The sequence below is a fragment of the Gilliamella sp. W8123 genome, assembly GCF_016101085.1.
GTDB lineage: Bacteria > Pseudomonadota > Gammaproteobacteria > Enterobacterales > Orbaceae > Gilliamella > Gilliamella apis.
The window spans coordinates 57,672-105,798 of the sequence record NZ_JACFRE010000008.1; the positions used below are offsets into that span (position 1 = coordinate 57,672).

Sequence of the window (48,127 nt, forward strand, 5' to 3'; positions counted from 1 at the left end):
ATTTATATTGTCGTCTGAAAAAACATATTTTTGGGAGTAAAATAATTATGTACAAACAAGATGTAACCATTACTGCATCGAATGGCCTTCATACTCGCCCTGCTGCGCAATTTGTAAAAGAAGCAAAAAACTTTAATGCTGAAATTACTGTCACATCAAACGGAAAAAGTGCTAGCGCTAAAAGCTTATTCAAATTACAAACATTAGGCTTAACTCAAGGCACAACTATTACTATTTCAGCCGAAGGTGAAGATGAAAAAGAAGCAGTAACTCATCTAGTAAAATTAATTCCTGAATTGGAATAATACTCCCAATTATTATTGAACGGTTTTAATATTGAATAAGGATTAAATATTATGGTATCAGGTATACTTGTTTCCCCAGGTATCGCTTTTGCAAAAGCGCTATTATTAAAAGAAGAACCTATTGTAATTAATAATAGGCAAATTCTTGATAACAAAATTGATGCTGAAATCGAACGCTTTAAAGAAGCTCGTCAAAAATCAAGCGAACAATTAAATGCTATCATGGAGAGAGCAAAAACTACATTAGGTGAAGATAAAGCTGCTATTTTTGAAGGTCACATAATGCTTCTTGAAGATGAAGATCTTGAACAAGAAGTTATCTCTCGTATCCAAAGTAAACACTCAAGTGCTGATGCTGCCGTTCAATCTGTATTTGAAACGCAAGCAAAAGAGTTAGAAAACTTAGATGACGAATATTTAAAAGAACGTGCTGCAGATATCCGTGATATTGGCAAACGTCTATTGAAAAACATTCTCGGTATTGAAATTGTTGATTTAAGTGCTATTAGCCAACCATGTATCCTAGTTGCAACTGATTTAACACCATCAGAAACTGCACAATTAAATTTAGATATGGTATTAGGCTTTATCACTGATGCAGGTGGCCGTACGTCACATACCTCAATCATGGCTCGTTCATTAGAAATTCCAGCTATCGTTGGTACCTCTAATGCAACCCAAGCAATCAAACAAGGTGATTTTGTTATTTTAGATGCTATCAACAACGCTATCTATATTAATCCTGATCACACTACTGAAGAAAAATTAAAACAAGTCCAAGCAAAATATATTGCTGACAAAGAAGAATTAGCAAAATTAAAAGATTTACCAGCGGTAACTCTTGATGGTCATCAAGTGGAAATTTGTGCCAATATCGGTACAGTTCGTGATATTGCTGGTGCCGATCGTAATGGTTATGAAGGTGTTGGTCTTTATCGCACTGAATTCTTATTTATGGATCGTGATGCGTATCCTAATGAAGAAGAACAATTCAAAGCATATAAAGAAGTAGCCGAATCAACGAATGGTTTATCAATTATCGTTCGTACCATGGATATTGGTGGTGACAAAGATGTACCTTATATGCATTTACCAAAAGAAGAAAATCCATTCTTAGGTTGGCGTGCAATTCGTATCTGTTTAGATCGTAAAGAGATATTACATGCACAATTACGCGCAATTCTACGTGCTTCAGCCTTTGGTAAATTACGTATCATGTTCCCAATGATTATTTCAGTTGAAGAAATTCGTATCTTAAAATCTGAAATCAACATTCTTAAAGAACAATTAACCGCTGAAGGTAAAGCGTTTGATAAAGAAATTGAAATTGGTGTTATGATCGAAACCCCTGCAGCAGCAGTTATTGCTCGTCACTTAGCTAAAGAAGTTGACTTCTTCAGTATTGGTACTAACGATTTAACCCAATATACACTTGCTGTTGACCGTGGTAATGAGCTTATCTCACATCTTTATAATCCGTTTTCACCATCAGTGTTAACATTAATTAAAAATGTCATTGATGCTTCTCATAAAGAAGGCAAATGGACAGGAATGTGTGGTGAACTTGCTGGTGATGAAAGAGCAACTATCCTATTATTAGGTATGGGACTTGATGAGTTTAGTATGAGTGCTGTATCAATTCCTAAAATCAAAAAATTAATTCGTAATACCAATTACGAAGAAGCGAAAAAATTTGCTGAAACTGCACTAGAAAAAGCAACCGCTAAAGAAATAACTGATTTAATTGAAAAATATACTGCTGAAAAGCAAATTTGTTAGGAGGCCATAATGGGTCTATTTGATAAAATAAAACAGTTTGTCTCTGACGATAACAAAAATAGCATTGAAATTATTGCACCTCTTAGTGGAGAGATCGTTAAAATCGAAGATGTGCCTGATGTTGTTTTTGCTGAAAAAATCGTTGGTGATGGCGTTGCAATTAAACCATCTGGCAACAAAATTGTCGCACCATTAAATGGTAAAATTGGCAAAATTTTTGAAACTAATCATGCTTTTGCGATTGAGTCAGATGAAGGTATTGAACTTTTTGTTCATTTTGGTATAGATACCGTTGAACTAAAAGGTGAAGGTTTTACTCGTGTTGCTGAAGAAGGACAACAAGTTAAAATTGGTGATACTATCATTGAAATTGATCTACCGTTACTTGAAAGTAAAGCTAAATCAGTTTTAACTCCTGTTGTAATTTCAAATATGGAAACAGTAGTTGAACTAACCAAACTAACTGGTTCTGTTGAAGCAGGTAAAACGCCAATTATGCGTATTAAAAAATAATCATCTATAAAAACCTTCAGTTAAAACTGAAGGTTTTTTATCTATTGTTAAACTCGCTCTAACGCCATTTCTTGTATTGATTGATTAAGTTGTTAGTTGAATCATCATGAGAACTCACAGGTTTATCATCGGCTAATTCAGGTAAAATACGACCAGCTAGCTGTTTACCTAGTTCAACACCCCATTGATCAAAACTAAAGATGTTAAGAATAACACCTTGTGTGAAGATTTTGTGTTCATACATAGCAACTAATGCACCTAATGCATAAGGTGTGATTTTTTTGACTAAAATAGAGTTGGTTGGCTTATTACCGGCAAAAACTTTAAAAGGAATAATAGATTTAACTTCATCAAGGCTTTTACCAGCCGCAAGGAATTCTTGTTCTACCTGTTGCTCAGTTTTACCAAAAGCTAAAGCTTCAGTTTGTGCAAAGAAATTTGAAAGTAATTTAGGATGATGATCTCCAACCGGATTATGGCTAATTGCTGGTGCAATAAAATCACAAGGAATCAGTTTAGTACCTTGATGAATCAATTGATAGAAGGCATGTTGGCCATTAGTACCAGGTTCACCCCAAATAATAGGTCCAGTAGTATAAGTCGTTTTATTACCATTACGATCAACGCTTTTACCATTTGATTCCATATTACCTTGTTGAAAATAAGCAGCAAAACGATGCATATATTGATCATAAGGTAAAATTGCTTCAGTTTCTGCTCCACAGAAGTTATTGTACCAAAGACCAATTAACGCAAGTAATGTTGGAATATTTTTCTCAACCGGCGCTGTTTGGAAGTGTTTATCCATTGCATGGCCACCAGCTAAAAACTGTTTAAAGTTTTCGTAACCAATAGAAAGAACGATTGATAAACCAATTGCCGACCAAGACGAATAGCGACCACCAACCCAATCCCAAAATTCAAACATATTAGCAGTATCAATACCAAACTTTTCAACTTCTTTAGTATTAGTTGATAATGCAACAAAATGCAGTGCTACTGCTTTATCATCTTTAGCTGCATCAAGTAACCATTGACGGGCAGTTTGAGCATTAGTCATCGTTTCTTGAGTTGTAAAAGTTTTCGACGCAACTAAAAAGAGTGTTGTTTCTGGATTAAGATCTTTTAACGCTTCTACAATATGAGTGCCATCAACATTAGATACAAAATGCATCGTTAAATGGTTTTTATAAGGTCGAAGGGCTTCAGTAATCATGTGAGGGCCTAAATCTGAACCACCAATACCGATATTAACAACATCGGTGATAGCCTTACCGGTATAACCTTTCCATTCTCCGCTAATCACTTTTTTACTAAAGGACTCCATCTTAGCAAGCACTGCATTGACATCATCCATAACATTTTTGCCATCAACATAAATTGGAGTATTAGATACATTACGAAGTGCAACGTGTAACACGGCTCGATCTTCTGTGCGATTAATTTTTTCACCACTATACATCGCTTTAATTGCGCCACCTAAATCACACTCATCCACAAGCTGATAAAGAATTTCTAATGTTTCTTGCGTTAAACGGTTTTTTGAAAGATCAACCAAAAACTCATCCTCAAACGGAATACTCAGTTTTTCGACGCGCTTGGGCTCGTCTTTTAATATTTCGGCTATAGTTTTATTATGATGTTTTTGATAACTGGCTTGAAGGGATTTCCAAGAAGATGTAGAGGTTGGATCTATTGATTTTAACATAACTCATTCCTTAAATAATATAGCATTGCTACTCATAATATAACTATGCCTAACATGATGCAAGATAAGGATTTATCGATTTAAATACACTAAACAGGAAAATAATAAAAGTTATTTTCTTTTCCTTATCAAGTAACTTGAATATAATGTTAAAGATAAGACACTTAATACACTAAACCGTTCAAAATATGTTTTTCTAAACAATTAGTATCAATAAAATAAATATATTTCTTACATTATTATATTAGGATATTTCATGCCCAATATTCAAACACTTGTACCAGCATTAGATAAAATTGTCCGTATTTGTGATTATTTAGATAACCACAGAGGGGCTACTTTTAGTCAAATATTTCAAGATCTCAATTTACCTAAAAGCAGTACATCAACACTATTAAATGCCTTAGTCATGCATGGTATTTTGCGACAAGATCAAAATAAGTATTATCTTGGGTTAAAATTGCATGAATGGGGAGATAAATCTCTAGAACAGTTTGATATCACTAAAATAGCCGAACCTTTAATGATTAAACTGCGAGATAAAACCAATTTGACCTGCCATTTAGGTGTTCTTGATGGTCTTTATTCTGTTTATATTGCTAAAATTGAAAATGATCAGGCTATTGGTATTCGTACTTGGATTGGTAAAAAATTGCCTTTACATAGTTCAGGTATTGGTAAAGCATTAATAGCTTGGTTACCAGAAGAAAAAATTGATCAACTTATTCCCGAAGATAAATTAATCAAATATACCGACACAACAATAACCAGCAAGAAACAGTTAAAAAAAGAGCTTGCGAAAATTCGCTCGCAAGGTTGGGCCTATGATAATCAGGAAGATGTTCAAGGTGTTCATTGTATTGCAGCACCAATCTTCAATAAAAATAACGAACCCATCGCAGCTATCAGTATTTCGGGTGTTCTTTTTCAACTACCTGTGGATAAAATCGATAAATATTCACAATTAGTACGTGATGCATGCCAACAATTGACTGATAAGTTTTAATAATATTGAATCATTATGATTCAATATTATTTTGACTCATTGGATAAATTAACTGCTACGCTATTTTTTTAAATAACTCAATCAGTTTTTGTTTATCAAAAAATACTGGATTTGCTCCGGCACAAGCATCTTTCATCGAATTTTCAGCCAATAATTCAAAATCTGGATTATCAACACTAATTTCTTTTAAGGATTTAGGAATACCTACCTCTTGAGCCAAATCTTTGATCCTTTTTATCACATAATCAACACACTCTTGATCTGTTTTATTTTTAGTATCCAATCCGATTGTTTCAGCAATAACTCTAAATTTTTCTGGTGCATGTTTAGCATTTTCTTCTTCAACTACCGACAATAACATTGCATTACATACCCCATGAGGTAAATCATAAAGACCTCCAAGTTGATGAGCCATCGCATGCACATTACCTAAACCAGCATTACTAAAAGCAATACCGTTTAAAAAGCAGGCATAACTCATTTGTTCTCTGGCTTCAATATCGTTACCATTTTTAACCGCGCGCGCTAAATATTTAAAGGTTTGACCAATTGCATATAGTGCGGTCGAATCAGTGACATCCATCGCCCCTTTAGCAACCACCGCTTCTATTGCATGAGTTAACGCATCCATACCGGTTGCTGCGGTTAAATTTGCTGGTTTAGAAATCATTAAATCGGGATCACTAACTGTTATTGACGCCAATGTATTTGGATCCACCATAATCATTTTGACATGTCTACTCTCATCAGTAATCACGTAATTGATGGTAACTTCGGCAGAGGTACCAGCAGTTGTTGCTATTGCCACAATCGGTAAACATTTATGTTTACTTTTATGCATCCCTTCATAATCAGTAATTTTACCACCATTCGTCGCCAACACAGCAACGGCTTTACCACAATCTTGTGGCGACCCACCACCAATTGAGACAATAAAATCACATTTAGATTCTTGACATAATTTTAGTGCATTTTCAACATTGGTAACGGTTGGATTTGGTTTTACATCGTAAAAAATAACCGATTCAATCCCCTCTTTTGCCAATATATCTACTACTCTATCTACAGTACCATTACCCACTAAAAACTTATCACTAACAACAAATGCTTTTCGGCAATTTAGTTTTTTAACCGGTACACCTAATTCAGATAAGCATCCTTTACCCAAAAGATTAACCGGTGGAATGTAATAAATCATATTTACCTCTTAATTAATAACATTAAAAATTCCCATAAAAAGAACTGTATTTCATTATACGGAAAAAACTAATTACAAAAAAAATTATTTTTGACAATGAGAGGATGATCACAAAATTAATTTTCTTTTGAATTAATACATTGCAATTCTAGATTTTTTTACCAATAATTTGTTCCAATGTGAGAAACAATGTTCTACATCATGAACAAGGAGAAAAAATGAATTTAGAAAAATTTAAAGGTATATTCCCTCCAGTCCCTACTATCGTTAATAAAAAAGGGGAACTAGATAAAAAAGGAATGGGCAAATTATTAGATCATCTCATCGATAACGAAGCTGATGGTGTTTTAATTCTAGGTAGTGGTGGTGAGTTCTGCCATATGCCACCTAAGTTGCGATATGAAGTTGCTGAATTTGCGGTAAAACATATCAATAAACGCATTCCGGTGATGATTGGAATATCCAGTCCAAGTACCAAAGAAACTATTCAATATGGTCAGCATGCAGCACAAATAGGCGCAGATGCCGTTTTAGTGGTTAATCCATATTATGCTTTATTGAATAGTGATGCCATTTATCACCATTATAAAACTGTCGCTGAAAATCTTGATATACCAGTACTACTTTACAATTTCCCGGCATTAACCGGCCAAGATATTGGTATTGATGTTATTACTCAATTAGCCAAGGATCAACCAAATATTATTGGTTTGAAAGACACCATTGATAACATAAGCCATACCCGAGAAGTTATCAACAGAGTTCACGCCTTCCGTCCAGATTTTATTATCTTCAGTGGATTTGATGAATATATGTTAGACACGCTTATTCTTGGTGGTCATGGTGGCATTCCAGCAACATTTAATTTTGCCCCAAAAATTACTAAAGGAATTTATAAAGCTTTTGTTAAAAAAGATTATGAAAAAGCATTTAAATTACAACGTCAATTAGCAAAATTAATGCCTGTCTATGCAATTGAATCTCCATTCTTTGGCGTAATCAAACAAGCAATAAAACTGTCCGGTGTCGATATTTCAACAGAAGTTTTAGCTCCAGTAATGCCATTAACTTCCGATAAAAAGAAAGTTCTAAAAAAATTATTATCCGATTCAAAAATTTTATAAAAATTTATTACTAATTAGTTTTAGGAGCAAATTATGAGCGAAGTATCTAAAGTAATCATACTTCATCCCAATGATGATGTTGCCATAGCTCGTTTTCCTGTATCCAAAGGATACATCATTCAAGAAGCTGATGTTTCTGTACTTTCCGATATAAAAGAAGGACATAAAATAGCGCTTCACAATATCGAAAAAGATCAACCAATTAAACGTTATAATCAAATTATAGGTTATGCAATTTGTGATATTCAAGCTGGAGAACATATCCATTTACATAATCTAAAAATGGGTGATTATGGGCACGAATATGACTTTTGTGCAGATAAACAAGAAACACCAATGGCTAGTGAAAAAAGGACTTTCATGGGCTATAAGCGTAAAAACGGCCAAATAGCAACCCGTAACTATATTGGCATACTAACATCCGTCAACTGTAGTGCAACAGTTGCACGTCGCCTTGAAGATCACTTTAAAGCTAAAGGATTAGCTGATTATCCCAATATAGATGGAATCGTAGCCCTACCTCAAAGTTTTGGTTGTGCCATGGATATGAAAGGTGATTTGATGAAGATGATGCAACGCACAATGAGCGGTTATGCAAATCATCCTAACTTTGCCGGTATTCTAATAATTGGCCTTGGTTGTGAATCAAATCAAATCAAAGATCTTATTCAAGTGAAAGGATTAAATGAAGGTCCTATGCTACAACATATGACTATTCAAGAAACAGGTGGATCACAAAAAACTTTCGATAAGGGCGTAACTATTATTGAAAGCATGTTAAATGAAGCAAATCAATACACCAGAGAAGAAGTACCTGCATCAGAATTAGTTTTAGCACTTGAATGTGGTGGTTCTGATAGTTACTCAGGCATTTCTGCTAACCCTGCACTTGGCGTAGCTGTTGATTTACTCGTACAGCAAGGAGGTACAGCAATACTCGCCGAAACCCCTGAAATTTATGGTGCTGAATATATACTTACTCGCCGAGCAACTTCCAAAGAAGTAGGTGAAAAACTAATTAATCGAATTTTATGGTGGGAGGATTATGCCAAAAGATGTCACGCAGAATTAAATAATAATCCATCCGCAGGCAATAAAGAAGGAGGATTAACGACCATTCTTGAAAAATCACTTGGTGCGATTTGTAAAGCAGGAAGTACTAATCTTATTGATGTATATGAATATGCAGAACCAGTAACCGCAAAAGGATTGGTATTTATGGATACCCCTGGATATGACGCATTTGCATGTACAGGCCAAATTGCTGGTGGAGCCAATATTATGTGTTTTACAACAGGAAGGGGATCTGCATATGGTTCAAAACCAACCCCATGCATAAAAATCGCATCCAATAATTTTCTATGGCGTCGCCAAGAGGAAGATATGGATATTAATTGTGGTGATGTAGCTGATGGACAAGAAACATTAGAGCAAGCAGGTAAGCGAATATTTGAAACAATCTTAGCTGTTGCTTCTGGTGAAAAGACTAAAAGTGAAAAATTTGGATACGGCTCACTTGAATTCGTCCCATGGCAGCCCGGTGCAATTATGTAATTAATAAATAATTTTATATTGTCAGTTAAAGGAAAACACTTCTCTTAGGAGAAGTAGGGAGTCTGTTATGCCTAAAATAAATGAATTATATCAAAATCCTGAGGAGCAACTAAAAGCGACGAATGTTAGATGGCGAATATTTATTATAATGTTACTACTTGGAGCAATTAACTATATTGATCGAACTTCACTTTCCATTGCAATGCCTTATATCACAGAAGAATTTGGTATTGAAGATACACGAATTGTTGGTGCAATTCACAGTGCATTTTTTTGGGCTTATGCCTTAATGCAAATTCCAAGTGGCGTATTAGCAGATAAATTTAAAACAAGAAATATTATTGCAATAGCAACAATCGCTTGGGGTGGCTTCCAAGCTGTTGCAGCATTATGTCATGGTATTTTCACATTATCTTTATCTCGCTTAGGTTTAGGTGTATCTGAAGCACCAATTATGCCTGCGGGAGCTAAATTAATGGGAACTTGGTTAACACCAACTGAACGGGGTCGTGGTTCAATGTTATTAGACGGCGGGGCACCACTAGGAACTGCCTTCGGTGCTGTCATTATTGCTGGATTAATTGGATTTTTTGGCAGTTGGCGCATGGCATTTGTCATTGCAGGAGTGGGAACCATTTTAGCAGGTTTACTTGCTTGGTGGTATATCCGAACATACCCAAATGAACATCCTAAAATTAATAAAGCAGAACTAGAGCATATTGAAAAATATAATTTAGATTCTAAAAAAACAGATAAAAAATATAAATTATCTGATATTAAACCATATTTAAAACAACGAAATGTACTAGCTTTAATTTTCGGATGGGTTTGTTACAGTTTTGTATTCTATGGTTTAATGACTTGGTTACCACTTTATTTCCAAGCTACATATGGATTTAATATTAAATCAATGGGTGGAGCTATGGCAATTATATTCCTAGTTTGTTTTATAGGGCAATTAACTGGAGGATATATCATGGATAAATGGCGTAATGCGGGCGGTAAAACAAGTAAAGTATTACATACCATGTTAGCCATTTCCGCAATTACCGCTGGAGTAGGTATTTTCTTTTGTGCACAAAGTGATAATCCTACAATGGCAATAATTTTATTAACCGTTGCGCTGTTCCCATTACGTTGGGCTAGTATCTATTGGTCAATTCCATCATTATTAGGTGCTCAGAAAGTAGCCGGTACAATTTGTGGAACCATGAATTTTACCAGTAATTTATTTGCCGCAATTTTACCTATTGTTATTGGTTTCATCGTACAAGCCACAGGAAATTATTTTGCTGCAATGATGTTCTTTGCTGCCTCTGCCATGGGTTATTTAATTTGCTCATTATTAATTAATTTTGATAAACCAATGGATGTTTATGAATAAATATTTTGCATAATATGTATATATAATTTTAACCTACTGGTAATTAAGGGAACTTTTTTACCAGTCATTATCAAGTTTAATAAATAAAATCCCAACTATTTACCGCCAATTAGCTGCAAATTAATGTTGCTTGCAGTATTAAAACTAATAATTAGTTCAAATATCAAATTATGTCCAATTTCAAATTTTAAAAAACTTGTCTATAAAGTTAAGTAGAAGGTATTATTTGATTGAGTAATAATTATTACACTACCCGTCTCACAATTAAAAAGCAGGAAACTAAGTACTAGTCGCGAATAATAATGATGATAATCTTTTGCAAGATCTTATTATCTATTGGACAAATCGAGCTAAAGGATATAGCCAAACTAATAAAGACAAATAGGCAACAGATAAAAGAACAATCTGGCAAAAGTTAATTTTAAACCATGCTCCTAACAAGAATAAATTACGAATATTAGACTTTGGAAACGGTCCCGGTTTTTTAGCTATCACGTTAGCGTTAGCCGGACATGAAGTAACTGCAGTAGATGCTACTGAAGAAATGATAAATCAAGCAAAAAACAATGCAATACAATACCAAGTAAAGGTTAATTTTGTTTTATCAGATGTTCATTGCTTACCATTCGAAGACAATAGTTTTGATTTAATTATATTGCGTAATGTAACGTGGAATTTGAGTAATCCAACTTTAGCATATCAAGAATGGTTTAGAGTATTAAATACTAAAGGTAAATTACTTAATTTTGATGCCAATTGGTATCTATTTCTTTTTAATAAAAATCTTTATTCACAATATATGCAGGATAGACAAAATACCATGGAATATGGCATTGAAGATCATTATCGACAAACCGATACACAAGAAATGGAACGAATCGCCAAATTACTACCATTAAGTAAGGAAATTAGACCTGAATGGGATAAGAAGATTTTACAATCAATTGGTTATAAAAATATTCATATTGAAAACGATATATCAAAGATAGTCTGGGATGAAATTGAACAAATTAATTATCATTCAACGCCAATGTTCTTAATAGTAGCCGAAAAGGAATAAAATAGTTTTCCCATAAAATCTAGTAATTACTAAATTTGACCAAGAAAATGGTCAAATTTAGATTAATTATTTATATTACAACGTAAAATAACTGATATATATAATTTTTAATCATCAATCGTCAAATTACGAGTAGTTAAATCAAATGGCGTTAATTGATAAACGTAATAGTTGAGCCAATTACTAAATAGTAAATAAGCATGACTTCGCCATGTTGCTTTCGGAGTTAAATTAGGATTATTTTCTGGGAAGTAATTATAAGGGATCTCAGGGTTAATGCCGGCTTTTAAGTCACGAGAATATTCATTAGCCAAAGTAAATGAGTCATATTCAGGATGACCGGTCACAAACGCCATTCGTTTATCGGCGGTTGCCATTAAGTATGGCCCAGTGATTTCTGACTCAGCTAAGATATTTAAATCGGTATAGTTTTTAATTTTATCAATTGGAAAATCAGCATTACGAGAGTGTGGAGCTAAAAACGTATCATCAAAGCCTCGGGTTAAAATAGCATTTGGTTGCAAGATTTGGTGTTGATAAACACCGGATAACTTTTGTGAACGAGTGAATTTAGGTAAATCATATAAAACATTTAATGCCGCTTGCACTCCCCAACAAACAAACATGGTTGAGGTTACATGATCTTTCGCCCAAGTAATAATTTCAGCTAACTTAGGCCAATACACAACATCTGAAAAAGCGACTTTACCTAATGGCGCTCCAGTAATAATAAGTCCATCAAAATTCTGTTCACGAATATCATCAAAATCACAATAAAAGCTATTCAAATGTTCTATTGGCGTATTTTTGGATTCACGCTGATCTATTCTTAATAACTGAATATTCACCTGTAAAGATGAGTTAGAAAGTAAACGCAAAAATTGATTTTCAGTCTCTATTTTTTTCGGCATCAAATTTAAGAAAAGAAGCTTAAGTGGGCGAATTTCTTGAGTATTAGCACGCGTTGAAGTCATTACAAATACATTTTCATTACGAAGAACATCAACTGCCGGTAATGAATCAGGAATACATATAGGCATAACAAAAGCTCCTAACAATAATAAATTATCTTCTATAACATTGAAAAACGGACGTCTAGAAATCTATATAGCTAAATATAGAGCGTTTTAAAAAATTTGTCGAGTATTTATTGGAAAATAAATAGAATATTTTAAACAAAATCAGAATAATAACTAAGTTATTTGGTTTATTCTGCTGCAAAATAAAACTAAAAAGCTCGAGTATCTGTCCGCCAAGTATCGGCTGTTAATGCTTCACCAAAATAACTATTTATAAGTTTTTGAGTAATATCACTTAGTGGCGAAGCTAAAACTTCGGCAGTATTACCATATTCAACCACTTCACCATTATGCATAACGATAATTTGGTCACTAATATGTTTCATCATACCGATATCTTGTGTGACATAAACATAAGATATCTGTTGCTCTTCTTGTAATGACAACATTAAATTAACAATTTGTGAACGCATTGAAATATCTAATGCAGCTAAAGCTTCATCAAGAATTATCACTTTAGGCTTTAAAATTAGTGCTCTAGCTAAAGCGACTCGTTGTTTTTGCCCTGCTGCCATCACTGACGGATAATAAGAGGCATGTTCCGGTAATAAACCAACTTGTTTTAAAACATCATTGATTAATTTTTCCCGTTCATGACTGCTATAATTGGCATTGCGTTTAAGTGGAATTTCAAGCAATTGGCCAATACGCAGCCGTGGATCAAATGAACTTTCAACATGTTGGAATATCATGCGAATCAGTTGAGAACGATGACCAAAATCGCCATATTCTACTTTGTTACCATCAATCCAAATATCGCCACTATCTGGTTTAATCATACCAACCAGCATTTTAGCTAATGTCGATTTTCCGGAACCATTTTGTCCAATAATGGCTAGCGTTTTCCCTTCGTTTAGCGAAAACGACAAGGGTTTAACGGCATCAATTTGTAAATGACCAAAGAGTCCTTTAGGAATTTTAAATCGCTTTGATAAATTACGGACTTTTAATATTGGGTTCATTAACTATTCCTATATCTCAAATTACTCATCAATATTTAATGGAAAATGACAGGCTACCGAATGATCTTTGATTGGGATAAGCTCTGGTGCTTGTATGCATTTTTTCTGGGCATAAGGACAACGAGGTCCTAATCGACAACCAATGGGTAAATGTTCCAATGATGGAATAACGCCAGGTAAGGTATTTAAGGGGCTTTTATGAGGCATCGCTTTACCAAAATCAGGGATAGCATAAATCAATGCCTGAGTATAAGGGTGATAAGGTGATTTAATCAAATCTTCACTATCAGCAACCTCAACAGTTTGTCCGCAATATAGGACATTGATACGATCAGTCCAGCGAGTAACCATTTGCAAATCATGGCTAATCAGTAAAATAGTCGTACCCATATTTTGATTCATACTCGCAAGCAAACGAAATATTTGCGCTTCGGTTGTCGCTTCCATGGCATTGGTTGGTTCATCGGCAATAAGTAATTTAGGTTGATTAGCTAATGCTATAGCGATCATCACTTTTTGACATTCGCCTTCCGTTAATTCAAATGGGTATGATTTAAGTATTTCTTTATGATCTTTAATCCCAACACGATGTAGTAACTCAATCGCGCGATGCTTACGCCAAAATAGTCGTTGCCACCAATGTCCTTTAAATGTTCTTCGCGGAATAGCCTCAATTAACTGTTGGCCAATTTTCATAGATGGATCTAAACAAGATTGTGGCTCTTGGAATACCATGGATATATTATCACTAATCACTTTTCGTCGTTGTTTCGGTGTCAACTTCAATAAATCAACATCATTAAAATAGAAGCGATCAGCAGAAATCTTCCAATTATGATTAGTGACACCAAGTATCGCTTTAGCAATTAAACTTTTACCTGAACCTGATTCACCAACTAGACCTCGAATTTCACCTTCTGATAGTTTTAAATTGACGCGATCAATCGCCCGTAACAGGCCATCAGGAGTAATAAACTCAATAGTTAAATTACGAATGTCTAATAGTGCCATGATTAATGCCCTACTCGCTGACCATATAACCCAAAATTGAATAAATAAACCAAAATAATTGTAACAGAGACGGCGATTCCTGGAGCTAAAAAGGCCAATAAATTAACATCCATTATATCTTTCATCTTAAACATCATCATGCCTAAATTAGGTCGAGAAAAATCATTCGCAAAGCCTAAAAACGTAATGGTTGTGATAGCTAAAATAACCGAACCAAATAAAGACACTATCTCAGTCAAATAAACCGGTAGGATATTAGGTACAATATAATGATTTAAAATAGAAAATGAAGATAAACCATCAAGTCGATAAGCTGTGATGTAAGTTTTATTCCATTCTTTAATAACACGTTGATGGATATTATAAATAAATCTTGGCGCATAAGATAAACCAATGATCACTAAGATATTGGTAATATCATCTTCTAATAGCAAACTAATTACAATCACACCCAATAATGGTGGCACCACCATAAAGAATCTAAAGATAAATAAGATAAACGGTCGAATAAATGCGACAAAAAACATCAAATAATTAATCACACCACCAATGATAATGACATAAAAAACCGCTTTTAATGTCATTGAGATAGTTGAACGATAGCCGATCAATAAATAATCGAAAATATCTTGTCCTTGAGCCGTTGTTCCTAATATATGATTGATATCACCAGTTGGCCACCAAGCAGGAGGCAAAGAAGCGACATATACTGGATTTAAATGAGCATGAAAAAACCATTTAGTTGATAATGCAATAAAAGCTATACCCAAAATCCCATAAAAACTGACAATTAAGTACAAATTACTATGCAGTTTATGCAAGCATATTTTCATGTTCTTGGCTAACTGGTTCATCCTAGACATAGTGTTCCTTATGACGTAATGGATAAATAGCAATTGCAGATATCTCACCTAATAAAGTTAATAAGCTAATTACTGTTCCACACGCAAGAATGGCTATCGAAATAATAAAATAATTATGATTACGATAAGCCAACATAACCCATTGGCCAAGACCAACACGGTTAAACAAGATTTCAATCACCATCGTTGAAAATAATAGAGTCGTTGTATTATACGTCAATTGTGGGATTGTCGCCGGAATTGAATTGGGTAATAAATGTCGACGTAAAATTTTAAACGGTGAACGCTCGCGAATAATTGCCATTTTAATATAATTTTGCCTTGAGGTATTTTTAACATTTTCACTGACTAATTGAATAGTTACAATGCTTGGCTGAATCGCTAAAATAATGGTTGGCAAAAGTAAATAATGTAGTTGATCCAAAATTGCCGGTAATTTGTCTTCTCGCGTTGAAAGGATAATATCTAATAAAGAACTTCCCGTTACTGATATTGATATATCGAAGTTCATTGATATTGGCAATGTTGATGAAAGATAGAACATCACTAATGTTGCTAACATAACAATCGGACAAGAATAAAAGATTAAACAACCTAATCGAATCGTGGTATTTAGCCAATTTATATTACTTAAACCAAGAAAAATCCCTAACGGAATACCAATAAATAACGCAACAAGTAACGCTAAAATACAAAGCTCAAATGTCGTTAATAACGTATCGAAAAAAGGAACGGTTTCACCAGATATTAACTTAAATTGACCTTGCAATAGTTGCTTAAAAAAAGCGCTATATGCATCAATAAAAGTTAAATCACTAAAAATAGATTGAGGAACAAAATAAACCAGACAAAAGCTGATCTGGGCAAGTACGCAGATAATAAATAAAAACGTCACTATTTTTTTTAAAATATAGATAATCATTGTTTATCTTTATCGCTTTTATGAGTTAAGAATAACGGTGACATTTGTCACCGTTATTTATCTATACACTACTCAGGTATAACCGGTTTACTTGCAGCTGCATAAGCGTGATCTTGTGCACTTAAGCCACCCGCGTTACCTTTACCTTCATAATGATAATCTAACTCTTCTCGAGTTTTTATCCCACTATTAGATTCTACATAATCTGGAGCAGGAGCCTTTGTCATCACTGATGAAGAATAACCAGCAGTCGTTTCTGTTGCAGGCATAGTGACGACTTCATCTGTCTGCGGTTTATTTTCTTGAACATCAATATCAGCTTGAGAGCTTGTTGCTGCTACTTTTGGTTGTTGTGGTTTTCGGTCACTAACAACCGCTTTTTCAGCACTATTAGTATTCACCTCATCTTTAATTACGATTGGTAATAAAAGTGAAGGAATGACTGGTACATCGTTATTTGGTTGTTCACTATTCACTTGACTATAATCAACCGCTACCCGACCTAATGCTAGCTCTAAAGACGCAGCAGCAAATGACAACGGCACTGGCGACTGTTTTAGTTCAGTATTTTTACCACGACGTTTGGTACGCGGTGTATTCATACGCAAATGTCGAGATGTGCGTCGTTGACGTTTTGGTTGTGATTCGCCAACAGCTTTATTTTCACCTGTTTCTGGAACAATAATTGGTAACAATAAAGAAGGGATCACAATACGCTCTTGTTCGTTCTGAACTGGCGCATCACTATTTTTGACCCGAACACTCTTAGTTAAGTTTCGTGGTTGTCTGCGTGGCTTAGCTTCTTTTTGTTTTGGTTGTGCAGTCTCATTAACTACTTTATCTGCCTTGATATTATTCGTTGTATTGGTGTTGCCATTGTTATTTTGTTTGCTACGACGATTATTACGTGTCGGCTCTTTAACTTCTTCAGTAGTTGTATTATTTGCTGCAGCTGCTGCATTATTGTTACGATTATTACGTTGACGTCGATTATTTGAACGTTGATTGTCTCGTCGTCTATTTTGCTGAGGCTTAACTTCAGGTTTTGGAGCCTCTTTTTCAGTAACAAATAGTTGGCGAATCTTTTTAAACAATCCACCAAATAAACCTGTTGATTTCTCAACTTTCTTCGGCTCAGCTTTTGCTTTTGGCGCTTTGCTTGCTTCTACTTTAGGGCCAGATAATACTGCTTCTTCTACTACCAATTCAGCAACTTGATCTTCTTCCTCTTCTTCAAGCTCACGAATCAACTTAGGTAAATTGTAGCTTAATACATCGGTCTCTTCACCACGACGTTTACGGATGACTTTATAAAGAGGTGTTTCCATCTCTTCATCACCAGCAATAACGATTTTAACATCTGGATGCATTCTTTCGATATTGGTAATGGCTCGACGTTTTTCATTAAGCAAATAACTTGCAATTGGTACCGGCACAATCACGTCAATCTGCACGGTATTATCTTTCATCGCTTCTTCTTGAATTAAACGAAGAATTGATAGTGATAATGAATTATTATCACGAACCGTACCTGTTCCTTGGCAACGAGGACAAATATGGTGAGTAGCTTCACGCAACGAAGGGCTTAAACGTTGGCGAGACATCTCAAGTAGACCAAAACGAGAAATACGTGTGGTTTGAATTCTTGCTCGGTCAGTTTTCATCGCCTCTTTCAAACGATTTTCGACTTCACGCTGATTACGGATTGGCGTCATATCGATAAAATCGATCACAATTAAACCACCTAAATCACGTAAGCGTAATTGACGAGCAATCTCTTCCGCTGCTTCAAGGTTAGTATTAAATGCAGTCTCTTCAATATCGCTACCACGGATAGATTTCGCTGAGTTGATATCAATAGCGGTTAATGCTTCGGTCGCATCAATAACAATAGAGCCACCAGATGGTAATCGAACTTCACGTTGGAATGCTGATTCAATCTGCCCTTCAATTTGGAAATGATTGAATAATGGTACATCACCCTCATAAAGTTTTAGGCGACTAACATACTCAACTCGGCCTAAATCAGCTAATCGTTTTTTAGCAATTTCAAGTACTTTTGGATTATCAATGAGAATATCACCAACATCATCACGGAGGTAATCACGGAATGCGCGAGTAATAATATCGCTTTCTTTATGGATTAAACTTGGCGCCGGATGATTTTTAGATTCATTTTGAATCGCAGTCCAATAGTTGACCAAAGCATTCAAATCCTGTTGCAACTCTTCTTGGCTTTTACCAACACCAGCGGTTCTAGCAATAACGCCCATACCTTTTGGCTTTTCCAACGCATCAATAATACGCTTAAGATCAGCACGCTCTTCACCTTCAATTCGACGAGAAACACCACCGGCTCTAGGATCATTTGGCATTAAAACTAAATAGCTACCAGCTAAACTAATATAAGTCGTTAAAGCGGCACCTTTTTTACCACGAATTTCTTTTTCTATTTGAATAAGAACTTCTTGGCCTTCTTGTAAATGTTTAATACTACGACGACCAGAGATATTGGAAGGGAAATAGCTTTCAGCAATCTCTTTTAGAGGTAAAAAACCATCTCGTTCACCACCGTAAGAGACAAATGCAGCTTCTAAACTAGGATTGATTTTAGTGATTTTGCCTTTATAAATATTGGCTTTTTTTTGTTCGTGACCAAGGCTTTCGATATCTAAATCATACAAGCGTTGGCCATCAACAAGGGCAACACGCAGCTCTTCTTGCTGGGTTGCATTGATTAGCATTCTTTTCATTATTCTACACTCTTCATTAATCTAAATTAACTGTAGGTAGAACTTTATTATTAACAATAACCGCTTATTTTAACAATGATAAACAATAGTACTTACTTAAATATTTTTTATACCGTATTCATTATTTTATTTGTGTTATTTTTGTTATTATTTTATGTGAAATCAGTATAACTTATCCAACATCAATACACTTTTTAGAGGTAATATTACATTCAAAACACCTATACACTTTTTGAACACCACTAAATATACAATTATTGATATTATTTCAATGATGAGTTTGCAAATTCTATTTTTCTACAATTTAACAAACCACTAAATCTTTATATGATTGTTTAAAATAAACATATTAATTAATTATAATAATTCTACTTACGCTATTTTATTTTGACAAACTGTAATGTCTAACGCCATTGCTGCATTACATGGATAAAATATCCATGTCTATTATTCACGTTTCAGCAACGGATAGCAAGCAAATTAAACTGACTATTTTATAAACAATTTAATGCTGGTTTTGTACTACCCTAAAATTAGACTGAAAATACAATAAAAAAAAGCTTTGATCACTAATTTTTCATCATTTAATTGTCGATAAATTCGGCAAATTTTTTACATCGATTTATAACGCATTTTATGAATTTAAAAACTTAACTTTAACAATTGTGTATATGCCAATTTGATCCGTATAATATTAAACAACTATCGATTATAAAATGAACTATGAGATAATATTTAGTTATGGAAGCGCCTGAAAAAATAGCATTGATTGATTTTACCCAGCGTTGGATCGCTCAATTTGAAAAAGCTCCACAAAGTGAAGAATTACACGGTTTACCCTCGCCTTGCATTATCAAAACTGAAAATCTTGCCGTTTATTGGCAACCCTTTTTACTTAATCCTCCAAGAGATTTAACCATCGCAGAACAAGTTATTAACATCAGAATCCACCCAAGTGCACATACATTTTACGGCACACAATATGCTGCAAATCTGACAGCAAAATTTGCTGACGTTAATTTAATTTTGTTGCAAGCGTGGAATGATGATGACTTTTCAAACTTAGAAAAAAATTTAATTGCTCACCTATCGCAACAAAAAAAATTAAAGCGAACGCCGACCATTTTTATCGCCTCAACCAATGAAGATACTGAAATCGTCGCATTAAATAATTTGACAGGCGAAGTGGTTAAAGAAGATTTAATAACTGGGCAATTGACAACATTATCATCTAATTTAGCAACATTTCTTGAAAAACTTATCGTTATAGCATAATAATTAGCTTTCGATAATTACTAAGCTGTGGTAAAAATGAGGCTCAACCGTATTGTGGTTTACAAATTGTAACTTGCCAAACAATATGTATATAATGCAATAAGTGTCACTAAAAGAAATAGGTAACTTATGTTTGAATATTTATTAGCAGCACCGGCAGATCCTATCTTAGGCTTAGCGGATCTCTACAACAAGGATGAACGCACCAACAAAATTAATTTAAGTGTTGGTGTTTATAAAGATGAAACCACCAAAACACCTATTTTAGAAAGTGTAAAAAAAGCTGAGCATCTAATATTAAATGATGAAACCACCAAAAGCTATTTACCCATTGATGGTGTTAATTCATTTAATATTGCCACTCAAATCTTACTATTCGGTAGTGAAAATCAACGAGCGAGGACTGCGCAAGCCCCTGGCGGAACCGGTGCATTACGCATCATGGCTGATTTTTTATCTCGCCGTACGAAAATAAAACGAGTATGGATAAGCAATCCATCGTGGCCTAATCATCGCAGCGTCTTTCAAACTGCGGGCTTAGAAGTTCGCGAATACCGTTATTACAATGCGCAAACACGAAGCCTAGATTTTGATAGTTTAATGAGTGATTTAAATCAAGTTGTCGCCGGCGAAGCCGTGCTATTTCATGGTTGCTGCCATAATCCTACCGGTATCGATCCGACTCCAGAACAATGGCAAGCGATTTCAGAGTTAGCCTTAAAAAATGGTTGGTTACCACTATTTGACCTCGCTTATCAAGGGTTTGGCCAAGGTATAGAAGAAGACGTATATGGACTTAGATTGTTTGCGAATAATCAACCTGAACTACTAATCGCTAGCTCTTACTCAAAAAATTTCGGTCTATATAATGAGCGTGTTGGTGCATTCACTTTAATTGCTGCGGATAGCGAAATTGCCGATCGGGCATTTAGTCAAGTCAAAACCATTATCAGAGCCAACTACTCTAATCCTCCAGCCCATGGTGCTAAGATTGTCTCTTATATATTAAACAATGCTGAATTAAAAGAAGAGTGGATTGATGAATTAACAGGCATGCGTCAACGTATTCATCGTATGCGCCAACTATTTGTGAAAACTTTACAAGATAAAGGTGCCAACCAAGATTTTAGTTTTATTGCCAAACAAAATGGTATGTTTTCATTTAGTGGTTTAACTGAAGAACAAGTACTTAAATTGCGTAATGACTATGGTATTTATATTGTTAATTCAGGACGAATCAATGTCGCCGGAATGACTATCGATAATATGTCTAGACTTTGTGAATCAATTGTCGAAGTTTTATAGTATAAACTCAATTAACGTATATTCTTCATAATTGGATGTGTTTATGGTTAAATTGAACCAAATTCACATCCAGTTTTTAGTAAAAATATCATAGAAAAATAACAATAAATAGATAGTTATAAAACTCAAAAAAAACGGCTCCTCAATTTTTTTCAAAAATTTAATTGAAACATTATTCTATTTCCTTTATTAGTTACTAACTTGTTTATATGTTAAAATATCACTATGTTTTAACATCACCTCAATTGAATCTAATTATGTCAATTTGTTATATTGCCTTAGGCAGTAATCTTAACGATCCATTAGAACAAACTAATCAAGCTATTGCAGCCTTAAAACAATTACCTGAAACAGTTGTTTCTGATATTTCACCATTTTATCGTAGCAAACCATTGGGACCACAAGATCAAAATGATTATCTCAATGCAGTCATAAAATTAACCACGTCTCTGACACCAATAGCACTATTAGATCATTTACAAGCCATTGAGAAGTCACAAGGTAGAGTCCGTAAAGAAAATCGTTGGGGAGCAAGAACATTAGATTTAGATATATTGTTATATGATGACTTAGTTATAAATACAGAAAGGCTTACCATACCACACTATCATATGAAAAAGAGAGAATTTGTACTTTATCCTTTATTTGATATTTCACCTGATCTGATATTACCTGATAACGATAAGCTGTTTAATTTATTAACAAAATGTCCCATGAATGGATTAAAAAAATGGCATGAATAATTAATCTTATTAATAACCATATAGTTGTAAATTTTTATGGTCTAAATGCCAAAAAATAATAAAAAAAATTTGCCAAAGCCTAAATTATTGCTATAGTTTACCGCTCGCAAATAATCTGTACTTAAGGGGATTGCTGTGAAAAAGGAACAAAAAGTAAATACATCTTCTCTTAGCCTACTTGCTATTGCAGGGCTTGAGCCTTATAAAGAGGCAAAAGGTGAGGAGTACATGAATCCTAAGCAATTAAAACATTTCAAACTTATCTTAGAAGCATGGCTATCACAGTTACAAGGTGAAATGGGTAAAACAGTTTCTCACATGCAAGATGAGGCTGCAAATTTCCCAGATCCGGCTGACCGCGCTACTCAAGAAGAAGAGTTTAGCTTAGAATTAAGAGCGCGTGACAGAGAACGCAAATTGATCAAAAAAATTGAAAAGACATTAAAGAAAATTGAAACCGATGATTTTGGTTTTTGTGAATCATGTGGTGTTGAAATTGGTATTCGTCGTTTAGAAGCAAGACCGACAGCTGATTTATGTATTGATTGTAAAACATTAGCTGAACTTCGTGAAAAACAAATGGGTATATAATTTCCATTTAAACCGTCGTTTTATTCAATACGCCCATGCAATATATTGGTCGTTTTGCCCCCTCACCATCTGGACCATTACATTTTGGTTCATTGGTGACGGCTCTCGGTAGTTACTTACAAGCCAAAGCCAATTTTGGTAAGTGGCTTGTTCGCATTGAAGATATTGACCCACCACGGCAAGTCAAAGGCGCCGCATCGTTAATATTAAAAACCTTAGAGGCTTTCGAGCTGTATTGGGATGACCAAGTTTTATATCAATCAAATTGTAGTGAGCGTTATCGAGCCGTATTACAATCACTTATTACTCAACAAAAAGCTTATTATTGTGATTGTACCAGGCAAAGGATCCATAATCTTAGCAATGGGATATATGATGGCTTTTGTCGTGAGCGACATTTAGCATCAACGAACCAACAGCAATGTGCTATTCGATTAAAGCAAAGTCAGCCAGTTTTTTCTTTCGATGATAAAATTCGTGGTCAACAAACTATTGATTCCGCTAATGCTTTAGAGGATTTTATTATTCATCGTAAAGATGGTCTATTTGCTTATAATTTAGTTGTAGTATTGGATGATAATTATCAAGGAATAACTGAAATTGTTCGCGGTGCAGATCTACTGCCGGTGACCGCTAAACAAATTTCGCTTTATCGATTATTTAATTTTACTATCCCCAATTACTGCCATTTACCATTGGCTTTAGATAGTCATGGTAATAAACTGTCAAAACAGAACCATGCTAGCCCGATTGATAGTAAAAAAGCGAATTTATTAACCGCACAAGCATTACAGTTTTTAGGTCAACAATTACCGGAAAGCTGGCAAGATGCCTCACAAACACAGTTGTTAGATTGGGCAATCACTCACTGGAAAATTAACCAAATACCGAAACAAAACCAAGTGTTAACCACCGATATAAGATAAATTAGGTGTGATGCCTAGATTATGCTCATGTAATAAATGTTTTTCTGGTTTTATTAATAGTGAAGCTAACACACGTGCTTTAAGTTGTGCTTTCTGTTCTGGACTGCTTAGCAAATCTCGTAAATCAACTGCAGCATCACCAAACAGGCAATAATGAAGTTTACCAAGCGATGAAACTCGTAATCGGTTGCAACTTTTACAAAAATCCTGCGAATAAGGCATAATTAGACCAATTTTACCTTTATAATCACTATGAGTATAAACTTTAGCAGGACCAGATAATGCCTCTTTTGCTTGTAACTGCCAACCTTGTTCAATAAGTTGAGACTCCATCGCTTGACCAGCTAAATGATAGTGATTAAATAACTGACGGCTTTCGGTTGTCTCCATCAGTTCAATAAAACGTAATTCTACTGGTCGGTGTTTAATCCAAGCTAAATAATCATTCAGATGATCATTCATATTTTTCATTAGAACAGTATTAATTTTAACTTTCTCAATACCAACATCTAATGATTTTTCAACTCCTTGCATTAACTCTTGCAGTTTATCTTGGCCAGTTATTCGTTTAAAAATATATGGAGAAAAACTATCAATACTAATATTAATAGCGTTAAGCCCAGCTTGTTGCCAATAATGGACATTTTTTAATAATCGTGAACCATTGGTAGTAATTGCCAATTGTTTAATACTTGGATAAGCCGAAATAATTGACAAAATATCCATAAAATCTCGACGCAAAGTCGGTTCGCCACCAGTTAAGCGAATTTTATGCACACCAAGTTCGGTAAATGTTGATATGACATTATCAATTTCATTTAACGATAAAAATTTATGATCTTTATTAGGTCGATATCCATTAGGTAAACAATACTGACATTGAAAGTTACATAATTCAGTAATTGATAAACGCAAATATTGAAAGCGACGCTGATAATTATCCACTAATTGCATATATATAATAAACACCTTATCCAAATCGGGAAGCATAGCCATTTCTGCGCTATACCGCGGCTAAATTACCATATGAATAATATTATCACTTAGGCAAAGTAGCTTCAGAGTTTGGTTTAGTCTAGCATAGCGTTTATTTTTTGACTATGGACAATTATTTAATATCAATCTAATAAAAAACAATTTATTTTTATCTAAGATCCTACACGGTTATTAATATACTCAGTATCGATAACGCTAAGCCAATCTGGTAATTTAATAACTAAAATTGCGATAATTTTTTACTACAATGATATTTAAATCATTGGTTAATGTAATATTGAAAAATTCAATTTGAAAAAATAGTTACATATTTTCATGTTAAATTAATTTAATTGATAAATTAGGTTATTATCAGCTTTACTTATTTTTTATTCTGTTTGAATATATAATGATTTTTTGTCGATAAAACCGTCAAATGGAGGTTGTGATGATTACCCATATTAGTCCATTAGGATCAATGGATCTACTTGCTCAAGCAGAAGTCGATATTCTGAAAAAATCAGCAAATAGTGAACTATACCAATTATTTAGAAATTGTTCACTAGCCACACTCAATGCAGGTAGCAAAACGGATAATACTCAAGAATTATTGGATAGATTTAAATCTTTCGAAATTAACGTTATCAGCAAAGAACGAGGGGTCAAATTAGAGCTTATTGATGCTCCTGAAACCGCATTTGTCGACAAAAAAATTATTCGCTCCATTCAAGCCAATCTATTTGCGGTGTTGCGTGATATCCTGTTTTTAAATAGCCAAATTAGTGCAATTAAACATTTGGTGCCTAATGATAAATTGGAAAAAGAACACTCCTATTACATCACCAATCTTGTTTTCTCAATTTTACGTAATGCCAATGCCTTACATGTGGGTGAAGAACCTAATTTAATTGTCTGTTGGGGTGGGCATTCCATTAACGAAAGTGAATATTATTATGCTCGTCAAGTTGGTATGCAACTAGGACTGCGCGAACTCAATATCTGCACAGGCTGTGGTCCGGGAATTATGGAAGCCCCGATGAAAGGCGCTGCTGTTGGTCATGCACAACAACGTATCAAAGATAGTCGTTTTATTGGTATGACCGAACCATCCATTATTGCCGCAGAGCCACCAAATGCACTGGTTAATGAACTTATTATTATGCCGGATATTGAAAAAAGACTTGAAGCGTTTGTGCGTATGGCGCATGGTATTGTTATCTTTCCTGGTGGCCCAGGTACCGCGGAAGAATTACTTTATATATTGGGGATTATGCTCAATCCTGCCAATAAAAATCAGACTTTACCAATTATTTTGACTGGTCCCAAAGAGTGTGAAGATTATTTTGCTGCAATTGACCAATTTATCCGCAACACCTTAGGAGAAGAAGCAACTAAACTGTATGAAATTATCATTGATTCGCCAGAACAAGTCGCTCGCATCATGAAACATGGCGTCAAACAGGTTAAATCATCACGTTTAGCGACTGGCGATGCTTACGGATTTAACTGGTTACTTAAAATCGATGAATCATTACAGCATCCATTTGAACCAACCCATGAAAATATGGCATCACTTAATCTACATAAAAATCAACCTGTTGAAATGTTAGCAGCAGACTTACGTCGAGCTTTCTCAGGTATCGTAGCCGGTAATGTAAAAGAATTCGGTATGAAGCAAATTGCCGAACATGGACGCTATAAGTTACAAGGTGATCCAGAGATTATGAAACAATTAGATAATTTACTGCTTAGCTATGTTAAACAAGACCGTATGAAGCTACCTGGAGGTAGTGCTTACCAACCTTGTTATGAAATTTGTTATTAACGCTAAAATTAAATAACTTCTTTTCCGCCGATAGTTAAATTCTAAGACTAAATTGCAGAATTAAATCGGCGGAATATTTTCAACAAGAAAAACCCTACAAATCACTTAAAATATCTAGTGCTTCAGATACTTTCTTAACCGCAAAGATCTGCATATTTTCTGGTTTCTTTTTCGGCATATTGGCAATAGGTACTATCGCTTTTTTAAAGCCATGTTTAGCCGCTTCTGAAATACGTTCTTGGCCACTTGGTACTGGTCTGATTTCACCACCTAGTCCTATTTCACCAAAAATTACCACATCTTGTGGCAAAGGCCGATTGCGAAAACTCGATACCAATGCGGCAATTAATGCTAAATCGGCACTGGTTTCGGTTACTTTTACCCCACCGACAACATTAACAAAAATATCCTGATCGGCCATTTGTAAACCACCATGACGATGTAAAACAGCCAATAACAGTGCCAATCGGTTCTGATCAAGCCCGACAGTTACTCGCCTTGGATTGCCATAAACAGAGTGATCAACTAATGCTTGGATCTCAACTAATAATGGCCGAGTGCCTTCCCACAGCACCATTACTGAACTACCAGATAGCATCTCTTCACCACGACTTAAAAAGATTGCTGATGGATTACTAACCTCTTTCAAGCCTTGTTCGGTCATGGCAAACACACCAAGTTCATTTACGGCACCAAACCGATTTTTATGGCTACGCAAAGTACGGAATCGAGAATCAGCATCGCCATCGAGTAAAATCGAGCAGTCAATACAGTGTTCAAGGACTTTAGGCCCAGCCAGTGATCCATCTTTAGTCACATGGCCAACCATGATAATGGCAATTCCTTTGGTTTTGGCAAACCGGGTTAAATAAGCTGCTGTTTCACGAACTTGTGCCACACTACCCGGTGAAGATTGAATATCAGCAAGATGCATCACTTGAATTGAGTCGATAACCATTAATTTGGGTTGAGACTGTTCGGCCAGTAAACAGATCTGCTCAATACTTGTCTCAGACAACATATTAATATTATCAGTTGGTAAACCCAAACGGTGGGCACGCATTGCCACTTGTTGTAGTGATTCCTCACCAGTAACGTAAAGCGTATTCATTTGTGCCGAAAGTTTACTCATGGTTTGCAATAGCAAAGTACTTTTACCGGCACCGGGATTACCACCAATTAAGATAGCACTACCCGGCACCACACCACCGCCTAGTACTCGGTCAAATTCAGAAAAACCGGTTGAAAATCTTGGTAAGGCCTCAAGACTAATTTCAGACAGTTTTTGGATTCTAGTTTGCCCGGCGCCACCTGCATAACCGGTTAATCGATCATTGCGTGATGAGGAACTGGCTAACCTCACTTCAGTAATAGTATTCCAAGCATGGCAAGCACTACATTGACCTTGCCAACGAGGATAGTCGGCGCCACAATCATTACATACATAAGCGCGCTTTACTGTTTTTGCCAAATTTTTCTCCTAACCTTCACTTAATAAACTGGTAGATAAAATGCACCATAAACCAGTCAAATCGGCATAATTGATACTAATTCTTGCTTTTTCAACGACTTTAGGTTTGCCGTGATAAGCAACACCAAGTCCAGCAATTCTAATCATCATTAAATCATTGGCACCATCACCTATCGCAACAGTTTGTTCAATCGGAATATCTAAAGAAACCGCCAATTGTTGTAACGTTCGAGCTTTATATTTAGCATCAACAATTTGCCCTATCACTTTACCAGTTAACTGGCCTTTTTTAATTTCTAACTCATTAGCATGAGCAGCAACCAGTTTCAACTTCTGTTTTAAATGGTCAGCAAAATAGGTAAATCCTCCAGAAACAATAGCAACGTGCCAATTTTTTTTATGTAGCTCTTTAACTAAATAAGTTAATCCCGGCGTTAATGGTAAACTCTCTTTTACCTGATCTAAAATAGTTTGCTCTGCACCTTTTAAAGTTGCCACGCGTTTGCGTAAACTGGTGGCAAAATCAAGTTCACCTCGCATAGCAAGTTCAGTAACTGTAGCAACTTGTTCTCCCACACCTTGTAGCTTTGCCAATTCATCGATACATTCAATACCAATTGCGGTTGAATCCATATCCATAACCAATAAGCCAGGAGAATGTAAGGTTGGTAAATTATCGATTGGTGCAACATCAATCCCTAAGCTTAACGAAATCGATTTGGCTTTTTTCGGCATTACCCCTGCAATACGCACAATTTGATAGGTTTTAATTTTCCATGAAGAAACCACAACCATCGGCATTGCTAGCTGTCTTTGAAATTTTGACAGCAAGGTTTTATTTAACTTTTTACCATAAATAATCCAACCGGTTTTTCCGGCATTGTAATCTAATGGAACGACCTCACAACCATTTAAAGATAAAGGTAAACCTTGCCAATATTGTATATTTTCGGGGAGATCACTATAGGTTAATGTGTAAGCCATATTTCGAGAGTCTTAAAAGTGCAAAACAGATTCGGAATTTACCATATCTGCCAAAGATTGTCCAAGTAACGATGATAAGATGTTATTGATTAAATTTTATGGCTTAAAAAACCCCGTTCCTCAAAATTTTTTGAGTAAGAATTTAATTCATCATTAATCAATAATAATTGCAAACCAACTAACAATTAAAAAGGCAAAAATGACAACTAAATTGCTTTACCCCATAAACATAACTAATAACTATTCTTTCCTTAATACAGCATAGAAAAAACCATCACCAGCCAATTCAGTCGGTAAAAACTGCCTAAGTTCTCCCTGCTGTTTGGCGTTGGGGGTTTGTTGTAAAAAACGGGCAATTTGTAACTTATTCTCCTCTGGCAATACGGAGCAAGTGGCATAAACTAAGGTGCCACCTATTTTTAAATAAGGCCAGATACGTGTCAAAATAGCATATTGTAGTTCGGTGAGCTGAGTGATATCGCTATCACGTCGTAACCATTTTATATCAGGATGACGACGAATAACCCCGGTCGCCGAACAAGGAGCATCAAGCAAGATGCGATCAAACTGACGCCCATCACACCACTTCTCAGGAGTTAAACCGTCACCAACTTTGACTTGTGCATGTTGTTTTAGGCGTATTAAATTTTCATCAATTCGTTTAACTCGGTTGGCATCAACATCTACAGCTAATACATTAGCGGTTGGCGCAAGTTCTAAAATATGGGTGGTTTTACCGCCAGGAGCGGCACACATATCTAAAATTTGCTCGCCATTTTTAGGTGCTAATAGATAAGCCGCATATTGTGCTGATAAATCTTGTACGGTTACCGCTCCTTCAGCAAAAAACGGTAACTTAGTCACATTTACCGCCGTAGTTAAGCGAATAGCACAAGGAATATCAGCACAAGTCTCGGAAACAATTTGTTGTTTTTCAAGTAATTGTTGGTATTCACTAACCGAATAATGGTTAAGATTAACTCGTAACCACATCGGTGGTTTCTGATTATTCGCATTAACAATTGCTTGCCACTGTTCTGGATAAGCTGATTTTAAACGATTTAATAACCAACTAGGATGTAAGGTCTGACTAATTTGTTGTTTACTATCTTGCTGAAATTTTTGTTTTAATGATGCCTGTTGGCGTAAAAATTCACGTAAAACACCATTAATCACACCTTTTAATTGCGGTTTTTTTAAATCATTAACCGCACCTACTGTTTCACCTACAGCGGCATGTTCAGGAATTCGGGTATAAAGAATTTGGTACAATCCAGTTAACAATAGGTAATGTAAAATTCTATTTTTTCCAGTTAAGACCTTGCTCATTAAGTTATGAATATAAAAATCTAGTTCTGGTAGCACTCGCATTACACCAAAACAGATCTCTTGCACTAGTGCTTTGTCTTTATCAGCAAGTTGATGATTCAAAGAGGCTAAAACCGTACTAAGTGATTGTCCTTCTTCAAGTACCGCAAAAATAGCTTTTGCACAAAGCGCACGAATATTTCGGTATGACTTTTTATTCATAACTAATAATAGCCTTAATTCTTTTGATTGTTTAAAGAATCAATGATCCAACCCATCCAGCAATAAATAACGGAATATTGAAATGGGTAAAGGTTGGAATAACACTGTCTCTGATATGGTCATGCTGTCCATCACTATTTAAACCAGCAGATGTGGCTAAAATAGTATCTGAAGGTGGTGAGCCGGCATCACCGATAGCTCCTGATGCACCAATTAAACAAACGGTCGCAATTGGTGAAAATCCTAATTGAACGCATAACGGAACATAAATTGCTGCAATAATTGGAACGGTAGAAAATGACGAGCCAATTCCCAACGTAATGACCAAACCAACTAACATCATCATGAAAGAGGCCACGACTTTGTTACCAGCAAATAACGCTGCACTATTAATGACTAAAGGTTCTATTTCATGCGTCTGTTTTAATACTTCGGCAAACCCTTGCGCAGATATCATTACAAAACCAATCATTGCCATCATTTTGATACCATCGGTGAAGATTCCGTCCGCTTCGCCCCATTTGATTGAACCTGAAACAATAAAGCAAATAAAACCAATTAACGCACCTAATATCATCGATCCAGTACAAAGTTGCACGGTAAAAGAAAGAATAATCGCTAATAATGAAATAATAAGTGAACGAACACTTACATTACTAAACTGTTCGGCATGGCTCTCTTCACGGATAAGTTCATACTGTCTCGGTTTACGATAACTGACAAAAATAGCCCATAGTAAACCAACAAACATACCGAAAGCTGGAATAGCCATAGCATGCATGACATTAACATGACTAACATCCATTCCAGACGAAATAATGTTTTTTAACAAAATTTGATTTAGAAAGATATTACCGAATCCGACCGGTAAAAACATATATGGCGTAATCAAACCAAATGTCATAATACACGCAATCATTCGTCTATCTAGTTGTAATCTCGACATCACATATAAAAGTGGTGGAATTAATAGCGGAATAAAGGCGATATGAATTGGAATAATATTCTGTGAGGAAATACTAACTAACCCGATAATAATAATTAATAACCATTTAATTCGTGTTTTCGCATCATTAGTAGTTAATTGTTTAATGGCTTTATCAGCTAATAATTCTGGTAAACCTGATTTAGAAATAGCCACCGCAAACGCACCTAACATAGCATAAGATAAGGCAATATTAGCCCCATTACTAATACCTGTATTAAAAGCGTCTATGGTCTCTTTTAGGGTTAGATGACTGCATAAACCACCTGCAAATGCACCAATAATTAAGCTAATTACCACATGAACTCGGCAAAGCGAAAGTACTAACATTAAAATAACAGCAACAACAACTGCATTTACTGAGGAAAACAGCTCAAGAATAGTATTCATAAATAGATTCTTCGTAGCGAGATAAAGGTGGTTATTCTAGGCGATAGCTATTTAAAGTGCAATTGTTAGTATACGCTTACTCGCATAGAGCTTTTTTAATCATCAATTAACTGACCATATTAAAATGTGAATTAATAAAACAAATAATATTGTTAATCTTTAGGTTGTAGCACACTTGATCTCGTGTCATTATAAAAGCAATAGTAAAACTGAGATTACAATTAAATAATTATCCTATTGAATTAAATAAGGTAAGGTCAACATTGCCAGCTTTTCGGCTAAACAAAATTACTAGACACAAACATCATGGTATATGATCAGTTTTGGACAAAATTTAGATTAGTTACGGAGAATTTCAAATGAGAAGTAATATTGATGGTCATTTTCTATTGATTGGTTTAATGGCTTATCCGATTCGTCATAGTCTGTCACCACAAATGCAAAATACCATTTACTCTAAATTAAATATTCCATTTATTTATTTAGCATTTGAAGTCGATCAACCAAAGCTAGCCGATGCAATAAAAGGTTTACGAGCACTTGGGTTACGAGGTAGTGCTATTTCAATGCCCAATAAACAACTTGTTTGCCAATACCTTGATAAATTAACACCTGCGGTAGAAATGAGTGGTGCCTGTAATACTATTTCAAATGATAATGGCGTATTGACCGGTTATAACACTGATGGCATTGGCTATATGCGTATGCTAGCAGAAGCTGGCATTAATATGCTAGATAAAAAAATAACCATTCTCGGTGCCGGAGGTGCGGCAACCGCAATTGCCGTACAAGCAGCACTTGATGGTGTAAAAGAAATTGCTATTTTTAATCAGAAAGATGAGTGCTATACAAAGATAGAATCGGTAATAAAAAAATTAAATGAACAGACAAAATGTAAAGTACATATTACCGATCTAGCTGATGAGAATGAGCTAAGAAGACAAATTGCTGATAGCGATGTACTTTGTAACGCCACTGGTGTTGGAATGAAACCATTAGAAGGGCAAAGTTTAATTACCGATCCAACAATATTGAGATCAGATCTCGTTGTTACAGATTGTATTTATAGCCCACGCAAAACTAAGCTATTAGAAATAGCCGAACAACAAGGATGTAAAACACTCAATGGCATCGGTATGATGCTATGGCAAGGAGCGGCACAAATAAAAATTTGGACAGGCGAAGATGCACCAATTGATTATGTCAAAGAACAAATGGGATTTAATGATTAATTTAGTGGTGAACAGGAAATAAAATGAATATAGTAACAGTTAAACAGCTTGAGATAGGTAAAGGTACTCCAAAAATAATTGTGCCAATTATTGGAAAAACCGAAGATGAACTCATTGATGAAGTAAAGTTTTTACAAACTATTGATTTTGACGTTTTAGAATGGCGAGTTGACCACTTTACACAAGTTGATAATATTGATGCAGTCAAATCCATAGCACAAAAAATAGCTACCTTATTGCCCAATAAACCAATTTTATTTACTTTCCGTACCGCAAATGAAGGTGGCGTAAAACCATGGCCATTAGATGCTTATATACAACTAAATAAAGCAATGGCAAGCAGTGGCTTAGTTGATTTAATTGATGTTGAAGTCTTTATTGGCGATGACAATGTAAAAGAAATTATCGATATTGCGCATAAAAATAACGTATTCGTGGTAGCCTCAAACCATGACTTTGAAAAAACACCATCACAAAGTGATATTGTCTATCGATTAAGAAAAATGCAAGACTTAGGTGCAGATATTCCTAAAATTGCCGTGATGCCACAAAATACTAATGATGTATTAACATTACTTGCCGCAACCAGCGAAATGAATGAAAAATTTGCTACACAACCAATTATTACCATGTCAATGGCCGGTCTTGGTGCAATCAGCCGCATTGCAGGGACAACCTTTGGTTCAGCCATGACATTTGGTGCCGCCAAAAACGCCTCAGCTCCAGGTCAACTCGATGTTAAACAATTACGTTACATTTTGGATGTAATGTATCAAAGCAAAGCTTGATAATAGACTGATGCCATCACGATTTAAACTGGATTGTGATGGCTAGTTTTCGCTCATTAATACAACCATTGTGATAACTTAATTTCAATAAACTATATAGTGTTGCTATTAATATGTCTTTATAATGGGTAGACATAGGCATCTATAAATTAAAACAATCTAGCTGAAAGATTATGCAAATTAACTAACAGTTAGACAATAACACATATATACTTGGATTAATGTTTATTGTTAAAAAGTAAAATAACAATATAAATTTGTAATTTATGCATCGACAAGTTAGTCGATAAACTAATAGCTAACAATGATTTAAATATATAATTAGCTACAAAATATGAGGTTTATTTTTATGTTTTCTTGGTGGACAAAAGTTTATTTTTCACTAATTCAGATCCCTGTTAAGCTTTTTGTTAAAAGTAAACCGATCCCTACCGATCCCATTACTGAATTGGATCTCGATATTCATCGACCAATTTTGTATGTACTACCTTATAATTCACAAATTGACTTAATGGTAGTGAGATCTCTTTGTCTTAAATATGATTTACCAGATCCTTTATTAGGCATTGATATTAATGGTAATACAATTCCTGCTTATGTTTATATTGATAAAGGACCGGGTATTTTTGCTTCTAAAAAACAAAAAAATAAATCAATTGAAATTTTAAGAGAATATATCTCAGCACATCAACAAAATGATGAACTTGATGTGCAAATGTTGCCAGTTTCCGTTATGTTTGGGCGAAAGCCAGATAAAGAAGGTAAAAAAATGCCTTCACTACAAGTTTTAGGCGCAACGTATAAACTTTATAAAATCTTAATTTCTGGTCGTGACTGTTACACCCGATTCTCTCGAACGGTATCATTTAAAAATATTAAGGTTGACGATAACCAAGATATCTCTGTTTTAGCCCACAAACTTGCTCGTGTCGCACGCATACACTTTGCCAAACAAAGGGCTGCCTCTGTTGGTCCGAAGTTACCTGTTCGTCAGGAGATGCTTAACAAATTATTAACTAATCCTGCCCTTGCCGAAGCTATACAAGAAGAAGCTAAAAGCAAAAAAATAGATCAGGATAAAGCCAGAAAGAATGCCTTATCATTATTAAACGAAATTGCGGCTAATTTTTCTTATCGCATGCTTAGAATGACTGATTTTGTTCTGACTTGGGCATGGAATAGACTTTATCAAGGTTTGAAAGTCACCAATGCAGATCCTGTTCGAGAATTAGCTGAAAATGGCCATGAAATTGTCTATGCACCATGTCATCGCAGTCATATGGATTACTTATTATTATCCTATGTACTTTATCGACAAGGACTGGTACCGCCACATATTGCCGCAGGTATTAATTTAAACTTCTGGCCAGCAGGCCCTATTTTTAGGCACTTAGGGGCATTTTTTATTCGCCGCTCATTTAAAGGTAATAAACTTTATACCGCTGTATTTCGGGAATATTTAGCTGAGCTATTTATCCGAGGTTATGCGGTAGAGTATTTCATCGAGGGCGGTCGATCACGTACAGGTAGGTTACTTGATCCTAAAACAGGAATGTTAATGATGACAGTCCAGACTTTATTGCGTGGTGATCCTCGGCCAATCACAATCGTTCCTGTTTATATTGGTTATGAACATGTTTTAGAAGTTGCCACTTATGCCAATGAACTTCGTGGCGCAAAAAAAGAAAAAGAGAGCTTGTGGCGTACAATTAAAGCATTTTTAAAATTGAAAAAATTAGGCTTTGGTTATGTTAACTTTGGTGATCCTATCCCTTTAAACCAATTTTTAAATCAACAAATTCCTGATTGGCGAGATGCGATTGATCCAACAGGAACACAACGTCCTAGCTGGTTAACACCCACAACTAATCTGCTGGCTACACAAATAATGGAACACATAAATTCATCTGCTGCAATTAATGCGATGAATTTATGTTGTTCAATATTGTTAGCTGCTGACCAATGTACATTAACCAAAGTAAAATTATTAGAAAATATTGATTATCTCTTAAAATTATTAAAAAACATTCCTTATTCCGAATTAATTACCATTCCTGATCAAACTGCTGAACAGATGTTTGAACATGCTAAAGAAATGGGCAAATTTGTTATTACCACTGATGAAGTTGGTGAAATGGTAGGTCTAACCGCCGATCAAGCAGTATTGATGACCTATTATCGTAATAACATTCAGCATTTACTGATCATTCCAGCAATTGTCGCGCGAATTTTGCTTAAAAATAACCGTATTTCGCTTGATGAAGTACTTATGCAAGTCAAACTGCTGTTCCCATTAATAAAATCAGAACTATTTTTATATCACGATGATGAACAACTAACAGAGTACGTAAATAACATTATTGCAACTTATGCCGAATTGAATCTAATCAGTTACACGCCAGATAAATTAACCTTGAACTACTTAAAAATGTCAGGTTTACAGTTATTGGCTTCATCCTCAAAAGATACATTACAACGCTATGTCATTGCATTTTCATTATTGCAAAAAGATCCAACCATCAGCCGAGCAAGTTTAGAAAAAGAAGGCCGATTAATAGCCGAACGTTTATCGATACTTCATGGTATTAATGCACCAGAGTTTTTTGATAAAGGTGTTTTTTCAACCTTAGTTGCTTCACTTCGTGAACAAGGTTATTTAGATGATAAAGACGATGCCAATTTAGCAAAAATTGACACTATGAATAAAATACTTAAACCATTAATCACCAACCGAGTAATGCAGACAATTGACGAAATTAATCTAAAATAATAAACTAAGGCTTACTTGATTGCTATCAGTAAGCCGAATATACTACGCTTCCAACCTTTAATTTAAACATTTCCTTGCTTAATTAGTTTTACTAAAAATGTATTTAATCTCAATAAAATATTAAAACAAGCAAATAGCAATTGATATTTTTGACATATGTCAAACTTTTAAATATTTATCCCTTTATTTCCATTCAATTAAATATTATCATTACAATTAATAAGGATGTTTATAAATTCCTACATAATAATCTAAATAATGTAATGTCAGCTTTTTAAGGAGTTCATATGCTATTTAACCGTAGACAGTTCTTTAAGATCTGTGCTGGTGGCATGGCTGGAACCACAGTAGCTACGCTGGGACTGGCACCGAGCATAGCTCTTGCACAAACTCGCCAATATAAATTATTAAAATCAAAAGAGACGCGAAATAATTGTACTTACTGTTCAGTAGGATGTGGAATGCTCCTTTATAGCCGAGGCGATGGAGCAAAAAATGCCGAATCATCTATTTTTCATATCGAAGGTGACCCTGATCATCCAGTTAGCCGAGGCTCTCTTTGTCCAAAAGGTGCAGGAGTACTTGATTATATTAAAAGCGAACAAAGAGTTAAATATCCTGAATATCGTGCTCCTGGTTCTGACAAATGGCAACGGATTAGTTGGGATGAAGCAATTGATCGTATTGCCCGACTAATGAAAGCTGACCGAGATAAAAACTTTCAAGAAAAAAATGCACAAGGTACAACAGTTAATCGCTGGACAACAACCGGCTGGTTGGTTACCTCAGCAGCGAGTAATGAAACAGGTTGGTTAGCGTTTAAAGTTGCTCGTTCATTAGGAATGTTAAGCCTCGAAACCCAAGCTAGGGTTTGTCATGGTCCTTCTGTTTCTAGCTTAGCTGCGACATTCGGTCGAGGCGCGATGACCAATAATTGGAATGATATCAAAAATGCTAATGTGGTTATCGTTATGGGGGGTAATGCAGCGGAAGCCCACCCGGTTGGATTTAAATGGGCTATTGAAGCTAAAATTACTAACGGCGCGGAACTGATTGCGATTGATCCACGTTTTCATCGAACTGCCTCCGTCGCTGATCATTATGTACCAATTCGTGCCGGTTCTGACATTGCTTTTTTACTTGGCATTATTAACTACCTTATCTCACATAACGAAGTAAACTTTGAATATCTGGTTACCCACTCTAATGCCAGTTTAATTGTCCGTGATGATTTTAACTTTGATGCTAATAGTGGTTTGTTCAGTGGTTATGATGCCGCTAACCGCCAATACGATCAAACCAGTTGGGCATATCAAAAAGATGAAAATGGTTATGCATTAAGAGATAAAACCCTAAGTCATCCACGTTGTGTATGGAATTTATTAAAACAACATGTGAGTCGCTATACGCCAGAAATGGTAAATAAAGTTACCGGTAGTCCAATAGACGGTTTTTTACATGTTTGTCGATCTCTTGCTAGTACCAAAACCAACGATCGTGCAGCAACTTTCTTATATGCCTTAGGGTGGACTCAGCACACCTATGGAACTCAAATCATTCGCACTGCAGCGATGATCCAACTTATTCTTGGCAACATTGGTGTTATGGGCGGTGGTATCAATGCTTTACGTGGACACTCAAACATTCAAGGTTTAACTGATGTAGGATTACTATCTAATCGATTACCTGCTTATCTTGACTTACCCAAAGAATCGCAAACTTCACTAGAGCAATATCTGACAGAAAAAACCCCTAAACCACTCGGTCCAAATGAGGTCAATTTTTGGGGGAATTACCCGAAATTCTTTGTTAGCTTTATGAAAGCAATGTACGGCGAGAATGCCACTCAAGATAACAATTGGGGATTTGATTGGTTACCAAAATGGGATAAAACCTATGATGTTTTAAGATTCAGCAAAATGATGCGTGATGGTCAAGCTAATGGTTTTATTTGCCAAGGTTTCAACCCATTAGCAGCACTACCTGATAAAAATAGTATTCGTGATGGATTATCTAAGCTTAAATTTTTAGTTAGCATTGATCCAATGCCAACCGAAACCGCTGAGTTTTGGAAAAATCATGGCGAATCCAACGATGTTGATCCAAGCAAAATTCAAACCGAGGTATTTAGACTTCCTGCTAACTGCTTTGCTGAAGAAAACGGCACAATTGTTAACTCATCACGTTTATTACAATGGCACTGGGCAGCAGCAAGACCTCCTTACGAATCACTTTATGATCCAGAGATTATTGCCCGCATTTATCTAAGAATTAAAGAGCTTTATAAAGAAGAAGGTGGTGCTTACCACGAACCAATTAACAATTTAAGCTGGGATTATCTAGATCCAGAAGGTCCATCGGCTGAAGAACTCGCTAAAGAGTGTAATGGTCGAGCATTAGCTGACTTAACGGATAACAGTGGCAATGTCATCCTGAAAAAAGGCCAACTATTAAGCGGTTTTTCACAATTAAAAGCTGACGGCTCTACCTCATCAGGGATCTGGATATTCTGTGGCTCTTGGACTGAGCAAGGTAATCTAATGGCTCGCCGCGATCCTAGTGATCCATCCGGTAAAGGTATCCATGCTGGCTGGGCATGGGCATGGCCAATGAATCGACGAGTGTTGTATAACCGAGCCTCGGCCGACGAAAATGGTAAACCATGGGATCCAAATCGAGTGTTAATCAAATGGAATGGTACAAATTGGGATGGTAATGATGTCGCTGACTTTACCGGTACATTATCACCAAGCTCTGGTGCCGGTGCATTTATCATGAATAATGACGGTTTAGGTGGATTATTCTGCTTAAATCGTTTGGTTGATGGTCCATTCCCTGAACATTATGAGCCATTTGAAACACCAATTTCCAATAATCCTATGCATCCTAAACAAGTTAATAGCCCAGTTGCTCGAGCATTTAAAGAGGATTTAGCTCGCTTAGGTAAAGCAGATGAGTTTCCTTATGTTGGCACCACATACAGTATTACTGAACACTTCCACTTCTGGACGCAACATGCGAGATTAGCATCCATCACACAACCGGAACAATTTATTGAACTGAGTGAAAATCTTGCTAATAAAAAAGGCATAAAACTAGGTGATACGGTTAAAGTTACCTCATATCGAGGTTACATCAAAGCCAAAGCAGTTGTGACAAAACGTTTACCAACTTTGACAGTTGATGGTAAAGAGATCGAAACCATCGGAATTCCAATTGTTTGGGGATTCACGGGGCAAACTAAAAAAGGCTTTTTGGTTAATGAATTAACACCACATTTAGGTGATGCTAATTCACAAACACCTGAATATAAGTCGTTTTTAGTTAACATCGAAAAAGTTACCACAGCGGCATAAGGAGGGAGATAAATTATGTCATTACAAACTCAAGATATTATTCGCCGCTCAGCAACTAACGCTTTAACCCCTGCACCTCGGGCTCGAGATTATCAGCAAGAAGTGGCTAAATTAATTGACGTTACCACCTGTATCGGTTGTAAAGCATGTCAGGTAGCTTGTAGCGAATGGAATGATCTGCGTGCCGAAATAGGTAATAGCGTCGGTGTTTATGACAACCCTGCCGACTTAGAACCTAAAGCATGGACCGTTATGCGCTATTCAGAAGTTGAAATTAATGGCAAATTTGAATGGCTTATTCGTAAAGATGGTTGTATGCACTGCGCCGATCCCGGTTGTTTAAAAGCGTGTCCATCAGAAGGAGCAATCATCCAATATGCAAATGGTATTGTTGATTTTCAATCGGAACACTGCATAGGGTGCGGTTATTGTGTTGCTGGTTGTCCATTTAATATTCCGCGTGTCAGCAAAGAAGATAATCACTCTTATAAATGTACCTTATGTGTTGATCGTGTCGCTGTTGGCCAAGAACCTGCTTGTGTAAAAACTTGCCCAACTGGTGCAATTCATTTTGGCACCAAACAAGATATGATTGGTCATGCCGAGCATCGAATTACTGATTTGAAAAAACGTGGATTTGAACACGCTGGTCTCTATAATCCAGAAGGTGTAGGTGGCACACATGTTATGTATGTTTTACATCATGCCGATCAACCTGAACTTTATCATGGCTTACCAAAAGACCCGCAAGTTAGTGAAATTGTTAAATTCTGGAAAGGTGCTTGGAAGCCACTATCAGCAGCTGCTTTTGTCGCTACTTTTGGTGGATTGCTGTTCCACTATATGGGTGTCGGTGCGATTGAAGTCGATGAAGAAGATATAGAACACGAAAAAGAAGCAGATAAACAAGCAAGGAAACGTTTAGGATTGCCTATTTTTGGCCGGAAAAATACGCCTAATTCGTCGCAATCGGAGGCTCATCATGAATAAAAAAGGAATGATATTAAGAACACCACTTATTGTACGTTTCTGTCATTGGTGTATGGTCTGTTTGTTTATTCTAACGGCACTATCTGGTTTGTCGCTGTTTTTTCCATCCATTAAGCTATTTGGATTATTTCTTGGTACACCACAACTAGTTAGAGCGTTGCATCCAATCATTGGTTGTGTAGTATTCGTTTTATTAATGTTTATGTTTATAAAACTAGCACATCATAATATTCCAAATAAAAATGACCTGTTATGGATTAAAAACTTTAAACACGTCATTATGGGTAAAGAAGAAGGTATTCCGATCGGTAAGTATAATGTTGGTCAGAAATTTCTATTCTGGTGCATTATGAGTCTGATCTTTGTATTATTTGTCACAGGTTTAATTATGTGGCGTCGCTATGTTTCCGATTACTTCCCAATTCAAATAGTTCGTATTGCCATATTTTTACATTCTTTTGCCGCTATATGTCTTATTTTATTAGCCATTGGCCATGCTTATATGGCACTTTGGGTAAAAGGTTCCATAAAAGGTATGATAACTGGCTATGTTTCTCGAGCTTGGGCGTTTAAAAATCATTCATCCTGGTACGAAGAAGAAATGAAAAAAGTTTATCAGCAAGAACTTAATGCCGAGAGTGAAACCAAGGTTGAGCAATCACCGCAAACTGAGCAAAAACCTGCTTTATAAAGTCTAATAGTAGATCTGCTGATATTAATCAGCAGATCTACTAAATGGCTAAATCAATTCTGGATAAAACCTCAAAGTGGTAATCAATAATGAGTATAAAAATCATTTCACAAGAACAACTTGAACAACAAAATACAAGCTCAGTAATTAGGCAGATCCCATTGCTATTTTATCCATCAACGAAAACACTTTATATTCACCGTGCGGCACGTTTAAAAACTTTAGCCGAAAATAACCCATTAAGCGATTATTTACTATTTTGTGCAAAAATAGCAGAGCAACAAGCCAAATTAATTAACCAACAAAACGCTATTGAAGCACCAAATTTACTCAATAATGGCTTAGCGCCATTAAGTTTAGAGAATTTACCATTAAATGATATTTGGCAAGATTATTTATCTGAACTATTAAATTCTTTTTCCGATACCAGTGAACAAATTGAAGCCGTAATTCAACGATTAAAACAAAATAATCCTGAACAACTTCAAGAAAAAGCGATTAGTTTACTACAAGGTAAATTTGATCTGGTCGAAGGCAACGAATCTATATTTATTTGGTCTGCATTATCGGTTTATTACAGTCAACTGGCTAATCAAATTAAAGGAAAAGCAGTTGCTGAAAATACTGATCAAAGTTGGCTATGCCCTGTTTGTAATAGCCTACCGGTTGCTAGTGTGATTCAACTTGGCGGTAATAATGGTTTAAGATATCTTCATTGTAGTTTGTGTGAAAGCGAATGGTATGTACCGCGAGTAAAATGTACTTGTTGCGATAATATGCAAGATATCCAATATTTCTCATTAGATAACGAAATGGCAGCAATAAAAACTGAATGTTGTGATGCCTGTCATAGCTATTTGAAAATTTTAGATCAAGATAAAGATCCTCACATAGAAGTTATTGCCGATGATGTAGCATCATTAATCTTAGATATAAAAACAGAAGAAGAAGGATTCGCAAAAAGTGGGATAAACCCATTTGTTTTTGCACAAAAATAGAATTTTTCAATCAGGAACATTTTATCTTTTTATAATAATTAATTATAAAAATATTACTTAACATTTTAAATTATTAGGACTAGAATAATATCACCGTACTAGTTTATGAGTTCTTGATAATGAAACGTTATTTATTATTGATAGTGATGTTAGTAATTACATCATTTTCCTGTTTAGCTGATACCATAAAAAATGTTGCGATAACAGCAATTGTTGAACATCCTTCATTAGATCAAATCCGTGACGGGGTAAAAGATGAGTTAATCGCAAGTGGTTTTAAATTGAATGAAGACTTGCAGGTACAATATCGAAGTGCCCAAGGTAGCAGTGCTACAGCCGCACAAATTGCACGCCAATTTGTCGCAGCTAAACCTGATGTTATCGTCGCTATCGCTACACCAAGTGCCCAAGCAACGGTTGCCGCGACCAAACAAATCCCAGTCGTCTTTGCTGGAATTACCGATCCAATTGCAGCTAAATTAATCAAAAACTGGGAACCAACACATAACAATGTTACTGGTGTTTCAGATTATCAAGAAATAGGCCCTCAAATCGAGTTTATGAAGAAAATTGTGCCTAATGTAAAAGCTGTGGGTTATATTTATAGTCCTAGTGAAATTAACTCAACTGTAGTGCTAAAAAATCTACAACAGCAACTTAGTCAACAAAATATATCATTAATAGCGGTACCTGCTCAACGTACCGCAGATATCTCAACTGCTGCCAATACACTTAAAGGAAAAGTTGATCTTATTTATACGACAACAGATAACAATGTTGTTTCGGCTTATGAATCACTAGTTAAATTTGCCAACGAAAATAAAATACCTCTGTTAGCATCATTCCCCGATGCAATTGAACGTGGTGCAGTTGCCGCTTATGGTATGAGTTATTACGATGTTGGCCGCCAATCAGGCAAACTTGTGGTAAGAGTTTTAAATGGTGAAGCACCAGGAAATATTACGCCAGAAATAGGTCAAGCATTACGTTTGGTGGTCAATATTGATGCAGCTAAGAAGCAAGGAATTGATTTATCAGCAGATGTTATCGAATCAGCCTATAAAGTTATCGGTCAAAAATAAATCCTTATCTTAAATAATCATCAAATCCCTTGCTCATTGAAATGAGCAAGGTTTTAAAAAACCCCTCTCCTCAAAAATTATTACTATCGTTTATTGCTAAATAACCCATTTATTTCGACAAAACAACACAAACTGTAACAAATAATTTACACATATACTTTCTTTTAACTATAGAAAATTGTCCGATTTTGCTTTATAGTAAGCAAATATTTAGATTGAATGTAAAATAAATATTACAGGAGTAGCAAATGCGAAATTCAATAATCAAACTTTTTATGTTACTCAGTTTATCCGCAGTAACATTTTTTTCATCTGCTGATAATAAAACCGAACAAAAATTTGTTGCTATCACCGCTATTGTTGAACATCCTGCCTTAGATAATGTTCGTAAAGGTGTTGAAGATGAGTTAAAAGATAATGGCTATATTGCTGGTGAAAACCTAAAATTACAATTTGCTAGTGCCCAAGGTAGTAGCGCTAATGCAGCCCAAATCGCTAAACAATTTGTTGCCAATAAACCAGATGCTATCGTAGGGATTGCAACACCAAGTACCCAAGCGTTAGTTGCTACAACTAAATTAATCCCTATCGTTTTTACTGCAGTAACAGATCCGGTTGCAGCTAAATTGACACCAAGTTGGGATGCATCTAAAACAAATGTAACCGGGGTTTCCGATGCTTTATCATTAGAATCACAAATCGATATGATGTTAAAAATCAAACCAGATGCAAAAAATATCGGTTATGTTTACAGTCCTAGTGAAGTTAATTCAACAATTGTACTTAAAGAATTACAAGTTGCACTTGAAAAACGTGGCATGAAAATCATCGCTGCACCAGCACAACGAACCTCCGACATTTCAACTGCAGCAAGAAGTTTAAAAGGAAAAGTTGATCTGATCTATACAACAACCGATAATAACGTCGTTTCGGCCTATGAAGCTTTAGCTAAAGTTGCCAATGAAAACAAAATTCCACTAGTAGCTTCAGATCCTGATTCAGCTGAACGAGGAGCGATTGCCGCTTTAGGAATGAGTTATTATGATCTTGGCCGCCAAGCTGGTAAAATTGTTATTCGAATTCTTAATGGTGAAAAACCAGGTGATATTGCACCACAAGTTGGTAATATCACACAATTAACAATTAATAAGAAAGCGGCTGAACGTCAAGGTGTAACGCTATCGGAAGAAGTATTAAAATCAGCGGCAAAAGTTGTCGAAAAATAATTTAAACCGTTTTAATAACTAAACCGCCAAATTTGGCGGTTACTTTTTTAGTGGATTTTTTCATGTCATTTGAATTTTTATTAGGCTCAATTGGAATAGGACTTATTTACGCATTAGTTAGTTTGGGTGTGTTTATCTCATTTAGATTACTTGATTTCCCCGATCTAACAGCTGATGCAAGTTTTCCACTTGGTGGTGCAGTATGTGGATTATGTATGTACGTTGGTATTGATCCATGGATAGCAACATTTTTAGGTATGTTTGCTGGTTGTATTGCTGGTGCAATGACTGGACTACTCTATGTTAAACTTAATATATTGCAATTACTATCCAGTATTATTGTAATGATAGGTCTGTATTCTATTAATTTAAGAATTTTAGGGATAGGGCCATATATTATGGGCGAAACCCCAAGAATGGCAGGATCCCCTAATCTATCATTACTAGATGCAAAAACTATTTTTTCACCATTTATGGCTGAAGATTATAGCAATCAATATCTAGTACAACCTATGATGATTTTAGCGTTTGTTGTAGTTTTTTGGCTACTACTCAATCTATTTCTAAATACTCAAGTTGGATTAGCACTAAGAGCAACAGGTACTAATCAACGAATGGCAAAATCTCAAGGTATTCCAACGGGTGCGATCACTATTTTAGGGATGGCAATATCAAACGGATTAATTGCTCTAGGTGGTTCATTATTTGTGCAAACACAAGGTGGTGCCGATATCACTATTGGGGTTGGTACTATTGTTATCGGTCTTGCTTCAATTATTATTGGTGAAAGTATATTCCCAACAAAACGCATCTGGGCAGTTATGATTGCCGTTATTTTTGGTGCAATCTTATATCGATTATTTATCGCTTTCGCACTCAGTAATGAATTCTTACAAGAAATTGGTGTAGGTACTGAAGACCTAAATCTTATTACAGCAATATTGGTTGTTTTGGCATTAGTATTACCAAAACAACTAAAAAAATATTCTAAAAAAAGAGGTAAGTAAGCATGATTAAAGTAGGACAATTACAATTGACGTTTAATCAAGGAACGCCAATTGAAAATCATGTATTACGTGGTTTGAATCTCAATATCAAAAAAGGGGAATTTGTTACTATTATTGGTAGTAATGGCGCAGGAAAAAGTTCATTACTTAATGTCATTAGTGGTGATCTGATTGCTGATTCTGGTCATATTACCATTAATAATAAAGATGTTACACGATGGCCCGCTTGGAAAAGAGCTGGAATGGTAGCACGAGTATTCCAAGATCCAATGGTCGGAACTTGTGAAAACCTGACCATAGAAGAAAATTTAGCTATCGCTTACAACCGTGGCAATAATTTTACTTTACGACCAGCTTTAAATCGTAGACTGCGTGTTCTATTTAAAGAAAAACTAGCAACGCTAAATTTAGGTTTAGAAAATAGACTATCAGATATGATGGGCTTGCTTTCTGGTGGACAAAGACAAGCCGTTAGCCTACTCATGTCAACATTGCAACCATCCAAGATATTATTACTTGATGAACATACCGCAGCTCTCGACCCCAAAACTGCACAATTTGTTTTGGATCTTACTAATGAAATTGTTCAGCAAAACCAACTAACCACTATGATGGTGACTCATTCAATGAAACAAGCATTAGAATATGGCACAAGAACAGTGATGCTACATCAAGGACAAGTAGTACTTGATGTGTCAGGAGAACAACGAGATAAGCTAACAGTCACAGATTTATTAGATATGTTTGAAAAAACTCGTGGTGAAAAAGTAACTGACGATGCCTTATTATTAGGTTAATAAATCAGGAAGCAATATTTGAATATTGCTTCTTATCCAATAAGATTCGTATAAATAATTCATTATTTTTCTTGTAATTGTTGGCGAACATTCATTAAAGCAAATCCAAGCAAATTTTTTCCACGCCACATTAGCGGATTTTCAATATTAGGATCATCCTGAGACAATCCTATCCCCCATATTTTATCAACCGGACTTGCTTCTACTAATATTCTTTGTTTGGTTGATAATATAAAATCAGTCAACTTTGAATTCTGTGAAAACTTAGCATAATTACCATTTATGACAATATTAAAGCAGTGTTCATCCCAAATCTTCGGTATGAATCCTTTTACTTGACGCCCTAATGCCTTTGCTAATCCAGGAGAATTAGCAGTAAGTATTTTTGATAATATTTGCTTATCACCAAATAATCTTGCTTTCTCAGTCATCATATAATGTTCTGCAGTTGGATAGTAAATATTATCAATCTCAAAACGACTTGGATACCATTGGCTAAAACAACTCTTTGTTATGATAGAAGGTTGCTTTTCTACATGTCCCCAAAAGTATATATATTTATACCGTTTACCACTTCTATATTGTTGGTGTAATTGCAATAAATCCATAGAAATTCCTTATCATCACTAACGAATATGTTATATGTATATTTATCAATATACCAATAAGATATTGGTAAAAATATTTTTTTAATAGAAAAGAATCACATCCATTCATATAGCTATTATGCCGATAAGAAGCATTTAAAGTTATGTATGATATGTAAAAGAAATATAACGTTATATTTTTGTGATAAGGCGTTGTATAGAAATTATTTGACTATCTACAATAGTATTTATTAATCCTAGAAAGCAAAAAAGCCCAGCATTGCTGCTGGGCTCGTGTATTTAAAAGTCTGGCGGCACCCTACTCTCACATGGGTAATACCCACACTACCATCGGCACTACGGCGTTTCACTTCTGAGTTCG

At 35.4% G+C, this 48,127-nt stretch carries 39 protein-coding genes and 1 riboswitch; of the genes, 25 read left to right on the forward strand and 14 right to left on the reverse strand.

The features are described 5' to 3' along the window. Nucleotides 1–47: 47 nt before the first annotated feature. Genes ptsH through crr form a run of 3 tightly spaced genes read left to right on the forward strand, consistent with a single transcriptional unit; the run spans nucleotide 48 to nucleotide 2,597 of the window. Entirely contained in the window at nucleotides 48–305 is a 258-nt protein-coding gene (gene ptsH / locus H3T56_RS10225) for a phosphocarrier protein Hpr (RefSeq protein WP_034901724.1), read from the forward strand. Between the two features lie 51 nt (nucleotides 306–356). Next, complete coding sequence (ptsI, locus tag H3T56_RS10230; protein WP_034901725.1) at nucleotides 357–2,084, forward strand: phosphoenolpyruvate-protein phosphotransferase PtsI; 1,728 nt, start codon at nucleotides 357–359, stop codon at nucleotides 2,082–2,084. A gap of 9 nt (nucleotides 2,085–2,093) precedes the next feature. Continuing rightward, complete coding sequence (gene crr / locus H3T56_RS10235) at nucleotides 2,094–2,597, forward strand: PTS glucose transporter subunit IIA (protein WP_065578381.1); 504 nt, start codon at nucleotides 2,094–2,096, stop codon at nucleotides 2,595–2,597. A gap of 58 nt (nucleotides 2,598–2,655) precedes the next feature. Here the strand turns inward: crr and pgi are convergent, their stop codons facing one another. Continuing rightward, nucleotides 2,656–4,305, reverse strand: a complete 1,650-nt coding sequence (pgi, locus tag H3T56_RS10240) for a glucose-6-phosphate isomerase (RefSeq protein WP_065651706.1) — start codon at nucleotides 4,303–4,305, stop codon at nucleotides 2,656–2,658. 256 nt (nucleotides 4,306–4,561) lie between these two features. Between pgi and H3T56_RS10245 the strand changes: the two genes are divergently transcribed. Then, nucleotides 4,562–5,311 (forward strand): IclR family transcriptional regulator, encoded by a 750-nt coding sequence (locus tag H3T56_RS10245; RefSeq protein ID WP_034901731.1) that lies wholly within the window; start codon nucleotides 4,562–4,564, stop codon nucleotides 5,309–5,311. Nucleotides 5,312–5,366: 55 nt separating this feature from the next. Here H3T56_RS10245 and H3T56_RS10250 read toward each other — a convergent pair whose 3' ends face one another. Then, nucleotides 5,367–6,509, reverse strand: coding sequence for an iron-containing alcohol dehydrogenase (locus tag H3T56_RS10250; RefSeq protein ID WP_086360341.1), 1,143 nt, complete (start codon nucleotides 6,507–6,509; stop codon nucleotides 5,367–5,369). A 218-nt stretch (nucleotides 6,510–6,727) separates the two neighbouring features. Here H3T56_RS10250 and H3T56_RS10255 point away from each other — a divergent pair, with 218 nt between their 5' ends. The 4 genes from H3T56_RS10255 (at nucleotide 6,728) to H3T56_RS10270 (ending at nucleotide 11,631) form a co-directional block, all read left to right on the forward strand. Beyond that, nucleotides 6,728–7,633 (forward strand): dihydrodipicolinate synthase family protein, encoded by a 906-nt coding sequence (locus H3T56_RS10255; protein WP_086360342.1) that lies wholly within the window; start codon nucleotides 6,728–6,730, stop codon nucleotides 7,631–7,633. A 33-nt stretch (nucleotides 7,634–7,666) separates the two neighbouring features. Next, the gene (locus tag H3T56_RS10260; RefSeq protein WP_086360343.1) at nucleotides 7,667–9,187 is read left to right on the forward strand and encodes a UxaA family hydrolase; all 1,521 of its coding nucleotides are present in this window, start codon (nucleotides 7,667–7,669) and stop codon (nucleotides 9,185–9,187) included. A 67-nt stretch (nucleotides 9,188–9,254) separates the two neighbouring features. Further along, nucleotides 9,255–10,571, forward strand: a complete 1,317-nt coding sequence (locus H3T56_RS10265; RefSeq protein WP_086356829.1) for an MFS transporter — start codon at nucleotides 9,255–9,257, stop codon at nucleotides 10,569–10,571. A 403-nt stretch (nucleotides 10,572–10,974) separates the two neighbouring features. Continuing rightward, a complete protein-coding gene (locus tag H3T56_RS10270) occupies nucleotides 10,975–11,631 on the forward strand; it encodes a class I SAM-dependent methyltransferase (protein ID WP_198192930.1) in 657 nt (218 codons plus the stop codon). A gap of 107 nt (nucleotides 11,632–11,738) precedes the next feature. Here the strand turns inward: H3T56_RS10270 and metA are convergent, their stop codons facing one another. The 6 genes from metA to rne form a co-directional block, all read right to left on the reverse strand. Then, nucleotides 11,739–12,671 (reverse strand): homoserine O-succinyltransferase, encoded by a 933-nt coding sequence (gene metA / locus H3T56_RS10275; RefSeq protein WP_086365113.1) that lies wholly within the window; start codon nucleotides 12,669–12,671, stop codon nucleotides 11,739–11,741. Nucleotides 12,672–12,859: 188 nt separating this feature from the next. Beyond that, on the reverse strand, nucleotides 12,860–13,672 hold the full coding sequence (locus H3T56_RS10280) for an ATP-binding cassette domain-containing protein (protein WP_086365112.1): 813 nt from the start codon (nucleotides 13,670–13,672) through the stop codon (nucleotides 12,860–12,862). Nucleotides 13,673–13,693: 21 nt separating this feature from the next. Continuing rightward, a complete protein-coding gene (gene sapD / locus H3T56_RS10285) occupies nucleotides 13,694–14,683 on the reverse strand; it encodes a putrescine export ABC transporter ATP-binding protein SapD (RefSeq protein WP_198192902.1) in 990 nt (329 codons plus the stop codon). 2 nt (nucleotides 14,684–14,685) lie between these two features. Then, on the reverse strand, nucleotides 14,686–15,546 hold the full coding sequence (locus H3T56_RS10290; RefSeq protein ID WP_198192903.1) for an ABC transporter permease subunit: 861 nt from the start codon (nucleotides 15,544–15,546) through the stop codon (nucleotides 14,686–14,688). After that, complete coding sequence (locus H3T56_RS10295; protein ID WP_198192905.1) at nucleotides 15,539–16,468, reverse strand: ABC transporter permease subunit; 930 nt, start codon at nucleotides 16,466–16,468, stop codon at nucleotides 15,539–15,541. The genes H3T56_RS10290 and H3T56_RS10295 overlap by 8 nt, the downstream gene beginning before the upstream one ends. Before the next feature lie 68 nt (nucleotides 16,469–16,536). Then, nucleotides 16,537–19,221, reverse strand: a complete 2,685-nt coding sequence (rne, locus tag H3T56_RS10300; protein WP_198192907.1) for a ribonuclease E — start codon at nucleotides 19,219–19,221, stop codon at nucleotides 16,537–16,539. A 741-nt stretch (nucleotides 19,222–19,962) separates the two neighbouring features. Between rne and syd the strand changes: the two genes are divergently transcribed. The 5 genes from syd (at nucleotide 19,963) to gluQRS (ending at nucleotide 24,061) form a co-directional block, all read left to right on the forward strand. Continuing rightward, a complete protein-coding gene (syd, locus tag H3T56_RS10305) occupies nucleotides 19,963–20,496 on the forward strand; it encodes a SecY-interacting protein (protein ID WP_198192908.1) in 534 nt (177 codons plus the stop codon). A 129-nt stretch (nucleotides 20,497–20,625) separates the two neighbouring features. Next, on the forward strand, nucleotides 20,626–21,801 hold the full coding sequence (locus H3T56_RS10310) for an amino acid aminotransferase (protein WP_198192910.1): 1,176 nt from the start codon (nucleotides 20,626–20,628) through the stop codon (nucleotides 21,799–21,801). A gap of 257 nt (nucleotides 21,802–22,058) precedes the next feature. Further along, nucleotides 22,059–22,544: a 2-amino-4-hydroxy-6-hydroxymethyldihydropteridine diphosphokinase gene (gene folK / locus H3T56_RS10315; protein ID WP_198192912.1), complete on the forward strand. Its 486-nt coding sequence runs from the start codon at nucleotides 22,059–22,061 to the stop codon at nucleotides 22,542–22,544. Nucleotides 22,545–22,679: 135 nt separating this feature from the next. Continuing rightward, nucleotides 22,680–23,135, forward strand: a complete 456-nt coding sequence (gene dksA, locus H3T56_RS10320) for an RNA polymerase-binding protein DksA (protein ID WP_065578398.1) — start codon at nucleotides 22,680–22,682, stop codon at nucleotides 23,133–23,135. Between the two features lie 35 nt (nucleotides 23,136–23,170). Then, nucleotides 23,171–24,061, forward strand: a complete 891-nt coding sequence (gluQRS, locus tag H3T56_RS10325) for a tRNA glutamyl-Q(34) synthetase GluQRS (RefSeq protein ID WP_198192914.1) — start codon at nucleotides 23,171–23,173, stop codon at nucleotides 24,059–24,061. Here the strand turns inward: gluQRS and moaA are convergent. Beyond that, nucleotides 24,041–25,015, reverse strand: coding sequence for a GTP 3',8-cyclase MoaA (gene moaA, locus H3T56_RS10330; protein ID WP_370545548.1), 975 nt, complete (start codon nucleotides 25,013–25,015; stop codon nucleotides 24,041–24,043). The two genes, gluQRS and moaA, sit on opposite strands and share 21 nt — an antisense overlap. Continuing rightward, a riboswitch (molybdenum cofactor riboswitch) is annotated at nucleotides 25,013–25,136 on the reverse strand. Its footprint overlaps the gene before it by 3 nt. A 348-nt stretch (nucleotides 25,137–25,484) precedes the next feature. Here moaA and ppnN point away from each other — a divergent pair. Beyond that, nucleotides 25,485–26,861: a nucleotide 5'-monophosphate nucleosidase PpnN gene (ppnN, locus tag H3T56_RS10335; protein ID WP_065614640.1), complete on the forward strand. Its 1,377-nt coding sequence runs from the start codon at nucleotides 25,485–25,487 to the stop codon at nucleotides 26,859–26,861. 94 nt (nucleotides 26,862–26,955) lie between these two features. Here ppnN and radA read toward each other — a convergent pair whose 3' ends face one another. From radA to H3T56_RS10355, 4 genes are all read right to left on the reverse strand, one after another. After that, nucleotides 26,956–28,332, reverse strand: coding sequence for a DNA repair protein RadA (radA, locus tag H3T56_RS10340; protein ID WP_086356835.1), 1,377 nt, complete (start codon nucleotides 28,330–28,332; stop codon nucleotides 26,956–26,958). A 9-nt stretch (nucleotides 28,333–28,341) separates the two neighbouring features. Next, complete coding sequence (gene serB / locus H3T56_RS10345) at nucleotides 28,342–29,316, reverse strand: phosphoserine phosphatase (protein WP_198192916.1); 975 nt, start codon at nucleotides 29,314–29,316, stop codon at nucleotides 28,342–28,344. 240 nt (nucleotides 29,317–29,556) lie between these two features. Continuing rightward, entirely contained in the window at nucleotides 29,557–30,846 is a 1,290-nt protein-coding gene (gene rsmB, locus H3T56_RS10350) for a 16S rRNA (cytosine(967)-C(5))-methyltransferase RsmB (protein WP_198192917.1), read from the reverse strand. Between the two features lie 31 nt (nucleotides 30,847–30,877). Further along, the gene (locus tag H3T56_RS10355; protein WP_065614644.1) at nucleotides 30,878–32,221 is read right to left on the reverse strand and encodes a Na+/H+ antiporter family protein; all 1,344 of its coding nucleotides are present in this window, start codon (nucleotides 32,219–32,221) and stop codon (nucleotides 30,878–30,880) included. Between the two features lie 359 nt (nucleotides 32,222–32,580). On the opposite strand from H3T56_RS10355, the gene H3T56_RS10360 reads away from it, so the two are divergent. The 11 genes from H3T56_RS10360 to H3T56_RS10410 all read left to right on the forward strand — a co-directional run bounded on the left by H3T56_RS10360 (nucleotide 32,581) and on the right by H3T56_RS10410 (nucleotide 47,158). Further along, nucleotides 32,581–33,453 (forward strand): shikimate dehydrogenase, encoded by an 873-nt coding sequence (locus H3T56_RS10360; protein WP_086365104.1) that lies wholly within the window; start codon nucleotides 32,581–32,583, stop codon nucleotides 33,451–33,453. 23 nt (nucleotides 33,454–33,476) lie between these two features. Further along, the gene (gene aroD, locus H3T56_RS10365; protein ID WP_065614646.1) at nucleotides 33,477–34,241 is read left to right on the forward strand and encodes a type I 3-dehydroquinate dehydratase; all 765 of its coding nucleotides are present in this window, start codon (nucleotides 33,477–33,479) and stop codon (nucleotides 34,239–34,241) included. Between the two features lie 349 nt (nucleotides 34,242–34,590). Further along, a complete protein-coding gene (gene plsB / locus H3T56_RS10370) occupies nucleotides 34,591–37,011 on the forward strand; it encodes a glycerol-3-phosphate 1-O-acyltransferase PlsB (RefSeq protein ID WP_198192918.1) in 2,421 nt (806 codons plus the stop codon). 287 nt (nucleotides 37,012–37,298) lie between these two features. Beyond that, nucleotides 37,299–40,367, forward strand: a complete 3,069-nt coding sequence (gene fdnG, locus H3T56_RS10375) for a formate dehydrogenase-N subunit alpha (protein ID WP_198192919.1) — start codon at nucleotides 37,299–37,301, stop codon at nucleotides 40,365–40,367. Nucleotides 40,368–40,382: 15 nt separating this feature from the next. Beyond that, nucleotides 40,383–41,357: a formate dehydrogenase subunit beta gene (gene fdxH, locus H3T56_RS10380; protein ID WP_198192920.1), complete on the forward strand. Its 975-nt coding sequence runs from the start codon at nucleotides 40,383–40,385 to the stop codon at nucleotides 41,355–41,357. Beyond that, complete coding sequence (locus H3T56_RS10385; RefSeq protein ID WP_065614648.1) at nucleotides 41,350–42,048, forward strand: formate dehydrogenase subunit gamma; 699 nt, start codon at nucleotides 41,350–41,352, stop codon at nucleotides 42,046–42,048. Before fdxH ends, H3T56_RS10385 begins: the two co-directional genes overlap by 8 nt. 89 nt (nucleotides 42,049–42,137) lie before the next feature. Beyond that, nucleotides 42,138–43,046 carry a formate dehydrogenase accessory protein FdhE gene (fdhE, locus tag H3T56_RS10390; RefSeq protein WP_086360361.1) on the forward strand — a complete coding sequence of 303 codons (909 nt, stop codon included), beginning with the start codon at nucleotides 42,138–42,140 and terminating at the stop codon, nucleotides 43,044–43,046. 119 nt (nucleotides 43,047–43,165) lie between these two features. Further along, nucleotides 43,166–44,128: an ABC transporter substrate-binding protein gene (locus H3T56_RS10395; protein ID WP_198192921.1), complete on the forward strand. Its 963-nt coding sequence runs from the start codon at nucleotides 43,166–43,168 to the stop codon at nucleotides 44,126–44,128. 248 nt (nucleotides 44,129–44,376) lie between these two features. Then, entirely contained in the window at nucleotides 44,377–45,354 is a 978-nt protein-coding gene (locus H3T56_RS10400) for an ABC transporter substrate-binding protein (RefSeq protein ID WP_065578410.1), read from the forward strand. A 62-nt stretch (nucleotides 45,355–45,416) separates the two neighbouring features. Continuing rightward, complete coding sequence (locus H3T56_RS10405; RefSeq protein WP_065578411.1) at nucleotides 45,417–46,361, forward strand: ABC transporter permease; 945 nt, start codon at nucleotides 45,417–45,419, stop codon at nucleotides 46,359–46,361. Between the two features lie 2 nt (nucleotides 46,362–46,363). Further along, complete coding sequence (locus tag H3T56_RS10410; RefSeq protein WP_110453832.1) at nucleotides 46,364–47,158, forward strand: ABC transporter ATP-binding protein; 795 nt, start codon at nucleotides 46,364–46,366, stop codon at nucleotides 47,156–47,158. A 62-nt stretch (nucleotides 47,159–47,220) separates the two neighbouring features. Here the strand turns inward: H3T56_RS10410 and H3T56_RS10415 are convergent, their stop codons facing one another. Continuing rightward, complete coding sequence (locus H3T56_RS10415; protein WP_198192923.1) at nucleotides 47,221–47,766, reverse strand: NADAR family protein; 546 nt, start codon at nucleotides 47,764–47,766, stop codon at nucleotides 47,221–47,223. Between the last annotated feature and the right edge of the window lie 361 nt (nucleotides 47,767–48,127).

Excerpts from the sequence above, each read along its gene's own strand:
- ptsH (WP_034901724.1), top strand. The coding sequence starts at position 48 with ATGTACAAACAAGATGTAACCATTACTGCATCGAATGGCCTTCATACT.
- ptsI (WP_034901725.1), top strand. The coding sequence starts at position 357 with ATGGTATCAGGTATACTTGTTTCCCCAGGTATCGCTTTTGCAAAAGCG.
- crr (WP_065578381.1), top strand. The coding sequence starts at position 2,094 with ATGGGTCTATTTGATAAAATAAAACAGTTTGTCTCTGACGATAACAAA.
- pgi (WP_065651706.1), bottom strand. The coding sequence starts at position 4,305 with ATGTTAAAATCAATAGATCCAACCTCTACATCTTCTTGGAAATCCCTT.
- H3T56_RS10245 (WP_034901731.1), top strand. The coding sequence starts at position 4,562 with ATGCCCAATATTCAAACACTTGTACCAGCATTAGATAAAATTGTCCGT.
- H3T56_RS10250 (WP_086360341.1), bottom strand. The coding sequence starts at position 6,509 with ATGATTTATTACATTCCACCGGTTAATCTTTTGGGTAAAGGATGCTTA.
- H3T56_RS10255 (WP_086360342.1), top strand. The coding sequence starts at position 6,728 with ATGAATTTAGAAAAATTTAAAGGTATATTCCCTCCAGTCCCTACTATC.
- H3T56_RS10260 (WP_086360343.1), top strand. The coding sequence starts at position 7,667 with ATGAGCGAAGTATCTAAAGTAATCATACTTCATCCCAATGATGATGTT.
- H3T56_RS10265 (WP_086356829.1), top strand. The coding sequence starts at position 9,255 with ATGCCTAAAATAAATGAATTATATCAAAATCCTGAGGAGCAACTAAAA.
- metA (WP_086365113.1), bottom strand. The coding sequence starts at position 12,671 with ATGCCTATATGTATTCCTGATTCATTACCGGCAGTTGATGTTCTTCGT.
- H3T56_RS10280 (WP_086365112.1), bottom strand. The coding sequence starts at position 13,672 with ATGAACCCAATATTAAAAGTCCGTAATTTATCAAAGCGATTTAAAATT.
- sapD (WP_198192902.1), bottom strand. The coding sequence starts at position 14,683 with ATGGCACTATTAGACATTCGTAATTTAACTATTGAGTTTATTACTCCT.
- H3T56_RS10290 (WP_198192903.1), bottom strand. The coding sequence starts at position 15,546 with ATGTCTAGGATGAACCAGTTAGCCAAGAACATGAAAATATGCTTGCAT.
- H3T56_RS10295 (WP_198192905.1), bottom strand. The coding sequence starts at position 16,468 with ATGATTATCTATATTTTAAAAAAAATAGTGACGTTTTTATTTATTATC.
- rne (WP_198192907.1), bottom strand. The coding sequence starts at position 19,221 with ATGAAAAGAATGCTAATCAATGCAACCCAGCAAGAAGAGCTGCGTGTT.
- syd (WP_198192908.1), top strand. The coding sequence starts at position 19,963 with ATGGAAGCGCCTGAAAAAATAGCATTGATTGATTTTACCCAGCGTTGG.
- H3T56_RS10310 (WP_198192910.1), top strand. The coding sequence starts at position 20,626 with ATGTTTGAATATTTATTAGCAGCACCGGCAGATCCTATCTTAGGCTTA.
- folK (WP_198192912.1), top strand. The coding sequence starts at position 22,059 with ATGTCAATTTGTTATATTGCCTTAGGCAGTAATCTTAACGATCCATTA.
- gluQRS (WP_198192914.1), top strand. The coding sequence starts at position 23,171 with ATGCAATATATTGGTCGTTTTGCCCCCTCACCATCTGGACCATTACAT.
- moaA (WP_370545548.1), bottom strand. The coding sequence starts at position 25,015 with ATGCAATTAGTGGATAATTATCAGCGTCGCTTTCAATATTTGCGTTTA.
- ppnN (WP_065614640.1), top strand. The coding sequence starts at position 25,485 with ATGATTACCCATATTAGTCCATTAGGATCAATGGATCTACTTGCTCAA.
- serB (WP_198192916.1), bottom strand. The coding sequence starts at position 29,316 with ATGGCTTACACATTAACCTATAGTGATCTCCCCGAAAATATACAATAT.
- rsmB (WP_198192917.1), bottom strand. The coding sequence starts at position 30,846 with ATGAATAAAAAGTCATACCGAAATATTCGTGCGCTTTGTGCAAAAGCT.
- H3T56_RS10355 (WP_065614644.1), bottom strand. The coding sequence starts at position 32,221 with ATGAATACTATTCTTGAGCTGTTTTCCTCAGTAAATGCAGTTGTTGTT.
- H3T56_RS10360 (WP_086365104.1), top strand. The coding sequence starts at position 32,581 with ATGAGAAGTAATATTGATGGTCATTTTCTATTGATTGGTTTAATGGCT.
- aroD (WP_065614646.1), top strand. The coding sequence starts at position 33,477 with ATGAATATAGTAACAGTTAAACAGCTTGAGATAGGTAAAGGTACTCCA.
- plsB (WP_198192918.1), top strand. The coding sequence starts at position 34,591 with ATGTTTTCTTGGTGGACAAAAGTTTATTTTTCACTAATTCAGATCCCT.
- fdnG (WP_198192919.1), top strand. The coding sequence starts at position 37,299 with ATGCTATTTAACCGTAGACAGTTCTTTAAGATCTGTGCTGGTGGCATG.
- fdxH (WP_198192920.1), top strand. The coding sequence starts at position 40,383 with ATGTCATTACAAACTCAAGATATTATTCGCCGCTCAGCAACTAACGCT.
- H3T56_RS10385 (WP_065614648.1), top strand. The coding sequence starts at position 41,350 with ATGAATAAAAAAGGAATGATATTAAGAACACCACTTATTGTACGTTTC.
- fdhE (WP_086360361.1), top strand. The coding sequence starts at position 42,138 with ATGAGTATAAAAATCATTTCACAAGAACAACTTGAACAACAAAATACA.
- H3T56_RS10395 (WP_198192921.1), top strand. The coding sequence starts at position 43,166 with ATGAAACGTTATTTATTATTGATAGTGATGTTAGTAATTACATCATTT.
- H3T56_RS10400 (WP_065578410.1), top strand. The coding sequence starts at position 44,377 with ATGCGAAATTCAATAATCAAACTTTTTATGTTACTCAGTTTATCCGCA.
- H3T56_RS10405 (WP_065578411.1), top strand. The coding sequence starts at position 45,417 with ATGTCATTTGAATTTTTATTAGGCTCAATTGGAATAGGACTTATTTAC.
- H3T56_RS10410 (WP_110453832.1), top strand. The coding sequence starts at position 46,364 with ATGATTAAAGTAGGACAATTACAATTGACGTTTAATCAAGGAACGCCA.
- H3T56_RS10415 (WP_198192923.1), bottom strand. The coding sequence starts at position 47,766 with ATGGATTTATTGCAATTACACCAACAATATAGAAGTGGTAAACGGTAT.